This window comes from uncultured Bacteroides sp. (assembly GCF_902491285.1).
In the GTDB taxonomy this organism is placed as follows: Bacteria; Bacteroidota; Bacteroidia; order Bacteroidales; family Bacteroidaceae; genus Bacteroides.
In genome coordinates, this window is the sequence record NZ_CABUHK010000042.1 from 1 (window position 1) to 47,832 (window position 47,832).

At 43.6% G+C, this 47,832-nt stretch carries 37 protein-coding genes and 4 pseudogenes; 28 read left to right on the plus strand and 13 right to left on the minus strand.

Features of this window, described 5'->3' with window-relative positions; genetic code table 11:
• The first annotated feature begins 8 nt into the window (after positions 1 to 8).
• The 3 genes from RDN93_RS12130 to RDN93_RS12140 all read left to right on the plus strand — a co-directional run bounded on the left by RDN93_RS12130 (position 9) and on the right by RDN93_RS12140 (position 4,155).
• On the plus strand, positions 9 to 365 hold the full coding sequence (locus RDN93_RS12130) for a P-II family nitrogen regulator (protein WP_308745811.1): 357 nt from the start codon (positions 9 to 11) through the stop codon (positions 363 to 365).
• Between the two features lie 14 nt (positions 366 to 379).
• The gene (locus RDN93_RS12135) at positions 380 to 1,819 is read left to right on the plus strand and encodes an ammonium transporter (RefSeq protein ID WP_308745780.1); all 1,440 of its coding nucleotides are present in this window, start codon (positions 380 to 382) and stop codon (positions 1,817 to 1,819) included.
• Positions 1,820 to 1,965: 146 nt separating this feature from the next.
• Positions 1,966 to 4,155: a glutamine synthetase III gene (locus RDN93_RS12140; RefSeq protein ID WP_308745781.1), complete on the plus strand. Its 2,190-nt coding sequence runs from the start codon at positions 1,966 to 1,968 to the stop codon at positions 4,153 to 4,155.
• Between the two features lie 118 nt (positions 4,156 to 4,273).
• Here RDN93_RS12140 and RDN93_RS12145 read toward each other — a convergent pair whose 3' ends face one another.
• The 5 genes from RDN93_RS12145 to RDN93_RS12165 all read right to left on the minus strand — a co-directional run bounded on the left by RDN93_RS12145 (position 4,274) and on the right by RDN93_RS12165 (position 11,415).
• The gene (locus tag RDN93_RS12145; RefSeq protein ID WP_308745782.1) at positions 4,274 to 4,852 is read right to left on the minus strand and encodes a DUF308 domain-containing protein; all 579 of its coding nucleotides are present in this window, start codon (positions 4,850 to 4,852) and stop codon (positions 4,274 to 4,276) included.
• Positions 4,853 to 5,071: 219 nt separating this feature from the next.
• A complete protein-coding gene (locus RDN93_RS12150; RefSeq protein WP_308745783.1) occupies positions 5,072 to 7,432 on the minus strand; it encodes an LruC domain-containing protein in 2,361 nt (786 codons plus the stop codon).
• Between the two features lie 202 nt (positions 7,433 to 7,634).
• Positions 7,635 to 9,494, minus strand: a complete 1,860-nt coding sequence (locus tag RDN93_RS12155) for an SLC13 family permease (RefSeq protein ID WP_308745784.1) — start codon at positions 9,492 to 9,494, stop codon at positions 7,635 to 7,637.
• A gap of 556 nt (positions 9,495 to 10,050) precedes the next feature.
• Positions 10,051 to 11,196: an iron-containing alcohol dehydrogenase gene (locus RDN93_RS12160; protein ID WP_308745785.1), complete on the minus strand. Its 1,146-nt coding sequence runs from the start codon at positions 11,194 to 11,196 to the stop codon at positions 10,051 to 10,053.
• A gap of 78 nt (positions 11,197 to 11,274) precedes the next feature.
• Positions 11,275 to 11,415 (minus strand): hypothetical protein, encoded by a 141-nt coding sequence (locus RDN93_RS12165; protein WP_308745786.1) that lies wholly within the window; start codon positions 11,413 to 11,415, stop codon positions 11,275 to 11,277.
• A 359-nt stretch (positions 11,416 to 11,774) separates the two neighbouring features.
• Between RDN93_RS12165 and trpB the strand changes: the two genes are divergently transcribed.
• The 12 genes from trpB to RDN93_RS12225 all read left to right on the plus strand — a co-directional run bounded on the left by trpB (position 11,775) and on the right by RDN93_RS12225 (position 23,194).
• Positions 11,775 to 12,956 (plus strand): tryptophan synthase subunit beta, encoded by a 1,182-nt coding sequence (gene trpB, locus RDN93_RS12170; protein ID WP_308745787.1) that lies wholly within the window; start codon positions 11,775 to 11,777, stop codon positions 12,954 to 12,956.
• Positions 12,957 to 13,003: 47 nt separating this feature from the next.
• A complete protein-coding gene (locus RDN93_RS12175) occupies positions 13,004 to 14,410 on the plus strand; it encodes an anthranilate synthase component I family protein (protein WP_308745788.1) in 1,407 nt (468 codons plus the stop codon).
• 53 nt (positions 14,411 to 14,463) lie between these two features.
• Complete coding sequence (locus RDN93_RS12180) at positions 14,464 to 15,030, plus strand: aminodeoxychorismate/anthranilate synthase component II (protein WP_308745789.1); 567 nt, start codon at positions 14,464 to 14,466, stop codon at positions 15,028 to 15,030.
• Between the two features lie 4 nt (positions 15,031 to 15,034).
• Complete coding sequence (gene trpD, locus RDN93_RS12185; RefSeq protein ID WP_308745790.1) at positions 15,035 to 16,030, plus strand: anthranilate phosphoribosyltransferase; 996 nt, start codon at positions 15,035 to 15,037, stop codon at positions 16,028 to 16,030.
• 2 nt (positions 16,031 to 16,032) lie between these two features.
• Entirely contained in the window at positions 16,033 to 16,812 is a 780-nt protein-coding gene (trpC, locus tag RDN93_RS12190) for an indole-3-glycerol phosphate synthase TrpC (protein ID WP_308745791.1), read from the plus strand.
• A gap of 29 nt (positions 16,813 to 16,841) precedes the next feature.
• A complete protein-coding gene (locus RDN93_RS12195; RefSeq protein ID WP_308745792.1) occupies positions 16,842 to 17,465 on the plus strand; it encodes a phosphoribosylanthranilate isomerase in 624 nt (207 codons plus the stop codon).
• A gap of 19 nt (positions 17,466 to 17,484) precedes the next feature.
• Positions 17,485 to 18,258, plus strand: coding sequence for a tryptophan synthase subunit alpha (gene trpA, locus RDN93_RS12200; protein ID WP_308745793.1), 774 nt, complete (start codon positions 17,485 to 17,487; stop codon positions 18,256 to 18,258).
• Positions 18,259 to 18,498: 240 nt separating this feature from the next.
• Entirely contained in the window at positions 18,499 to 19,539 is a 1,041-nt protein-coding gene (locus tag RDN93_RS12205) for an asparaginase (protein WP_308745794.1), read from the plus strand.
• A gap of 555 nt (positions 19,540 to 20,094) precedes the next feature.
• Entirely contained in the window at positions 20,095 to 20,460 is a 366-nt protein-coding gene (locus tag RDN93_RS12210) for a PleD family two-component system response regulator (protein WP_022137887.1), read from the plus strand.
• A 15-nt stretch (positions 20,461 to 20,475) separates the two neighbouring features.
• Positions 20,476 to 21,636 (plus strand): sugar transferase, encoded by a 1,161-nt coding sequence (locus RDN93_RS12215; RefSeq protein WP_308745795.1) that lies wholly within the window; start codon positions 20,476 to 20,478, stop codon positions 21,634 to 21,636.
• 14 nt (positions 21,637 to 21,650) lie between these two features.
• Positions 21,651 to 22,595: a glycosyltransferase family 2 protein gene (locus tag RDN93_RS12220; protein ID WP_308745796.1), complete on the plus strand. Its 945-nt coding sequence runs from the start codon at positions 21,651 to 21,653 to the stop codon at positions 22,593 to 22,595.
• Complete coding sequence (locus tag RDN93_RS12225) at positions 22,547 to 23,194, plus strand: acyltransferase (RefSeq protein WP_308745797.1); 648 nt, start codon at positions 22,547 to 22,549, stop codon at positions 23,192 to 23,194. The genes RDN93_RS12220 and RDN93_RS12225 overlap by 49 nt, the downstream gene beginning before the upstream one ends.
• 561 nt (positions 23,195 to 23,755) lie before the next feature.
• Here the strand turns inward: RDN93_RS12225 and RDN93_RS12230 are convergent.
• On the minus strand, positions 23,756 to 24,367 hold the full coding sequence (locus RDN93_RS12230; protein ID WP_308745798.1) for a LuxR C-terminal-related transcriptional regulator: 612 nt from the start codon (positions 24,365 to 24,367) through the stop codon (positions 23,756 to 23,758).
• Positions 24,357 to 25,061, minus strand: coding sequence for a hemerythrin domain-containing protein (locus RDN93_RS12235; protein ID WP_291589486.1), 705 nt, complete (start codon positions 25,059 to 25,061; stop codon positions 24,357 to 24,359). The genes RDN93_RS12230 and RDN93_RS12235 overlap by 11 nt, the downstream gene beginning before the upstream one ends.
• Before the next feature lie 206 nt (positions 25,062 to 25,267).
• On the opposite strand from RDN93_RS12235, the gene RDN93_RS12240 reads away from it, so the two are divergent.
• The 5 genes and pseudogenes from RDN93_RS12240 to RDN93_RS12260 form a co-directional block, all read left to right on the plus strand.
• Entirely contained in the window at positions 25,268 to 26,443 is a 1,176-nt protein-coding gene (locus RDN93_RS12240; RefSeq protein WP_308745799.1) for a phosphoribosylaminoimidazolecarboxamide formyltransferase, read from the plus strand.
• Positions 26,444 to 26,626: 183 nt separating this feature from the next.
• Positions 26,627 to 26,779: pseudogene (locus tag RDN93_RS12245) on the plus strand (flavodoxin domain-containing protein); the annotation flags it as partial.
• Positions 26,769 to 26,972 (plus strand): annotated as a pseudogene (locus tag RDN93_RS12250) (DUF2023 family protein); the annotation flags it as partial. The pseudogenes RDN93_RS12245 and RDN93_RS12250, both read left to right, overlap by 11 nt.
• A gap of 54 nt (positions 26,973 to 27,026) precedes the next feature.
• A pseudogene (locus RDN93_RS12255) lies at positions 27,027 to 27,236 on the plus strand (TQO small subunit DoxA domain-containing protein); the annotation flags it as partial.
• 223 nt (positions 27,237 to 27,459) lie between these two features.
• Positions 27,460 to 27,763 (plus strand): annotated as a pseudogene (locus RDN93_RS12260) (radical SAM/SPASM domain-containing protein); the annotation flags it as partial.
• A 160-nt stretch (positions 27,764 to 27,923) separates the two neighbouring features.
• Here RDN93_RS12260 and RDN93_RS12265 read toward each other — a convergent pair.
• Positions 27,924 to 30,230 (minus strand): family 20 glycosylhydrolase, encoded by a 2,307-nt coding sequence (locus RDN93_RS12265; protein WP_308745800.1) that lies wholly within the window; start codon positions 30,228 to 30,230, stop codon positions 27,924 to 27,926.
• Between the two features lie 184 nt (positions 30,231 to 30,414).
• Between RDN93_RS12265 and RDN93_RS12270 the strand changes: the two genes are divergently transcribed.
• Positions 30,415 to 31,329 (plus strand): cation diffusion facilitator family transporter, encoded by a 915-nt coding sequence (locus RDN93_RS12270; RefSeq protein WP_308745801.1) that lies wholly within the window; start codon positions 30,415 to 30,417, stop codon positions 31,327 to 31,329.
• A 140-nt stretch (positions 31,330 to 31,469) separates the two neighbouring features.
• On the opposite strand, the gene RDN93_RS12275 is transcribed toward RDN93_RS12270, so the two are convergent.
• The 3 genes from RDN93_RS12275 to RDN93_RS12285 all read right to left on the minus strand — a co-directional run bounded on the left by RDN93_RS12275 (position 31,470) and on the right by RDN93_RS12285 (position 35,902).
• Positions 31,470 to 33,791: a TonB-dependent receptor gene (locus tag RDN93_RS12275; protein ID WP_308745802.1), complete on the minus strand. Its 2,322-nt coding sequence runs from the start codon at positions 33,789 to 33,791 to the stop codon at positions 31,470 to 31,472.
• A gap of 85 nt (positions 33,792 to 33,876) precedes the next feature.
• Positions 33,877 to 34,257: a hypothetical protein gene (locus RDN93_RS12280; protein ID WP_308745803.1), complete on the minus strand. Its 381-nt coding sequence runs from the start codon at positions 34,255 to 34,257 to the stop codon at positions 33,877 to 33,879.
• A 46-nt stretch (positions 34,258 to 34,303) separates the two neighbouring features.
• Entirely contained in the window at positions 34,304 to 35,902 is a 1,599-nt protein-coding gene (locus RDN93_RS12285) for a TrkA C-terminal domain-containing protein (RefSeq protein ID WP_308745804.1), read from the minus strand.
• A gap of 184 nt (positions 35,903 to 36,086) precedes the next feature.
• Between RDN93_RS12285 and RDN93_RS12290 the strand changes: the two genes are divergently transcribed.
• From RDN93_RS12290 to RDN93_RS12320, 7 genes are read left to right on the plus strand one after another with little or no spacing between them, the layout of a single operon-like run.
• Entirely contained in the window at positions 36,087 to 36,968 is an 882-nt protein-coding gene (locus RDN93_RS12290) for a calycin-like domain-containing protein (RefSeq protein WP_308745805.1), read from the plus strand.
• An 18-nt stretch (positions 36,969 to 36,986) separates the two neighbouring features.
• On the plus strand, positions 36,987 to 37,661 hold the full coding sequence (locus RDN93_RS12295; protein WP_308745812.1) for an HmuY family protein: 675 nt from the start codon (positions 36,987 to 36,989) through the stop codon (positions 37,659 to 37,661).
• 2 nt (positions 37,662 to 37,663) lie between these two features.
• On the plus strand, positions 37,664 to 39,808 hold the full coding sequence (locus RDN93_RS12300) for a TonB-dependent receptor (RefSeq protein ID WP_308745806.1): 2,145 nt from the start codon (positions 37,664 to 37,666) through the stop codon (positions 39,806 to 39,808).
• A 35-nt stretch (positions 39,809 to 39,843) separates the two neighbouring features.
• Positions 39,844 to 44,244: a cobaltochelatase subunit CobN gene (locus RDN93_RS12305; protein ID WP_308745807.1), complete on the plus strand. Its 4,401-nt coding sequence runs from the start codon at positions 39,844 to 39,846 to the stop codon at positions 44,242 to 44,244.
• A gap of 52 nt (positions 44,245 to 44,296) precedes the next feature.
• Entirely contained in the window at positions 44,297 to 44,995 is a 699-nt protein-coding gene (locus tag RDN93_RS12310; protein ID WP_167965844.1) for a hypothetical protein, read from the plus strand.
• Positions 44,996 to 45,028: 33 nt separating this feature from the next.
• Complete coding sequence (locus RDN93_RS12315) at positions 45,029 to 45,643, plus strand: MotA/TolQ/ExbB proton channel family protein (protein WP_167965846.1); 615 nt, start codon at positions 45,029 to 45,031, stop codon at positions 45,641 to 45,643.
• Positions 45,640 to 45,966 (plus strand): DUF2149 domain-containing protein, encoded by a 327-nt coding sequence (locus tag RDN93_RS12320; RefSeq protein ID WP_308745808.1) that lies wholly within the window; start codon positions 45,640 to 45,642, stop codon positions 45,964 to 45,966. Before RDN93_RS12315 ends, RDN93_RS12320 begins: the two co-directional genes overlap by 4 nt.
• A gap of 221 nt (positions 45,967 to 46,187) precedes the next feature.
• Here RDN93_RS12320 and RDN93_RS12325 read toward each other — a convergent pair whose 3' ends face one another.
• Both RDN93_RS12325 and RDN93_RS12330 read right to left on the minus strand, forming a co-directional pair.
• Positions 46,188 to 46,856 (minus strand): bifunctional 4-hydroxy-2-oxoglutarate aldolase/2-dehydro-3-deoxy-phosphogluconate aldolase, encoded by a 669-nt coding sequence (locus RDN93_RS12325; protein WP_308745809.1) that lies wholly within the window; start codon positions 46,854 to 46,856, stop codon positions 46,188 to 46,190.
• 74 nt (positions 46,857 to 46,930) lie between these two features.
• A partial coding sequence (locus RDN93_RS12330; RefSeq protein ID WP_308745810.1) for a sugar kinase occupies positions 46,931 to 47,832 on the minus strand: 902 nt, incomplete at its 5' end.

Below are 47,832 nucleotides of genomic sequence, written 5' to 3' on the forward strand. Positions count from 1 at the left end.
TAAGGTATATGAAAAAGATTGAAGCTATTATCCGTAAAACCAAATTCGAGGACGTGAAAGATGCTCTTCTCGAAGCGGACATCGAATGGTTCTCTTATTATGATGTAAGAGGTATTGGGAAAGCACGCCAAGGACGCATCTACCGCGGTGTAGTCTATGACACCAGTACCATCGAACGAATACTTATCTCTATTGTCGTACGCGACAAGAATGCCGAGAAAACGGTGCAAGCCATCATCAAGGCCGCGCAAACCGGAGAAATAGGCGACGGACGTATCTTCGTCATCCCCATCGAGGATGCCATCCGCATCCGCACTGCCGAACGCGGCGACATAGCCCTCTACAACGCCGAACAAGAACATTAAATATATAAATTATTATGGATATAAAATATAAGAAACACAGCTTTACGAAGCTGTGGATAGCCACTACTATGTTCATTTTGTGCTGTTTTACTATGGATTTGTCAGCACAAGACACAGCCGCTGCCGATACTGTTGCAGCAATTACAGAGACAATTACTGAAGTTTCAACACTCCCTGCCGAACCTACGGGAGAAGCTCCGGATACTATCGGCGAACTGGCTTTAGGATTAAATACGGTTTGGATGTTACTTGCAGCTATGCTCGTGTTCTTCATGCAACCGGGATTTGCCCTGGTAGAAGCAGGTTTCACAAGAGTAAAGAATACCGCCAATATTCTGATGAAGAACTTTGTAGATTTTATGTTCGGCTCTCTACTTTACTGGTTTATCGGTTTCGGACTTATGTTCGGCGCAGGCGGATTCATCGGAATGCCCCACTTCTTCGACCTGTCTTTCATGGATAACGGGCTGCCCAAAGAAGGATTCCTTGTTTTCCAAACCGTATTCTGCGCCACTGCCGCTACCATTGTATCAGGAGCAATGGCGGAACGTACGAAATTCTCCATGTATCTGGTTTATACAATCTTTATCAGTGTGCTGATTTACCCGATTTCCGGTCATTGGACTTGGGGCGGCGGTTGGCTGATGAACGGTGAAGCAGGTTCTTTTATGATGAACCTTTTCGGAACGACCTTCCATGATTTTGCAGGTTCCACTGTTGTTCACTCGGTAGGTGGATGGCTTGCCTTGGTAGGTGCCGCCATTCTTGGCCCGCGTATCGGCAAATACGGTAAAGACGGTAAATCAAGAGCTATTCCGGGACACAACCTAACAGTTGCCGCCCTGGGTGTATTTATCCTTTGGTTCGGATGGTTCGGATTCAATCCCGGTTCCCAGTTGGCAGCAAGTACCGAAGCAGATGCAAACGCAATCTCACATGTATTCCTGACAACCAATCTTGCGGCCTGTGCCGGTGGTTTCTTCGCTCTGGTAATCAGTTGGATGAAGTATGGAAAACCCTCTTTGTCATTGACACTGAATGGTGTACTGGCAGGCTTGGTAGGTATTACCGCAGGATGCGATGCCGTATCTCCCGCAGGAGCCGCGTTGATTGGTGCTATCTGTGGCGTTGTGATGATATTCTCAGTTGACTTTATTGATAAAGTCCTGAAAATCGACGACCCGGTAGGCGCTTCTTCCGTACATGGTGTTTGCGGTTTCTTAGGAACGATTCTTACAGGTTTGTTTTCCACCAGCGAAGGTCTGTTCTATGGATACGGTTTCGGATTCCTCGGAGCACAAATCTTCGGAGCACTTGTAGTCGGAATCTGGGCAGCAGGTATGGGATTCATCATCTTCAAGGCTCTTGATAAAATTCACGGTCTGCGCGTTCCGGCACGTGTCGAGGAAGAAGGACTTGATATTTACGAACACGGAGAATCCGCTTACAACTAAAAATGTCTGCTTATAAACTAATAAAACAGACTATATAGATTTAAAAACAGATTTCTATCCCGGGCGGGTTTGACCGCCTTCCCGGGAACTATACAGAGAAAGATTATTTGCTCTAACATATTTAACAACAAATCAAATTAGGTATTATGTCAAAACTAAGATTCAGAGTAGTAGAAACAGCTTTCAAGAAGAAAGCGGTTGAGGTAGCAACCCCTGTCGAACGCCCGTCGGAGTATTTCGCCAAGTACGTATTCAACAAGGAGAAGATGTTTAAATACCTTCCCAGCAAGGTATATAATGCACTGATTGACGCTATTGACAATGGTGCTCCGCTAGACCGCAGCATTGCCGACGAGGTAGCTGCCGGCATGAAGAAATGGGCTATCGAGATGGGAGTCACCCATTATACACACTGGTTTGCGCCGCTGACCGAAGGTACGGCAGAAAAACACGATGCTTTCGTAGAACATGACGGCAAAGGCGGCATGATGGAAGAATTTACGGGCAAGCTGCTTGTACAGCAGGAACCTGATGCTTCCTCTTTCCCGAACGGTGGTATCCGGAATACATTCGAAGCCCGTGGATACAGTGCCTGGGACCCTTCATCTCCTGCATTTATCGTAGACGACACTCTTTGTATCCCGACCGTATTTATCGCATATACCGGCGAAGCCCTCGACTACAAAGCGCCGTTATTGAAAGCACTCCGTGCCGTAGATAAAGCAGCAGTAGACGTTTGTCACTACTTCAACCCGGAAGTGAAGAAAGTAGTTGCCTATTTGGGTTGGGAACAGGAATATTTCTTAGTGGACGAAGGTTTATATGCCGCACGCCCGGATTTGTTAATGACAGGCCGTACATTAATGGGACACGACAGCGCCAAAAACCAACAGTTGGAAGACCATTATTTCGGTGCTATCCCTACCCGTGTTGCCGCATTTATGAAAGACCTTGAAATTGAAGCTCTAAAACTGGGCATCCCCGTAAAGACCCGTCACAACGAGGTTGCACCCAACCAGTTTGAGTTAGCTCCCATCTTTGAAGAATGTAACCTGGCAAACGACCACAACTTGCTAATCATGTCATTGATGCGTAAAGTAAGCCGTCGCCATGGCTTCCGCGTATTGCTTCATGAAAAGCCGTTCAAAGGCGTCAACGGTTCCGGCAAACACAATAACTGGTCATTGGGAACCGACACGGGCATCCTATTGATGGGTCCGGGCAAGACTCCTGAAGACAACTTGCGGTTCGTTACATTCGTAGTAAATACGCTAATGGCAGTTTATCATCATAACGGGTTACTGAAAGCATCTATCTCCAGTGCCACCAACGCCCACCGTTTAGGAGCGAATGAAGCACCGCCGGCAATTATTTCGTCTTTCCTGGGTAAGCAGTTGTCGCAAGTATTGGATCATATAGAAAACAGTACAAAGGATGACTTAATCAGCCTCAGCGGCAAACAGGGCATGAAACTGGATATTCCGCAGATTCCCGAATTGCTGATTGACAATACCGACCGGAACCGCACCTCTCCTTTCGCCTTCACCGGCAACCGTTTCGAGTTCCGTGCCGTAGGTTCCGAAGCAAACTGTGCTTCCGCCATGATTGCATTGAATGCAGCCGTAGCCCACCAGTTAACGAAATTCAAGAAAGACGTAGATGCCTTGATTGAAAAAGGAGAACCGAAAATCTCTGCCATCCTCGAGATTATCCGCGGATACATCAAAGAGTGTAAAGCCATTCACTTTGACGGCAACGGTTACAGCGATGAATGGAAAAAAGAAGCAGCCCGCCGCGGTCTGGATTGTGAAACAAGCGTTCCTGTCATCTTCGACAACTACCTGAAACCGGAAACGATTGCCATGTTCGAAGCTACCGGCGTAATGACAAAAAAAGAACTGGAAGCCCGCAACGAAGTGAAATGGGAAACGTACACGAAGAAAATCCAGATTGAAGCCCGTGTACTGGGTGACTTGGCAATGAACCATATCATCCCGGTAGCAACCCAGTATCAAACGGATTTGATTAATAACGTCTATAAGATGCAATCCCTGTTCCCGGCAGAAAAGGCAGCCAGGTTATCCGCCAAGAACCTGGAACTTATCGAAGAGATTGCCGACCGTACCGCTTTCATCAAAGAGCATGTAGACGCAATGGTGGAAGCCCGTAAAGTGGCAAACAAGATTAAAAGCGAACGAGAAAAAGCCATTGCCTACCATGACACCATCACTCCGGCACTGGAAGAAATCCGTTACCACATCGACAAGCTGGAACTCATTGTCGACAACCAAATGTGGACGCTTCCGAAATACAGGGAACTATTATTCGTAAGATAGAAAAAGAAAAATGCCCGATGAAGATTTTTTCATCGGGCATGGAATAGAGATTATCTATTTCTTTTGTTGGTTGTTTTAAGTTTGCAGTGGAGGGGTGCCGTGAGGCAGTCCTCTTCTTTTATTCTACAATCTTCGCATCCTCAATATCATCATCATTGTGTATAACCGGAGTCTTCGGACGACGGCGTGCAAACTTAAACCAGTTTATCAATTCGGAAAGCGAATAAACCAAACTACTGATACCGATAATGATAAATGCAGTATTGCGCACACCTGTCGGATTAAACAAAGCAACGATACCTGCAAGAAGAATCAAAACAGGAATCAGATAAAATGCTCCGGGAACAGGCATCCAGCGACGAGCCGCAGACAGAGAAGCAATCTGTTGCACACCACCCATAATCAGAATAAACCCTAATAAGAACATCAGGACATCCGCAAAAAACTCAGGCATCACAATCAACCAAAGTCCGAATAACAAGCTACCGATTCCTTCAATCGGGAAACGTGGAACGACTTCATCTTCCACCCTTTTCCGTCCGAAATAACCAAAAAGACTAATAACACCGGGAATCAAAAAAGCGACTCCCACTGTAATAACAATATAACTGGCAGCCGCATTCGGCCAAATCACCAGGACCAAACCTATCACGAGTGCAAAGAGAATACGAATAAGGGAATAATTAATTGTTTTCATAAATTCTATATTTTTTTCACCTAGTCTGTTTCAATACTTTTGCGAATATAAGTGTTTCTACTGATATATAAAAATAACAAATAAACATTGTAATAAGTTCGTAACAAATTCACTATAGCTATCGCATCTCACAATTGGACGACCAGACTGATGACGATATTTACCTTGCTGTCCGTTTGCTCCATAAAGATGAAAGCGGAAAAATAAAAGAGGAAAAATTTAGTAGTTTATCACCTTGTCGCTGTTCGAAGACGTAACATACCAATCTGTATTAGTACTCTGATCATGTGCCCAATCCGCAAACTTACCATACGCCTCTGTTATCACAGTTCTTTCTTTCGGATAAGCAAATTTATCAGGGACACAAAGAGCCCATGTATTATTGACAGCCTTGATAACCTCAAGTACATTACTATCTGCCAACTGACCGTTCGCTGTTGCCGAGTTAAATTGGTTCAAATGAACTTCCGTCCTTTTTTCGCCAGTCCCCTGATAGGCTATGAAGAAGTCTAAATTATTTGTCACACTCGGAATGGATACGGCATTTTTAAGTTTAACCGTCATCTCAAGAGTATATACATCTGTAAGAGATGTACTTGCATTTCCAGTATTCAGCATAGGACGTTGTGTGCCTGTATACCCATATACATAATGTGCATCCCCAAACAAAGGTATGACAAGTTCACTGCTATTCGTCTCATATGACGCATTTTCAAATATACGGGAAGCAGACAAGGAACCGGCTCGTTGAGTTGCGCCCGCACCAAAGTCCACCGCTTCCACATTACTCTTATTTATTCCCAGTATTCTTAATCCGGCACCCAATTGCTTCACGGCACCAACTGCCCGAAGGTCAACTGTATATTTTAATTCTTTCACTTCATTACCGGCAGTGGGCAAAGTCACATTCAATACAATATCATTGAAATCATAGTCGCCTGCTTTCGGATAATTATCTTCGAAAGCATAAGAATAAACGGCATTTCTAATCTCTACATCGTCGGGGTTATCATCAGAATCATAACCTTCTCTTATACATCCATTTTTATCCTCATCAGCAGGAAGCAGAAAATCAGCTTTTCCCGGATTGCAATAGGTAGCGGAGTTTTGCAATCCCTTATACACCAGCCAATCAAAAGCAGACCATTCCCATTGTGCCGTACCGTGAGATGTCTGGTCTTTTATTTCGCAAATAATATTATTCGTTATTTTAAAATCGGAATATGGCAATTCTGAAACATTACCTACTATTTCATCAATCTTCAATAAAGCCTTTCCAACAGTAGGGCCCAAAATATATTTGCATAAATCAGCCTTCTCGCAAACCAACATAGACTGTGCTTCCATCTCAATCTTGCCATTACTCCCATTTCTGCTTAGTTCTCCGCAAATAGCCTCAGAAGTATGCCCCATCAGCAGTTCACCAAACTGGAATTTATTTTCGACTTTGATATGACAGCCATTTTTGATAGACGTATTATTGTTCCCCTCTATGTCTTCAGCCCCAATAAAACCATGATTCACCAACATCATGCCATTGGTAGAAGCCATATACTTATCCAATTCAAGTTCTCCATAATTATAGAATTCACCTACACCCCCATTAAAATCTAAAACCGAACAATTAATATTTCCCGCATTGTAGTTCTTGCATCCAGCAGAACCATTTGTTATTCGGATATCTCCATCACCTTTGATACTTCCACCTTTCAACACAGTCATATATGAAGCGGCAGTTAATATTAAACTTGCATCATCATCTATTTCTATTTTTCCTCCATCTTCTACTATAACCTCTGTGATATTATCAAACTGAACCGAATTGTTAATAACCCACGTGCTATTATTGGGAATAATTACTTTCACTGTCTGAGCTCCCCCACTAGTTCCGCTATTCTTAAATCCTGCTTTAAAAGTATTTCCTTCCCCAATCTTAAACCAACGCTCACTTTGGCCGAAAACAGGAAATTGGTCATAGTTACCACCCCATCCAGCGTCTGCACCAAGATCCCATCCTGGTTGTATAACAGTAGCTTCTGTCATTTTACCAGCAATAAACTCTGCTGTATAAGGAGCTTCCATGGTAGGTATTCCTCCCATTGTCACACCCCGTGACGTAGAACGTGCAGATATATCTTTATCTCCGAAATAAGCTCTTACCTCCCCATTTTGAATCGTTACCGGCTGCACAAGATAATGTCCTTCCTTATCCACACGTGCAACAAATACTTTATCGAGTGCGGTCGCACAGTCCATCACGACATCTAAAGAGGCGTTTTGATTCACAGTACCTTCCGCCAACAGTTTGGCATTGCTTTCCGGATTTAACGGATTCGCATCAAATATCCGTATCGGATAATCCTCTCCCAAATCACCGTCCACCGCAACGTGCGCAGTCACACTGCGGGCCATAGTCCAATCTCCGTCAGGATCGATATTCTTTACCGGAAAAGTTTCTTCGTAAATCTGTCTCAGTTGGTCTGCGTTAAACAGGTTTTTCTCATTATCCACGCAACTGATAAAAGTGGCAGAGGTTGCCAATAACGAAAAGGTCAACGCTTTTGCAATGTTTTGTTTCATAATCTCTAAATGCTTTAGTTCGTTTTATTTATGCGAAAAATCGATCACCCCTAATATGCTGATAATCTGCCAGCAAAGATAATTGTATTTGTAGACATAAAATAAAAAAAGACCATATTTTTCTGAAGTGCCCCCTAAAAGTTAGACAAAAACTTTTAGGGGGCACTTCAATTCAATACAGCCTTCATATTTTCTTCTTTAATCAAAAGGGGAAGATTAAAGGTAAAACAAATATCATCACAATCCCCATAACAATCTGCAATGGTAATCCAACCTTTACATAATCCATAAAAGTATATTGTCCGGCAGGCATTACCAATGCATTAGGCGGTGTAGAGAATGGAGAAGCAAAACACATGCTTGCCCCCACCGTCACGGCAAACAGGAATGGAACCGGGCAGACTCCGATTTGTATGGCACTCTGCAAAGCAATCGGCGCAAGCAATACTGCCGTAGCCGTATTACTGATAAACATAGTCATCAACGATGTCGTGAAATAAATACCTGCCATTAATGCCAAAGGCCCATAAGTCCCCAAACCATTGACCAAAGTGTTTGATATATACTCCGAAGCCCCTGTTTTCTCCAAAGCCAAAGACATGGGAAGCATGGCGGCAATCAATACGATACTTTCCCAATTAATCGTTTTATAGGCAGCTTCCACATTCCGGAAACATCCGGTCAAGACCATCAATATGCCCGCTATCATTACGGCAGTAACCGGAGCAACCGGAATAAAGTCGAATACCATCATTGCCACCATCAACACCATGATAGCGGCAGCTACCGGAGCCTTATAATCCAAAGTAACTTTAGCCGCCTCTGCCAAAGGCTGTCCTAAAACGACCCAATCGGAATCTTCCTTGCTGAGACGCGCTATGTTGTTCCACGTACCCTGCACTAAAAGAACATCACCGCTATGAATCCGTTCATTACCCAAATCCTGCAATAAATATTCTTTTTTACGACGAATCCCCAATACATTGACATTAAATAAATCACGGAATCCGGCTTCTTTGATGGTTTGGTTTATCAAATTGGATGCCGGCATTAATACTATTTCCGCAATCCCTATGTCATAGAAATCAAGAGAATTTGTTGAGCTTTTTGTTTCCTCAGTTGCATGGTCGTCCAATATTTCCAATAGATAATCCTCTGCAAACAATTGAATCTTTTCAAAGTCGCCCGTTATATATAGAATATCTTCTGCCTGCAACACAGTGTCCGGTGCCGCAAACTTCTGCGTGATAGTTTTCAGAAAACGATGCTGTGACGCATCCCCACGACGGACTTCTATAATATTAAGCCCATATTTGCGGCGGATATCCAAATCAATAATCGTCTTACCCAAAAGATGTGACTCCCCTATCACCTGCAAACGGAATAAATTACTTGAAAGTCCGTATTCATTGACCAATTGCTTCAGTGATTTACCCGAACGGGAATTGTCATCCTTCTTTCCTTTCTTGGAAAGAAACCATTTACTAAGCGGCATCAACACCAGTGTACCGACAGCTACACAAACAAGACCTACCGGCAGGAACGAGAAGAAAGAAAGCGGTTCGAGCCCGGCTGAAGTCAGTGTGTTTTGTATCACAAGGTTCGGTGGAGTACCGATTAAAGTCATCATACCACCCATACTGCTTGCGAAAGCCAACGGCATCAGCAACCTGCTCGGATTCATTCCGGCACTCATCGCCAGGCTGACCACAATAGGAAGCATCAGCGCCACCGTTCCGGTATTGCTGACAAACGCACCAATGGCAGAAGTCACCAGCATGACCAATAGGAACAGGCGTGTTTCACTCGTTCCCGCAAGTTTAAGGATACGGGAACTTATCATTTTTGCCAGCCCTGTCTGGAAAATAGCCCCGCCTACCACAAACAATCCAATCATCATAATGACTACCGAATTGGAAAAACCGGAAAGAGCTTCATCGGGGGTTAATATCTGAAAAATGAGTAAGGCCACCAACGCACAGAGCGCCACAATATCCGAACGAATCTTACCGTTCACGAAAAAGATAGCCGAAAGAACGAGAATAATAATGGTTATTAACATAAGTGTAATTAAATGATTATTTTATTCTGACTTTATCAAAGACCAATTCAGGCAGACAAAATAGAAAATATTCCCACTTGATAAAAACAAATTAGATATGTTTTCAGTTCCTAACACCAAACAAGAAACAAACAACACCATAAGTGACTTACTAATAAGCTACATTAAGTTGATTACCGGGCACTCACTATCTTCACCACACTTCAATCAACTTAAAATGAAACAGTTATTATGAATAAAAGCCAGATTTATTGGCTTTCACCATCCTTCCCCCTTTCACTCGTAATGGCTATGACAGCCATATATATACAGCATGTTGGATATATATGGCTAAGACATTGAGTATATATCCCCAATACGCAGGGTATATATACCCTGTACCTCAACTATTAATACCCTACATATCAAACATTAACATCTGACAATTCAACAGTTAATAGCTAACGGGGAATTTGCTTATAGTATATTCTGATTAGCTATAATGAAAGTGAACCCTGCTTATAAACATCTATGAATATAAGACCATTTGCAAGGTAACACAAAAAATAAAAAAGAATCAAAGTGCAGTTTCTAATATCTTACGTGCAACAGTTCCTGTCACAGTTCCGTTCTCCCCATACTCAACACCACGCTCATTGAAACGGCGTTCGATTTCCAGGATAGTCTCCTGCCCTATGTTTTCTTCATGCAGACGGGTAGTCAGTCCCAGTGAGTGGAAGAATTCTTCTGTATTGCAGATTGCTTTATCAATCCGTTCTTCTCTCGTACCGGAAGTGATTCCCCATACTCTTTCACCGTATTGTAGCAGCTTATCACTTTTCTCTTCACGAAGCACTTGCAGAGTAGCAGGAAGAACGATTGCCAAAGTATGGCCATGAGTCAGTCCGTGCAATGCAGTAATCTCGTGACCAATCATATGAGTGGCCCAATCCTCAGATACCCCCATGGCAATAAAGCCATTCAGCGCCATGGTGGCCGAAAGCATGAAGTCAGCCATCAGTTGATAATCGTGCTGGTTCTCACGGATTTTCGGTGCAATTTCTACTAATGTTTGCAGAATACCTTCTGCCCAGCGATCCATGACGCGGCTCTGCCCCGGAGTAGTCATATATTGCTCCATCACATGTACAAAAGTATCCGCCAGTCCGCATGCCACCTGATGAAGCGGTAACGTAAAGGTTACTTCCGGATCGAGAATAGAGAATATCGGGTAATTGGCATAGAAAGGATATTTCTCTTTTGTCTCACGACGGGAAATTACCGCCCCGTTATTCATTTCCGAACCGGTAGCGGGAAGAGTCAATACAGTAGCAAGCGGCACTGTATGGGTGACAGGACGTCCGGCAAGTACCAACTCCCAGGCATCACCGTCGTACAGGATACCTGCGGAAATCAGTTTTGTACCGTCAATCACAGAACCGCCGCCAACGGCCAATAAATAATCTACTTTCTCTTCTTTACCCAAAGCAATCGCCTTACGGAGAGTTTCGATAGCAGGATTGGGCTCAATCCCCCAAAACTCTATGGTAAAATGATTCTTCAGCGCTTCCTTTACTTGATCATACACACCGTTTTTCTTCACGCTTCCACCGCCAAAAGTAATCATAATACGTTTGTCGGACGGAATCTCTTTAGCCAGCCGGGCAATCATCCCGTGACCCAATATCAGTTTCACGGGATTTTGAAAGATAAAATTTTCCATATCTTGTCTCTTGTTATTATTTCGGTTATAATTCACTATCCATACAAAGATACTCAAATTATCCGAAACCTTTCAGAATCAGGCAACAAATTGTTGCGCAATGGAAGGAACCATAGCCGACAGCCAAGGTTGCATATCTTCTGCCACCAATAACCAATAAAGCAATAATATAATGAAAATGGCAATAGCGATGCCTACTAAGACTTTTCTCTGTTTCATACTTGTTTTTGTTTAAAAATTCAATATTTATAAGAACAGTTCAGCTCCGAAATTGTTCTATAATCAGAAAAATGAAGGCAAAAAAGAAAAAAAGTAATATTTTGTTTGCAGTTTCAAACAAAGTGTCTATATTTGCCCCCATAAAATAACAAAAGACAATGAGAACTATATTAGTAAATACATATTGGTGGTGGCGCCCGTTACAACTCCGACAGTCGTAAGGGAGCAGTGCTCGTATGTATATACCTCATTAAAGATATAACAGATTTGAAAGAGCCCTGTCGCAGCTTGCGACAGGGCTCTTTTTATTTACCCGTTTTTGAACAAGAATCAAATAATAACATAAAAAAGATAGGATTATGAAAAGTTTTCTAGTTGACCAGGATGGCTATTACGGAGAATTCGGTGGAGCTTACGTGCCGGAGATTCTCCACAAATGTGTAGAGGAACTAAAGAATAAGTACCTCGAAGTAATTGAAAGTGAAGACTTCAAGAAAGAGTTCGACCAATTGCTACGTGACTACGTAGGACGCCCTTCCCCACTCTATCCGGCAAAGCGCCTTTCAGAAAAGTACGGTTGCAAATTGTATCTGAAACGGGAAGACTTGAACCATACGGGTGCCCACAAAATCAACAACACCATCGGACAAATCCTGCTGGCGCGCCGCATGGGAAAGAAACGTATCATTGCCGAAACGGGTGCCGGACAACATGGCGTGGCAACCGCTACCGTATGCGCACTGATGGATATGGAATGTATCGTTTATATGGGAAAGACGGATGTAGAACGCCAGCATGTCAACGTAGAGAAAATGAAAATGCTGGGAGCTACGGTAATCCCTGTTACTTCGGGAAACATGACCCTGAAAGATGCCACTAACGAAGCGATCCGTGACTGGTGCTGTCATCCTGCCGATACTTATTATATCATCGGTTCCACCGTAGGCCCTCATCCTTATCCCGATATGGTGGCACGCCTGCAATCTGTTATCAGCGAAGAAATCAAGAAACAGCTCATGGAGAAAGAAGGACGCGATTATCCCGATTATCTGATAGCCTGCGTAGGCGGCGGAAGCAATGCTGCCGGAACTATCTACCACTATATCAATGACGAACGGGTAGGCATTATCCTGGCGGAAGCCGGTGGTAAAGGTATAGAGACAGGAATGACCGCCGCTACCATCCAACTTGGAAAAATGGGAATCATCCACGGAGCACGTACATACGTCATTCAGAACGAAGACGGACAGATTGAAGAGCCCTACTCTATTTCTGCCGGACTGGATTATCCGGGAATCGGTCCGATTCATGCCAACCTTGCCGCACAAAGACGTGCCAACGTATTGGCCATTAATGACGATGAAGCCATAGAAGCTGCTTACGAACTGACGAAACTGGAAGGAATCATCCCCGCACTGGAATCGGCACATGCACTAGGCGCTTTAAAGAAACTGAAGTTTAAACCGGAAGATGTGGTTGTACTGACGGTTTCGGGACGAGGTGACAAAGACATCGAGACTTACCTAGCGTTTAACGATTAGCGACAAGTGATTAATAGACAGACCATCAAAATTCAAGATTAATAAAAATGAAAACATTTAATTATACTACCCATTGCAAACAGGTGCTCGGAGATATGCATACTCCTGTCAGCATCTACCTGAAAGTGCGCGATATGTATCCGCAGTCTGCATTAATGGAAAGTTCCGATTTTCATGCCGGAGAGAACTCTTTATCATTTATTGCTCTTTGCCCGCTGGCAAACATCGGCGTAAACAACGGCATCGTAACAGCCAATTATCCGGACGGCAGCCGTACCGAAGAGCCGTTAACTAAAACATTCACTGTAGAAAAAGCCATGAATCGTTTTATCAGCCAGTTCCAAGTGACCGGAGAAAATAAAAATGTATGTGGACTTTACGGATATACCACTTTCAACGCAGTAAAGTATTTCGAGCACATCCCGGTGAAAGAAAGTCATGATGAAGAGAACGACGCAGCAGATTTACTATACATATTATATAAGTATGTCATTGTCTTCAACCACTTCAAGAATGAATTGACACTAGTAGAAATGGCATCCGAAGGAGAAGAAAGCGGTCTGCCGGAACTGGAAGCCGCCATCGAAAACAGAAATTATGCTTCTTACAATTTCTCAGTGACAGGCCCCGTCACCAGCCCTATCACGGACGAAGAGCACAAAGCAAATGTCCGCAAAGGAATTGCGCATTGTATGCGCGGCGATGTTTTCCAAATCGTAATCTCCAGAAGATTCATCCAACCTTATGCCGGGGACGATTTCAAAGTTTATCGGGCACTGCGCAGCATTAATCCTTCCCCTTATCTTTTCTATTTCGACTTCGGCGGCTTCCGTATCTTCGGCTCTTCACCGGAGACACACTGTAAAATTGAAAATGGGTGTGCATATATCGACCCGATTGCAGGCACCACCCGGCGTACCGGCAATGTTGTCCAAGACCGTGAACAGACTGAAGCGTTGCTTGCCGATCCCAAAGAAAATGCCGAACATGTGATGCTGGTAGACCTCGCAAGAAATGATCTTTCACGCAATTGCCATGATGTACGGGTACTTTTCTACAAAGAACCGCAATATTACAGTCATGTCATCCACTTGGTAAGCCGTGTCAGTGGTGTGCTGAATGAAGGGGCGGATAAAATAAAAACATTTATCGACACTTTCCCGGCCGGTACACTTAGCGGTGCACCGAAAGTACGTGCCATGCAACTAATCAGCGAAATCGAACCTCACAACCGCGGAGCGTACGGCGGTTGCGTCGGTTTTATCAGACTAAACGGCGAACTGAATCAAGCTATCACCATCCGCACGTTTGTAAGCCGCAACAATGAATTATGGCTTCAGGCTGGTGGAGGTATTGTGGCACACAGCCAGGACGAATACGAACTGCAAGAGGTGAACAATAAGTTGGGAGCATTGAAAAAGGCAATTGATCTGGCTGTAAAATTAAAGAATTAGGCGGGCAACAAAGAAAATAATTTAAGCAACAATTTTACGAAGAAAATAAAGAAATGAAAATATTACTTTTAGATAACTACGACTCTTTCACCTACAACTTACTGCACGCAGTGAAAGAATTGGGAGCTACGGATGTAGAGGTAGTCCGCAATGACCAGATAGAACTTGATGAAGTGGAACGGTTCGATAAAATCATCCTGTCTCCCGGGCCGGGTATACCCGAAGAAGCGGGATTGCTGTTACCTATTATAAAGAGGTATGCTTCTACCAAAAGTATTCTAGGCGTTTGCCTGGGACATCAGGCTATCGGCGAGGCTTTCGGAGCACGTCTGGAAAATCTGAAAGAAGTATATCACGGGATACAGACTCCTGTCAGTATCCTTAGTCAGGATATACTTTTTGAGGGATTGGGAAAGGAAATTCCTGTCGGACGATACCACTCCTGGGTAGTAAGCCGGGACGGTTTTCCAGACTGCCTGGAAATAACGGCAGAAAGCAAGGAAGGACAAATCATGGCATTGCGCCATAAAACTTATGACGTACATGGCATCCAATTCCATCCCGAGTCCGTATTAACTCCGCAAGGAAAAGAAATTATCAAAAACTTCCTAAACGATTAAAGTTATGAAACAGATTCTATACAAACTTTTCGAGCATCAATATTTGGGACGCGATGAGGCGCGTACTATCTTGCAGAACATCGCACAAGGAAAATACAATGATGTACAGGTGGCATCACTAATCACTGTCTTCCTGATGCGTAACATTTCCGTTGAGGAATTATGCGGTTTCCGTGACGCATTGCTTGAGATGCGCATCCCGGTAGATTTGAGTGAGTTCGCTCCGATAGATATTGTAGGAACCGGTGGTGACGGGAAAAATACGTTCAACATTTCTACGGCTTCCTGTTTTACGGTTGCCGGGGCAGGATTTCCGGTGGTGAAGCATGGTAATTACGGGGCAACGTCAGTCAGTGGTGCCAGCAATGTGATGGAACAGCATGGCGTGAAGTTTACCAGTGATATAGACCAACTGCGTCGCAGCATGGAGCAGTGTTATATTGCTTACCTACATGCTCCTTTGTTCAATCCGGCTTTGAAGGCGGTCGCTCCGGTGCGTAAGGGGCTGGCAGTGCGCACTTTCTTCAATATGCTCGGCCCGTTGGTGAATCCGGTATTGCCGGCGTATCAGCTTCTGGGAGTTTATAATCTCCCGTTGCTGCGTCTCTATACCTATACTTATCAGGAAAGTAAAACGAAATTTGCCGTTGTTCATAGTCTGGACGGATATGATGAAATCTCTCTGACCAGTGAATTTAAAGTGGCAACCAGCGGCAACGAAAAAATTTATACTCCTGAAAGCCTCGGGTTCTCCCGTTATAAAGACACCGATTTGGATGGTGGGCAAACACCGGAAGATGCCGCTAAAATCTTCGATAACATCATGAATAATACAGCGACCGAAGCTCAGAAGAATGTAGTGATTATCAACTCCGCTTTTGCCATCCACGTAATTTGTCCGGAGAAAACGATTGAAGAGTGCATTGCCATAGCCAAAGAATCGCTGGAAAGTGGACGGGCATTGGCTACTTTGAAGAAATTCATTGAATTAAACAGTTAAACATGAAAGATATATTATCCGAAATTATAGCCAACAAACGATTTGAGGTCGATCTGCAAAAGCAGGCTATTTCCATCGAACAGTTGCAGGAAGGCATCAGCGAAGCTCCGGCTATCCGCTCCATGAAACAAGCACTGGTTTCTTCAAAATCAGGTGTGATTGCAGAATTCAAACGACGTTCGCCGTCTAAGGGATGGATAAAGCAGGGAGCGCTCCCGGAAGAGATTATTCCGTCTTATGTGAAGGCAGGCGCTTCCGCCCTCTCTATCCTCACCGACGAGAAGTTTTTCGGCGGGAGCCTGAAAGACATTCGTACTGCACGCCCTTTAGTAGAGGTTCCTATTCTCAGAAAGGATTTCATCATTGACGAATACCAGCTTTACCAGGCAAAAATCGTCGGCGCGGATGCCGTGCTCCTTATTGCGGCTGCCCTGGAACTGAAAAAATGCAATGAGCTTGCAGAGAAAGCTCACTCTCTGGGATTGGAAGTTCTGCTGGAGATTCACAATTCTGACGAATTGGGCTATATCAATAAGGAAGTGGATATGGTAGGAATCAACAACCGTAATTTAGGAACTTTCTTCACTGATGTGGAAAACTCTTTCCGACTGGCAGGACAACTTCCCCAGAACGCAGTGTTGGTATCCGAAAGCGGTATTTCTGATCCCGAAACTGTAAAACGTCTCCGGGCAGCCGGATTCCGCGGATTCCTGATTGGTGAAACATTTATGAAAACCGGACAACCGGGAGAAACTTTACAGAATTTCCTGCAGGCAATATAATAAACTAATTATTCAAAACGGACAGCCCTATGATCAACGGAAAAATTATCAAAGTATGCGGTATGTGTGAAGCTGAAAACATACGGGACGTAGAATCACTTGAAGGTATTGACATGCTGGGATTTATCTTTTATCCCAAATCTCCCCGGTATGTCTACGAGCTTCCGGCCTATCTCCCTATCCATACCCAACGTGTCGGAGTTTTTGTGAATGAGGACAAACAGGTAGTCAGCATGTTTGCGGATCGCTTCGGACTGGACTGTGTGCAACTGCACGGAAATGAGTCTCCGGAATACTGCCGGTCACTGCACGCCACAGGATTGAAAATCATCAAAGCCTTTTCAGTAGCCCGCCCCAAGGATCTGATAAAGGTAAATGAATATGAGAAGGCGTGCGACCTGCTCCTGTTCGATACCAAATGCGAGCAATACGGCGGTTCGGGCAACCAGTTCGATTGGAGTATCCTATATACATATAACGGGCATGTGCCTTTTCTGCTAAGCGGTGGCATCAACCCTTACAGTGCCAATGCGCTGAAAGACTTCAAGCACCCCTGCCTTGCCGGATACGACCTCAACAGCCGTTTTGAGTTAAAACCGGGAAAGAAGGATCCTGAACGTATCCGGACATTCCTGAATGAACTAAAATCATAATTTTAAAATTCCAATAATCATGAATAGAATTAATCAACTTTTCAATAGCAATAAGAAAGATATACTTTCTATTTATTTCTGTGCCGGTGATCCTACCCTGGACGGTACTGCCGATGTAATCCGTACGCTCGAAAAGCACGGAGTCAGTATGATTGAAGTCGGGATTCCTTTCAGTGACCCGATGGCAGACGGCATTGTCATTCAAAATGCCGCTACCCAGGCATTACGCAATGGCATGTCCCTTAAACTTCTTTTTGGACAATTGCGCAACATTCGCAAAGATGTGAATATACCGCTTGTACTTATGGGATACCTGAACCCAATCATGCAGTTCGGATTTGAAAACTTCTGCCGTCAATGCACGGAATGTGGCATTGACGGAGTTATCATCCCCGATCTTCCTTTCCGTGATTATCAGGAACGGTACCGTATCATCGCCGAACGCTACAACATCAAAGTCATCATGCTTATCACACCGGAAACCAGCGAAGAACGGGTACGTGAAATTGACGCGCATACAGACGGATTCATCTATATGGTTTCATCCGCGGCAACCACCGGGGCGCAACAGGATTTCAATGAACAGAAACGGTCGTACTTCAAGAAGATAGAAGACATGCATCTGAATAATCCGTTGATGGTAGGATTCGGCATCTCCAACAAAGCGACTTTCCAGGCAGCTTGCGAACATGCTTCGGGAGCAATTATCGGCAGCAAATTTGTCACTTTGCTTGAAGAAGAAAAAGACCCGGAGAAAGCTATCCTGAAATTGAAGGAAGCGTTGAAAAAATAATGATAGCCAGCAGTAAGTAGTTAAAGTAATCAGACCGGCTATTATCGCACAGTCCTATGGACTTTGACTACTTACTTTTAAAGATACAGGAACCTTTTCTTTTAAATCATCGTATATTCCCGTATAAATATTCATATTTACTATATTTTCGCACAAACTAGAAACAAATTCATAATTTACTATTCATAATTTGTAATTAATCGGTATCTTTGTCAGCGTTTTAACAGAAATTCAACGATTATGAAAGTAGATACTCCCTCTGTTTTGTTAATTTACACAGGTGGAACTATCGGAATGATAGAAAATCCTGAAACGGGTGCTTTAGAGAACTTTAATTTCGACCATCTGCTCAAACATGTTCCTGAGCTGAAAAGATTCAACTACCGCATCTCTTCCTATCAATTCGAGCCCCCTCTCGACTCTTCAGATATGGAGCCTGCTTATTGGGCAAAACTGGTAAAGATTATCAATTATAATTACGAGTATTTTGATGGTTTCGTCATCCTTCATGGGACAGACACCATGGCTTACACCGCTTCCGCTTTAAGCTTTATGCTGGAAAACCTAAGCAAACCCGTTATCCTCACCGGCTCGCAACTTCCTATCGGTACCTTGCGGACAGATGGAAAAGAAAATCTGATTACCGCCATTGAAATTGCTGCCGCAAAGAATCCGGACGGCACAGCCATCGTTCCCGAAGTATGTATATTCTTCGAGAATCACTTAATGCGCGGCAACCGCACCACCAAAATCAATGCGGAAAACTTCAACGCATTCCGATCCTTCAATTACCCTCCATTGGCACGCGTAGGTATCCATATCAAATACGAGCCCAATCTTATCCGTAAGCCCGACCTTACCAAGCCTTTAAAACCACATTATCTGTTCGATACGAATGTAGTCATACTGACGCTCTTTCCCGGTATTCAAGAGAGTATCGTAACTTCTCTCCTGCATGTTCCCGGATTGAAAGCAGTAGTCATGAAAACCTTCGGTTCAGGAAACGCACCACAAAAGGAATGGTTTATCCGCCAATTAAAGGAAGCCACCGAACGGGGGATTATCATCGTCAACATCACCCAATGTGCTTCGGGAGCTGTGGAAATGGGACGCTACGAGACGGGAATGCATCTTTTGGAAGCCGGTGTCATCAGCGGATATGACAGCACTCCCGAATGTGCCATCACCAAATTGATGTTCCTATTAGGACACGGATTATCCAATCAGGATATCCGAAACAAAATGAACTCCTGCTTAATAGGGGAAATCACCAAACCTTGAGTGTATAATATATATCCATTATATATTCATTGAAGTCCCTTAATCTTCTCTTTTACATAATCCTGTAAAAGAGAAGATTAAGGATTTTTCCCATCCGAAAGAGTGTCAATCAAACCCGATAGAGCCAAAGTAAAACCAAAACAGAAGTATATTTGCTTTCCTTACATAAAACAGCCCTGAATACATCTTATATATAAGATATGCAACTATTTTTGTCTGAGATTTGATTAAAACAATCAAGCAATATAACTATATGATAAAAAAAACAATGCTATTCATGCCAATCACTGGAATAACAATGGTAGATACTATTAAACTGAGTATTGACTTGTCGGCTACGAAGCTACCAAGAATAATCGTCATGAACAGATTAACATCATTAAACTCTTGCTGATTTACATTTTATAGAGAAAGTTATACATATCACGAATTTTAGCTCCCTATATTAAGAGTTTATTCTAAAATAATATCTATATTTGCACAGTGTTACAAATCAGTGACAACAAGCTAATCTATAAATCAATAACAAAGCAAGCAATAGAAAAGTCTATTCATATGAAAAAAAAAATTTTACTAGTCGACGACAAGGCGACAATCGGAAAAGTGGCCGGTGTTTATTTAGGAAAAGATTATGATTTTACCTATTTGGAAGATCCTATTAAAGCTATAGAGTGGCTTAATGAAGGAAATATGCCCGATCTTATCATTTCGGATATCCGTATGCCACTTATGATGGGAGATGAATTTTTAAAGTACATGAAGAATAACGAGTTATTCAAGTCAATTCCCATCGTCATGCTATCCAGCGAAGAAAGTACGACAGAAAGAATCAGATTATTGGAAGAAGGAGCTGAAGACTACATTTTGAAGCCATTCAATCCATTGGAACTTAAAATCCGAATAAAAAAGATTATCGACTAACACCAAAATTCCTACATGCAATATTTTATTTATATAGGCAAAGATAGTAAAACAATCGAGCTGTTCTCTAAACTAAGTATAGGGGTATTCTATGCGATATCGAATTGTAATAAAGCTATCAAAGTGCTGGATAAGATACGGGAAAAATATGACACTGCTCTTTTTTTTGAGCAGGTAAGCCTGTCTAAAGATATTGCTGATATACGCTATATGCGCCAAAAATATCCGGGACTTTATATGGTACTTGTGATTGACTCTTTATCCAAAGAGGAAGCAGCAGAGTATCTCAAAGCAGGAATTAATAATACCGTCAAATACGAGACTACTCACGAAGCCCTGACCGACTTATCAACCTTCCTCAAACGCAGGAAAGAACAGAAGATTAAGGCTCTTCAGCTCAAAGCACAGAATATAAATGCTTTTAAGTTGCCGCTATGGAAAAGAGTTTTTGATATATTCTTTTCGGGAATGGCAATCCTATGCCTTTCTCCTCTTTTGATACTCACGGCATTAGCCATCCGGATAGAGAGCAAGGGGCCTATTATCTACAAATCCAAACGGGTAGGAAGCAATTATCAGATATTCGATTTCCTCAAGTTCCGTTCGATGTATACCGATGCCGACAAGCATCTGAAAGACTTTAATGCCCTTAACCAATATCAGGAAGAAGAACAGGACATTTGGGGAGAAGAAGAACAGGAAACAGCACTCAACGAAAATGCCGATGAAGAAGAAATTCTCCTGATATCTGATGACTTCGTTATCACCGAAGAAGATTATATCCACAAGAAATCCAAAGAAAAGAACAACGCTTTCGTTAAACTGGAGAATGACCCGAGAATAACGAAGATTGGACGTTTTATCCGCAAATATAGTATTGATGAACTACCACAGCTCATCAATATATTAAAAGGAGATATGTCGATAGTAGGCAACCGCCCTCTCCCGCTCTACGAAGCCGAACTACTGACCAGCGACGAGCATATCGACCGTTTTATGGGACCGGCAGGGTTAACCGGCCTGTGGCAAGTGGAAAAAAGAGGTGAAGCCGGAAAACTTTCCGCCGAAGAACGCAAGCAACTGGATATCACCTATGCAAAGACATTCTCTTTTGGGCTGGATATAAAAATTATTTTGAAAACAGTTACTGCATTTATTCAAAAAGAGAATGTATAATCCTCTTTCGGACGATGGACTCCTATATCTACATAATAGATGATTTGGTATTCTTCTTCACAGGGGCTTTATTCCTATATCTTTTTGTAATGGCAGTAGCTTCACATTTCAAGCACATCATCTATCCCAAAACTCAAAAGAAGTACAATTGCGCTATTCTCATCCGAGAAGATAGCCCGCTCCTTGCCATCCATAAAGAAGGGCCTTATGAGTTTATCGCTTATAATGACTTATACCAAAGCATCATCAGTTTAGACAAAGAACAGTATAGCCTGGTACTTATCCTATCCGATACGGCTTATGCCCTGTCGCCACGACTGATGGATAATATATATAATGCCTACGATTCAGGCATACAAGCCATCCAATTGCATACAATTACAGAAAACCGCAAAGGTTTTCGAAACCGTTTCCGTATCTTATGTGATGAAATAAAAAACAGTCTTTACAGAGCAGGAAACACACAGTTCGGATTATCTTCCAATCTACTCGGAACCAATATGGCTATTGAATTGGAATGGCTGCAAAAGAATCTGAAAAGCTCAAAAACCAATATCGAACGTAAGTTGCTCCGGCAGAATATCTATATCGATTACCTGCCGGACGCCATTGTTTACTGTCAATCCGCTCCTGCCTGCCCATACCGGAAACGTATCCGGAAGATGGCTTCCTATTTACTCCCTTCCTTATTAGAAGGAAACTGGAGTTTCTTTAACCGAATTATACAGCAATTGATACCTTCTCCGTTAAATTTATGTATCTTCGTAGGTGTTTGGGCTTCATTGATTACAAGATACAACTGGACTGCATCATTTAGCTGGTGGGTTCTGCTTTTCGGCTTATTGATTACATACAGCCTGGCAATCCCTGATTATTTGGTAGAGGATAAAAAGAAGAAAAAACATTCAATATGGAGAAAAAGACATTTAAACAACGAATTAAAGGAAACCCCGGCTTAAGACAGGCTGTCCACCGCTTCGTCATGCATCCCGTGAAGACCCGCCCTAACTGGTGGATACGTCTTTTGGGTTTCATCTATCTGAAACGTGGCAAAGGCTCTGTTATATATCGTAGTGTACGCAAAGATCTTCCACCCTTCAATCGGTTCTCGCTAGGGAAATATTCTGTTGTAGAAGACTTCTCCTGCCTTAACAATGCAGTCGGCGACTTGACGATCGGAGATTACACCCGCATCGGATTAAGAAATACAATCATAGGCCCCGTTCATATCGGCAATCACGTCAATCTGGCCCAGAATGTGACTGTCACAGGGCTCAATCACAATTATCAGGATGCTGAAAAGATGATTGATGAACAAGGAGTCAGCACACAGCCGGTCGTTATTGAAGACGATGTATGGGTAGGCGCCAATTCGGTGATTCTTCCGGGGGTAACTTTAGGAAAACATTGCGTAGTGGCTGCCGGAAGCGTAGTCAGCCGTCCTGTTCCGCCCTATTCCATATGTGCGGGATGCCCTGCTAAAATTATCAAGGCGTACAATTTTGAAACAAAAGAATGGGAAAAAGTAGAAAAAGTACCTGTCAGTAACCATAAATAATGAGAATAGTTGCGCAATATACCTGATATTGGTGATTGTGATGCATGCTGAAACCCACTACCTTTGCAGTATCAGAATTGAATTAATTAGTCATAATTTTATTACGTAGCCACATTTAAGTAAAAATGAAATAGAGTCCCGCCGAAGCGATTTCGTCGGGATTTTGTTTTTAATATATCGTCAAGCATAGATAATATCCTGCCAAACCTACAAATAAGTGCACAATCAAATTTCAGAACCCAAAAAAAACGAGCCAATTCCTTTATGGAACCACTCGCCTCACATCAGAAAAGCCTTAAAGGCTTTTCTTTTCATTACCTCTTTTTTCCTGAAAACTAATCTTCTTTTTACCCTAAAACGTTTACCTATTGTTATCCTTTTACCTTCTATTAAAACTTTCCTATTGAACTAAAACTTTAATACCTTAAATTTATTGTCTAATCTAATACCTTCTATTTTCTTTTATCTTATAAACTAATAGCAATTTCCCAATTGCACTGCAAAGGTACGAATAATTTCCGTGTGCGCAAACGGTTTTATATTTAATAACATTTCAGCCGACTACAAATCTTTCACATCACTCAGCGCAACCAGCTTATTTACAATAGCATAGATAGTTAAACCGGCTGCACTATGTATTTGCAATTTTTTGCTAATATTCCTCCTGTGAGTGATGACTGTGTGAATGGATAAAAACAGTTTTTCCGCAATTTCCTTATTTGTCATTCCTTTCACCACACAGATCACGATTTCTTTCTCCCGCTGACTAAGTGCATCCTGATTATCTGTTTCTTCTTCCTCTGAAGCCACATCCAACAAACCGGTAATCTTCTTAGAAAGTATTTCCAAATCATCGAAGATAGAAATAGACTCATCGTACTTGCTCAACAAGGAAGCGTCTACAAAAGAAGTGACCAAAGCTATCACACGTATTCTTTTACCGGACATTTCTTCCCGGAACTTACCCACATCGAAATAATCGCCGAAAGTCGGATTGACAATCAGCATATCAGGACACTGCGTCCGGACACAATCATGCAACGCTTCGACAGAAAGCAATTCGATGGGTTGTATCTTTACATTAGAAAGACGTTTTAAAGCAGCAGTCAATCCGCCGCGAATAATCACAGAGGTTTCCGCAATCGCAATTCGGATAACTTCGTTATTTTTCATTTTCTCTAATCCTCCTTTCCAAGTTCAGAATAGCAGGAACAAAAATATAATCTTCCACCTTACAATGAGATTCCAAACCGGCCTCACAAGCATAAATATCAAAAAGAGCCGCATTTAAAAGATTCTCATTGGCCTTGGCTGGACAATATTTAATAATAATATTCTTAAGTTCCGTCAACTTCTCTCCTACCTGGTCATGATGCTTGGAGAATGTGCTGATTTGATAATTCTTCGGAGCATTCCCCGCAATCAACGCATCGACATACTTGAACACGGTTTTCTCTTCATAATCCATATGCTTACGTACTTCGCGTGTATATTCATCGAAAAACTTCAGAATAAGAAAAGCGACATCATCCTGTGAGCAGTCGATAGCCTCAATCAGTTTGCGCCGTATAGCGGGAAGAGAAAAATCAAGGAAATAACTATGTGCTTGTCGCAAATAGTCAATTAATCCCGGTATGGAAATATTATCTTTATCACCGTTCAACCGTGAAAAGCCTTCAGCTATGAAATTGACCACAATCAGAAAAGTCTGGCAGTCTACCCCGTTCTGCTCACAGACTTCTTTCACTGTTTTATCTCCGAAACCCAAGGATAGTCCGAAACGGCTCATCACTTGCAATAAAGAATAATCGTCACTGATGAGATCAATCATCTTATCAGTTGATTTATATTTTTGTAAATTATCCATCGATACCTACTTTATATTAGAGACTGCAAAGAAACGGAATATTTCACTGAAACGCAATCATTATTTATAGGTATTTTAAATCATTACAAAATCCAAAATACTAATTACATGCTACTATTTTGCATAGCAAACCTAGGTGCGCATCTCTTTTTTTAGTAATTTTGTCGCTATCAATTTGTAATTAATAACTCATAATAATTAATAAAATGGCAAACGAACTCGAATTGAAATACGGCTGCAACCCCAATCAAAAACCTGCCCGTATTTTCATGAAAGAAGGTGAACTCCCCATCGAAGTACTGAACGGGCGTCCCGGCTATATCAATTTGCTGGACGCATTCAACAGTTGGCAATTAGTAAAAGAACTGAAAGAAGCTACCGGACTACCGGCTGCCGCTTCCTTCAAGCATGTCAGCCCGGCGGGTGCCGCCGTTGCAGTGGAGATGAGCGATACACTGAAAAAGATTTATTTTGTGGATGACGTGAAACTGTCACCACTGGCAACAGCATACGCACGTGCGCGCGGTGCAGACCGCATGTCGTCTTACGGTGATTTTATCGCATTGTCCGATACTTGTGATGAAGAGACAGCGCGCATCATCAATCGTGAAGTGTCCGATGGCGTTATCGCACCGGATTATACCCCCGAAGCTCTGGAGATTCTGAAAAATAAAAGAAAAGGTACATATAATGTAATAAAGATAGATCCGGCCTACCGTCCGGCTCCTATCGAACACAAAGATGTTTTCGGCGTAACTTTCGAACAAGGAAGAAATGAACTGAAAATTGACGAAAGCCTTTTGGAAGAGATGCCCACATCCAACAAGGAAATTCCGGCTGATGCCAAACGTGATTTGATTATTGCCTTAATCACCCTGAAATATACGCAGTCCAACTCCGTATGTTATGCAAAGGACGGACAGGCAATTGGCATCGGTGCAGGCCAGCAATCCCGTATTCACTGTACACGCCTGGCGGGCAACAAGGCTGATATCTGGTATTTGCGCCAACACCCGAAAGTGATGAACCTGCCATGGATTGAAAAGATTCGCCGTGCCGACCGCGACAATACCATAGACGTATATATTTCAGAAGACCACGAGGATGTATTGGCAGACGGCGTTTGGCAGCAGTTCTTTACTGAAAAGCCGGAAGTACTGACTCGCGAAGAAAAACGTGCCTGGCTGGATACCATGACGGGAGTAGCCTTAGGCTCGGATGCTTTCTTCCCTTTTGGAGATAATATCGAAAGAGCACATAAAAGCGGTGTCAGCTACATTGCACAACCGGGCGGTTCTGTTCGTGACGACCATGTTATCAGCACTTGCGACAAGTATAATATGGCAATGGCATTTACGGGTATCCGCTTATTCCACCATTAAAAAACAACCCCTATAAAAGGGAAGATTTACATAAGTTAATCCCAACTTTTACCAAAGTTAACTTCTTATTTTATATATCCCCATTTATAATGAATATGAGACTGTTATTCCATTATAAATGGGGATTTCCTATTTCTAAAGGACACCCTATCTTTGCGGCATTACATTTAAAACAAAATCAAGATGAATAAAATTGGAGTATTTTATGGTTCCACTACCGGAACGACAGAAGACCTTGCCCGCCGGATTGCAGAGAAATTGGATGTCTCTTCGGAACACGTATTCGATGCATCCAAACTTACAGAAGCATTGGTAAATGAATATGATGTGCTGGTGTACTGAAAGAATCATCCCCGGTGATATCAGGATTTTCCTTAATCACATTTATGAGTTTAAGAAAGGCGTACGCAACATGGTACTCTATACAATGAGCAAGGAGCACGAAGAGTTTGCCGTCCGCCGGTTGAAAAATCAGAAAATCAGTTATATGATACAAGAAGTAGGTACGAATAAAATCAACCTGTTTTTTGCGGCGGGAAATACTCATTAGATTATCTATTACAATCTAAGCTACCCAAAAACAAATGGAGAAGAACTGGCACAATTTCCACTTACTAATATAAAGAATGATTACGTAGCCAAAGTAGTCCCGGGAAAACATAGCCTTATCATTCCATTAGGCAGCAAGGCAACCCTGACAATAAGAGACAATACACTGAACAATCTGCCTGAGGGCCGGTATGAACTAATCTTAGTTTTTCTAAAATTAGATTGGCAGTATGCAATGATTTAATTCCCGTTATATATAAATTTATTCGTCTGACAGTTGTTGAACTTTCGTCTGACAACTGTTATTCCTCCGTCTGACAACTGTCAGACGAAAAAGAAACAATTGTCAGACGAATAAAATCATGCATCATCAGTCATAAATTCATTCAGTATTAACGACTAATTTGCACAAGTTCGAAATTAGTTCATAACCGTGCGAGAATAAATTAACCCTATGCAAACATGCCCTAATAAAAGTGCTCGACTTCATCCGTACCACCCGGAAAGAAGGAATTATCCGTGCCAGCTACGGATGCGAAGGGTTTCTGGGAAACTATGAAGGAGAAGTACGAAGATGCTTTTTGGGAAGTATGGCAAACGAGATTCCAACCTTACCGTGACCGTTCGTGGATGAAAAAAGACGAATGTGCCCGATGCAAATACTTCCGCTATTACCAAGGCAATGGCATGCATTTACGAGACAATGAAGGAAACCTATTGGTATGCCATCTGAACAGACTGACGGATACTTCCACTAAAAATTCAAAATAAAGAGGTTCTCACCCTATATATAGTTACTGAATCTATAAGATGACATATTCTAAAAGAGGCAAAGCGGATAAAAGTATCACTACTTTCACCCGCTCCTGACCTAACCTAAACTTGACCTAATATTACAATTCTAATGAAAACTGATTATTAGAGAACATTTTTATTCATGTTTCAACCATTCTTTCGGAAGAACCGTCTTTTCACCTTTATCGTTTACCAATTCCATTTGCAGCACACCGCCATTGCAATCGAAGTAACGTACTTCCATCGGATGCAATCCGGCCTTCAATGCTTTCTGCACGATAATCTCTACCGGAGAATGTGCACCATCGTTATCTCCTAGCAACTCGCCATCGAGCTTCAATGTGCTACCGTCGTCCGAGAGAAGAGCAAATGTATAAATGCCGTCGGCAGGAACTTCGAGATAGCCGGTCAGCACCAGTCCGATGTCTCCCTTCACTTCTTCGGGAATAGATACGGATTCTACAATGTACTCTCCTTTTACAGGAGCCGCGTCAATATCCGCACAGAGATTTCCGCGGAAGTCGTGCCATACAGCTTTCAGTCCGGGTTGTAAAGAAGCCGGTGCTGTTGCTGCTTCCGCATAAGGGGCTTTGATATATTTTGTACGTACCACGTCCGAAGGAGAACCGTCCTTGCGGAAAGTACGGAAAGTAAAATCCGTTGTTTCCTTTACTTTCAGGGCACCGTCATAAAGAGACGATTTCCTGGTAGGCATACTTCCATCCGTTGTATAGCGGATTTCAGTGTCCGGCAACGGACAAGTCAAATTCACCGTAGCATCATCAATAAATGCGTTCACCTTATAAAATCCCTGCAAATCGGGGATACGGTAATTTACTCCCATCACATCCATACGTTTGAATTGCGGAACAAGCTGACAGTAGAATTCTTCTAGTCCCGGTTTGGCTGCCGGCTCTGCCCAGGCTATTTCGCTCAATGCCATCATACGGGGAACAATCAAGTATTCAACGCGCTTCATCGTCGGAACCCATTCCGCCCAAAGATTGGCCTGTACACCCCAGATATATTCTTTCTGTTCCGGTGACAGTCTGTCATCCGCATATGGGTCGAATGCCAGTATTTTCTTAACCGAATTCTGGTCTTGAGCATAGTCGAAGTAGAAATATTCGTTCGGGCAGGCAATCACTTTTTGTTGTTGCGTTGTTGCCGTAGGCAGTGCATCCTTCGCCCAACTTCTCCACCATGTAATGGCAGCGTCCGAAGATAATCCGTCCTTCACCACTTCATCCCAGCCCACGAGTTTCTTTCCGTTGGCATGGAAGAATTTTTCCATATCACGTACGAACCATGCTTGAAGTTCTTCCACCGAACCCAATTTCTCTGTGCGGATACGTTTCTGGCAACGAGGACATTTCTTCCAATTATTCTTTTCCACTTCGTCTCCACCCATATGTACATACTGATAAGGAAAAAGTTCGAAGACTTCCTTGAAGACATTCCGGCAGAACTCCAAAGTCTCATCTTTACCCGGACAGATGGGAGAAGAGAATATCTCTCCCCACCCAATCAGTCCGTCGCAAGCTAAATCAGGATACTGGCTGATAGCTGCCAGAAAATGCCCCGGCATATCAATCTCAGGAATCACATCAATCCCTCTCTGTGCGGCATATGCCACTATCTCTTTAATATCATCGTGTGTGTAATAACCACCATACAACGTGTCGCCCTCTACAATGCGTATCTTGTCCTCAGGAATCAGAAAATCCGTATTATCTTCCTCTATCGCACGCTCCATGCAAGTACGGTCGTGCGTATTGAATTTCCTCCATGCCCCTTTTTCAGTCAGCAGCGGATATTTTTCAATCTCGATGCGCCATCCCTGGTCGTCAGTGAGATGCCAGTGGAATTTGTTCAGTTTGTATAAAGACATCAAGTCCAATATATGTTTTACTTCCTCTTTATTCCAAAAGTGGCGGGAAGCGTCCAACATAAATCCGCGCCATTCAAAGCGAGGTGAGTCTTCTATCTGTACGGCAGGAATGGAGTAAGTCCGCTTCACACCCTGTATTTCCACTTCAGCGGGAAGTAACTGACGAATAGTGGTAATAGCGGAAATAATACCCGAATAGTCATTAGCTTCTACTTGAATAAATTCGGGTGTGGACTGAAGCTTGTAAGAACCGGGCTTCCCGCCGGTATTCTCCAATTGGAAGTAGACATCCACCTGATTTTTATCAGCAGTGACTTCTACAGAAGATGATACTACGTTTCGAAGAATCTCCTGCAAGTAACCGACTGCCGGAAAGAGTGACTGGTCGGATACTCCAATCTTCATTTCATCTTTAAAAACGAAAGCGCCCGACTGCTCGGTCAGACTTACAGGGGTAGGCAAAATTGCAACTTCTTGCTTGACAACAGATGTGCAAGCAGAAAACGCACAAGCTGATACTATCAGTAGAGAGATACTTAGTTGTTTGAACATGGGTTAACTATATTAATAAATTAATTGTCCTGTTTTTAATTGGCCATCTATATATAATACAACTAAAACAGGTAAACTACTAAAAGAGAATGAAAAGTTTTTTGTATCCCGGATTCACAAATTGCTATAAATGATTATCTTTGAACCCAATTATCACAACAAATAAGGATAAAGACCCGCTTAAATGTCAAGAGAAAATATCTTAATCAAAACCTCATGGATTAGCACCATCGGCAATGCAATCCTGTCTGCATCAAAAATCATTATTGGTTTGTTAGCCGGAAGTCTGGCTGTACTTGGAGATGGTATCGATTCGGCAACGGATGTAATCATCTCTATCGTCATGATTTTCACGGCACGGGTCATCAGCCGTCCGCCTTCAAAAAAGTATGTGTTCGGCTATGAGAAAGCGGAAGGCATCGCGACCAAGATTCTGTCGCTTGTGATATTTTATGCCGGTATGCAAATGCTACTGTCGTCCGTCACAAGCATCTTTTCGGATGAAGTGAAAGAAATCCCGTCGGCTATCACTATTTATGTGACTATATTCTCTATTGTCGGCAAACTGCTGCTGGCTTCGTATCAATACAAACAGGGAAAGAAAATAGACAGTTCGATGCTGACGGCAAATGCGATAAATATGCGTAATGATGTTGTCATTTCGGCAGGAGTCTTATTAGGCTTGCTTTTCACTTTTATATTCAAATTACCCATACTCGATGCGATAACGGGATTAATTATCAGTCTCTTTATCATCAAATCGTCCATCGGAATTTTTCTTGATTCAAATGTGGAGCTTATGGATGGAGTTAAAGATGTCAATGTATATAATAAGATATTCGAAGCTGTCGAGAAAGTACCGGGAGCAAGTAATCCACACCGGGTCAGGTCGAGAATGATAGGAAACCGGTATATAATCACACTCGATATAGAGGTAAATCCGCATATAACGATTACACAAGCACATGAGATTGCCGGAGCGGTGGAGAAAAGCATCGAAAGCTCGATAGACAATGTCTATGATATTTTGGTGCATGTGGAACCTGCGGGAGAATGCCAGACGGATGAGAAATTTGGCGTGGACAAGGATATGGTCTGATGCGGCTATACCTTGATATTTTTCGTCTCACCCTTCTCTTTCATTTAACACCGACTCTCTGAAACCACTTGATACATAGTACTAAAAAAAAATGGTGACAGGTTGTATGCAACCCATCACCACCCGAAAAAAAATAATTATTAATAACTAATCTTCACCCCGGCAAAGAAGCTTCTCGGCAACGAAGGACCATAGATATAGCCCGAATCACGGTCGGGTCCTTGATCGAAGTCATTCTGATAAGCGTTGAAAATATTCTGTATTCCGGCGTTCACCTGCAAGTTCATTGACTTATAAAGTTTGAAGTCATAGGCAGCTTTCAGTCCGATGTCGAAAAAGTCTTTCGTATTTACCGCAATCGGCTTATCAAGGAATCCAGGCACGACTTCGTGAGGAATCAACATTGAACCGGTATATGTACCGGAAAGAGCGATAGACAACGGTTTGACCGGAGTATATGTCGCAGTGAAATAACCATAAGTATTCGGTGTACGCATCATTTTCTTTACTGCCGGCGCATCCGGATTCCATTCATGAGGTTCACTATAATGGCTTTGCTGCAAAGTGACTCCTGCTTGAATCTGGAATTTGCTCAGATAGGCCATCTTTCCTTCCAACGTAAATCCCATTACCCGCGCCCCCGGTGCATTATAACGGGTACGTGTCAGAATGCCATCCACTACTTCTCCATCAGTGAGAGCAAAGACATCGGATAATTTGGTATAAAAACCCTCCACGAGGAAGTTTACCTGGAATGCACCAAAACGCTGGTAAATATCCGCAGAAACGCTCAGACTCTGCGACCTTTCTTCTTTCAGGTTATCAGCAAGTTCAACCATTGCCACATTACCCCCCACGTTCTCGACGTGCAAATCCTCATCGAAAGCCTGTGGAGCACGGAAACCGGAAGAATAACTTAAACGAAGATTGATATCTTTAGTCGGATTGAATCGCAGATTGGCACGAGGGCTGAAAATGAGATGATCTATCAGATTATGCTTGTCAAAACGACCACCAATCAGGAATCCCCAATGTTCATTCTTCCATTCATTCTGCAGGAAAGCACTACCGATATTTACTTTCTGGTCTACTGTGCGGTTGTATCCCCACATATTATCTTCCAGTTTGTCCTGATTAAATTCTACTCCGGCAGTAAAGTCGGAAGGCATGAAAATACATTTACCGAAACTGTACACATACTGTGAGCCTGCCATCCAGTTTAAGTCCGTTGTATTTCCATAAGCATTCAAGTCTTGTCCGCCGCCATAATAGCTGTCGCGGTTGATATGCTGTGCGGAAGCGAATACGTTGAAACGATGTTTTTCATTAGGTGAAAAATAATCGAATTTCACGCCACCGCCATTAATAGAATGTTCTGTTTGTTCGGCTACATTCGCTTCATGAGGCGGGCGGTTCAGCAAGTCTCCTCCCCTACGGAATTCTTCCATGTGGTGATATTCGAAAGTCAGTTTTGAATAAGTGCTTGTCTTCAGGAAAGAACGGAAACCGACGGTCTGTCCATGTATTTTGGGGATTTCAGAGTATCCGTCTCCATCATGGTCATATGCGGAACGATGACGATTCTGACCAAAGATATATAAACCGGCGTGCTGGTCCTCCGTCACAAGTGAAGCATTCAGTGCCGTACTGTTATCGAAAGCATCTCCGTCACCAATCCCCGTAATCGTATGAGACAACATACCCGAATTACGAATCGGCTCTTTGGTGATGATATTGATCGTACCCGCAATAGCAGACGAACCGAACAATGCCGAACCACCGCCACGCATCACTTCTACACGCTCTATCATACTGGCAGGAATCTGCTCGATGCCATATACACCGGAAAGCGCACTGAAAATAGGACGAGAGTCCAACAGAATTTGTGTATAAGGCCCGTCCAGTCCGTTGATACGCACTTGCTGAAAGCCACAATTCTGGCAATTGGATTCTACACGTACTCCCGGCTGAAAACTCAACCCTTGTGCTAAAGTCGTCGAGTTGGTATTCTCAAAGATTTTCAAATCAACCACATTCACCAATGTCGGTGCCAAACGACGAGTCGTTTCATTACGGTTGGCAGAAACTACCACGCCATCCAATGCCACTGCGTCTTCTTCTATTTCAAAATCCTCTTCCAAGGTACGTCCCTTTTTCAAGGTTACATTCCGCCTTACCGTTTTATAACCGACAGAACTTACTTCGAGCACGAAATTCCCTTCGGGAAGATTCTTCAAAAAGTAATGTCCGGTAGCATCAGTTACGGTTCCGATGGTAGTACCCTTCAATGCCACTGTGATATATGGCAGATGCTCCTTCGTGTTTTTGTCAAGGATATGACCGATAATGTTAGCATCCGATTTACGTAATTCCGGATGATTAGGATGTTCATGGGCTTGTCCTCCGAGAGCAGGCAACAGTGCACAACACAAGTAGACAAGCGAAAAGATATATTTCTTCATTTTTCGTTTGTAATTCGTTCTTCGTTAAGTATTCACATGAAAAAGCAAATAATATCCTACCTCGAACAAGGCAGAATGTCATCAGTTAAATAGCGAAAAAACGAAATGCGGGCGGAGCGCGGAGTGCAATCACTCCATGATAAGGAGAACGAAAATGTGTATGCTGCAAACAGCCGAGCAACAGACACAATAAAAAAGGAATAAAAAGCGAAAGAGCAAATACAACAGCCGCACCGTCCGCCATCAAATGAGACAGGAGATGAATATGTATCAGTTCGACTGTTGAATGCTGATGTGCCGCCCCTTTCTTAAACGGATGTGAATGCACGATTGTCACGCCGTTGACCACATGCACGTGGGCAAAGAATGTAAGACTTGCCAGATACGACACAAAGAGTATCGGCAAGAAACAGCGCATGATATTCAATAACAATCGTTTCACCTCATTTTTACTTTGGGACGGCAAAGATACAAACTATTTGTTTAACAATCAATGCTTCTACGGAGTACTGTTAATATACAGCCGAAGCTATCACTTGTATAAACAGGATCAGGAATACCATAGCAATCGGATAAACGGTCGCATATGCCACGCTGGGGATATTACTGTCTACCATCGAATCGGCGGCAGCCAAGCCGGGTGTACTGGTCATACCACCGGTAATGGTTCCCAATAAATCGAGCAAACTGATCTTGAACACCAGGCGTCCGACAATAGTTGCAATAAGCATCGGCACCAAAGTAATGGCAGCCCCTACTCCGAACATCAGCAATCCGCTTTCCTGAAAAGTGGCTACGAGATTCTTGCCGGCGGAAGTTCCGACTTCGGCCAGGAAAAGAAGCAGACCTAACTGGCGCAGCAACTGATTGGCAGGCCCCGACATCGACCAGATGACAGGCCCGGTCTTACCAACAGCACTCAGTACAAGGGCTACCATCAGGACTCCCCCAGTCAATCCCGGCGAGAATGACAGGCTTTCGGAAAAAGAGATATTTATTTTACCGAACAATACTCCCAGTACAATACCCATTGCAATCGGGAAGAAATCAGTATCAGAAAGTTTCTTTGCATTATTACCCAATAGTCTAGCTACTCCTTTGATCCCTTCTTTTTCACCGACTACCATCAGTTTATCACCAAATTTCAAAGCCAAATCGGGAGATGGGGACAGGTCGATACCGCTTCGCCGAACACGGGTTACCGTACAACCGAAATTCTTCTGCAAATTCAAATCTCCAAGTTGCTTGTTAATCATATCTTTTTTGGTGAGCAACAAAGATTCTATTTCCTGTGTCTTATCCAAAGGAAGCTCTCCTTCTTCACGATCACCGACTAATAGAGCTAGTTGATTCAACGATTCTTCACTACCTACTGCCTGAATATAGTCTCCCTCGTGCAATACTGTATGAGCGGTAGGAATGGATATTTCATCTTTATGCTTCAAACGGGAAATAACAGCCCCCGTCATGGCACGTGCATTGATTTGCATCAGGCTACGGTTGAATACATTCCCGTTGGTAATGCGATAGATACAAGTGCTAAGTTCCGGGAATTGTCCGCGGCGTTCTATTTCCAGACGTCGTGCTTCCTTATCCAAATCCACCCGCATGATTTTAGGCAGCAGTTTGACAAACAAAATCACACCGATAACTCCGAACGGGTACGCAATACCATAAGCTATGGAAGCCAAAGGTGAGTGTGTGCTGTCGATGGCAACGGCCAAACCCGGCGTACTGGTTAGTGCTCCGGCAATCAGGCCTACCACACTGGGTGTGTCGATGTCAAACGCATACTTCAATCCTACTGCTGTGAGACAGGCGGAACAAATGATAAGCATGGTAATAAGGATCAGCGTCTTTCCCTTGCTACGGAAAGAATCGAAAAATCCGGGCCCTGCCTGAATACCGATGGTAAAAATAAAAAGCACCAAACCGAAATTTCCCAGTTCTTTGGGAATGATAACACCAAAGTGCCCGAAAAGAAGCGCGATAAAGATTACCGCCGACACATCAAGAGATAACCCCTTAATTTTAATTCTTCCCAACATAAATCCCAATGCGACAATCAGGAAAAGGGAGAAATAAGAGGAATGCAACAAGTCAATAAACATAAAAATAAAGGTTAGTTAGTTTTAAGGGCGCAAAGGTACGGATTTTATTTCAATCCGCACAACATACCTACATATGATTAATGCTCCAACTCTTTTTCATTTCTTTTGGGTATTTTATCACTTTACACTTCCCTGTAACTTTGCCACCGGAAATTTAATTAATCATTATCTATCAAAATTAAGTATGAAAATCTTAAACTTTTGGATGGTCGCCATTATGGCACTATCATTCTCAACAACATTTGTTTCCTGTAGTGACGACAACGATGATACAAATCTCGCAAAAGAAATTGCCGGCATTTACAATGGATATTCAGTCGGTGAATGTAATATGTTCTCTGATTATTTATTGGGCAATCAATCTACCGTAACAATTACCGCCAACGAAAACGGTACCATCAATTTGGTATATAAATCCGGTTCAGGAGATTTCACCCTGAATAATCTGAAATTATCTTCCAAATCATTCAGTGGTTCGGGCGAAGTTGCGATGTCTATGGGTGGTGGCACGGGTAGTAGCTACGATTACACATTAGAAGGTAGTGTAAATGAGTCTAACGTATTAACCTTGAAGGCTAATGTAGACATTCCGGCACCGATGGGAAAGATGGAAATAATATTCATTCAGGGAGAAAGCCCGATAACTTATAATATAGCCGCCACCTATCAGTATAACAGTTCATTATCTATCAGTGTTATGGGTTCATCCTACGGTTCGACCAATGACTGCAAGGCTGTTATCAAACGTGCATCGGATACAACGGCAGACATTACTCTAAGTGGCTTCGCTAACTTGACAGGCGGTGGCGGTAACATGAGTTTAGGTGATTTCACCATCAACGGAGTAGGAGTAAATGTAACAGCCGGAGCAAACGGAACCTATTCACTTAGCTTGGGAGAATATGAATCTACCGACAGCACAGGAAAAGCTATCACAGGAGAAAGCCTGAGCGGTACAGTCGCAGCAGACGGTACAGCTACCATCAACACTGACTTCAAACCAGGCAGTATGCCAATGGCTATTTCCGCAGTATTTACAGGAAGCAATACAGCAAGTGCAGAATAAACAATCCAAATGAAAGAAATGAGAAGAAGCAGTAACGCTATTTTCAAATATACAATAATGCTGGGAGCGGCTATGTCGCTCTCAGCTTGTAATGGAATATTTGAAAATATTTATGACGCCCCCATCGAAACTGAGATGGAAATCAAAGAAAACAGTTTCTCGCAAGTCAAGACTGTTGAATATACAGAATGGGCATACATTGAGCTATCCAACCGCAAGGTAACGACCGTACCGATCGGGGAAGAATACGAAAGCCAAATTCCCGAGGATTGGGATTTTGCAATTCACCGTTATGATATAAAGACCAACGGTGGCGCTGCCTGCCAGACTAGCTACACAAGTATTGATGACCTGAAAACAAGTGGAAAGCTCCCCGATGAAAAAGACTTTGTAAAAGATGAATGGACGACTGATAAAATAGCTATTGACATGTCGGGCATGATGGATGGAAACATTGTTTACACGGAATCTTACCGTAATGCTGTTTTATCCGGTTGGCTGGATGTGAACACCTCTACAATGCCACCTGTGTACACCATGTCGAACCAGGTCTTTCTGATACGCATGAAAGACAATACATACGCAGCTATCCGTTTCACCAACTACATGAATGCCAGAGGTATAAAAGGATATATTGATTTTGATTTCTCATATCCGCTTGATTTCGACGACAACAACGAAACCAATAACTAAGAATGAAACCTATATTTATTATATCAGCACTGTTTTTTTCCTTTATAGCAACTTGTGCCACATTCGCACAACAATCAACTTATCACATCAGCGGACGTGTAACAGATACAACCGGAGACCCACTTCCCGGTGCTACGATTTCTATCAAAGGAAAAGGAACCGGAACCATCACAACCGCTGACGGTTCATACACTCTCCGATTACCCGAAACAGGTACATATCTTATCACGGCTTCTTACGTGGGTTATCAAACTCAGGAAAAAAGACTAATCGTAGGACGGGAAAAAAAATTAAACTTCTGTTTATCGGAAGACCAGTTTGACTTGGGAACCGTAGTAGTGACAGGTACACGTACCCCCAAACTGCTGAAAGACGCTCCTATCATCACCCGCGTAATCACGGCAGATGATATCAAGAAAGTAGACGCAACCAATGTAGGACAATTATTACAGTCCGAACTGCCGGGAATTGAATTTTCTTATTCAATGGACCAGCAGGTTTCTATCAATATGCAGGGATTTGGCGGCAATTCAGTACTCTTCCTTGTAGATGGCGAACGGCTGGCAGGTGAAACTCTAAATAACGTCGACTACAACCGACTGAACCTCGACAACGTGGAACGGGTGGAAATCGTCAAAGGAGCGGCATCTACCCTGTATGGTTCAAGCGCAGTGGGTGGAGTAATTAATATTATTACCCGTGAATCCGAAGATGCATGGAACCTAAACGTAAACAGCCGCTTCGGGGAACATAACGACCAGCGATATGGCGGAACTTTCAGCTTCAAAGCCGGAAAGTTCAATAGCCAGACGAATGTACAGCATACGGTATCCGACTCTTACGACGTGCCGGAAGGAGATGTCACGACTATCTTCGGCAACCGTACATGGAACGTAAAAGAACGTCTTGTGTACAAACCGTCCGACCAACTCAAACTGACGGCCCGCGGTGGATATTATTTCCGCGAACGGGACAAGACAGGTGATAGCAAGGACCGTTATCGTGATTTCAACGGCGGACTGAAAGCCAACTATGACTTCAATGTCATGAGTAACCTGGAAGTTGCCTACACATTCGACCAATACGATAAAAGCGACTATCTGACTTCATATAAATATGATATACGTGATTATAGCAACGTACAACATAGTGTACGGGCACTTTACAATTATACATTCAATGACAAGAATATCCTGACCGTAGGCGGAGATTATATGCGCGACTATCTGTTGTCGTATCAATTCACGGATAACGGAAACCATACGATGCACTCGGCAGATGCATTCGGTCAATTCGACTGGAACCCGACTGAACATTTCAACGTGATTAGCGGTGTACGCTTTGACTACTTCTCACAATCCAGTGTGCGCCACGTCTCACCGCATATCGGATTAATGTATAAAATAGCCAATTGCTCGCTCCGTGGTTCGTACTCACAGGGCTTCCGCTCTCCTACGCTCAAAGAAATGTACATGAATTTCGATATGGCGAACGCTATGATGATTTACGGTAATCCCGACCTGAAATCGGAAACGAGCCATAACTTCTCGCTCTCTGCCGAATATACCAAAAGCCGTTACAATTTCACCGTATCAGGATACTACAATCTGGTCAATGACCGGATTGACCTGACTTCTTTTCGTGATACGGACGGAAGATGGGCACAACTATATATCAATACGGAGAAAGTGGACATCGCCGGTGTAGATATCAATGCTTCCGCCAAATATCCCTGCGGATTGGGAGTGCGCGTTTCTTACGGATACGTCCACGAGTTTATGCGCGATGGTCAGATGAAGTTCTCCAGCACTCGCCCACATTCTGCGACAGCACGTATCGAATATGGCAAATCGTGGAATAACTACCAATTCAACCTCTCGTTGAACGGTCGCGCCTTATCCAAGGTGGAAACAAATAAATATGTCGGAAACAACCCGGATGAAGGAACTACCGGAGTAAGTTATCCCGGCTACACAATGTGGAACTTAACTTTAACACAAGGTATCTGGAAAGGAATCAGTCTCAATATGGCTGTCAACAATATATTCAATTATATCCCCAGCTATTATGATGCAAATTCTCCCTATACCCTGGGAACTAATATTTCTATCGGACTGACATTAGACGTAGACCGGTTCTTCAAATAAGAAAAAATAAAACTACATACAAAGCTAAAAATAAAATGAAAAAGAAAAGTAAAATCATCTTAGGCGTGTGTATTGTCGCAGCCGTCCTGATAGGCATATCTATCTGGAACGCCTGGTTCAGCGCCACAAAGATTGCTTTCGTCAACTTCCAGACCATACAGCAGGGAAGCATATCGAAAGCCAACGATAACTCATCTATCAAACTCAGTGAAGTGTCTCTCGACAATCTGGACCGCCTGACGGGTTATGACATGGTATTTGTCAACGGCATGGGCTTGCGTATTGTCGAGGAGCAACGTCAGCAAATACAGCAGGCAGCGGACAAAGGCGTGCCCGTATATACTTCCATGGCAACAAATCCTGCCAACAATATTTGTAATCTTGACAGTGTGCAACAGAATCTGATACGCGGCTATCTGTCGAACGGCGGAAAAACCAACTACCGGAATATGCTGAACTATATCCGCAAGGTGATTGACGGCAAAGCCTCTTCCGTACCGGAAGTGGAAGACCCGGCAGAAAGACCGTCCGACATGCTGTATCATGCCGGACTTACGAACCCAGACGATGAACTGGAATTCCTCACCGTCGCTGACTACGAGAAATTCACGAAAGAGAACAATCTTTATAAAGAGGGGGCAAAGAAAATTATGATTACCGGACAAATGGCGGATGCCACCGGACTGATTAAAGCACTCGAAAAAGAAGGGTACAATGTTTATCCCGTGCAGTCAATGACAAGGTTTATGTCTTTCATCGACAAAATTGAACCGGATGCTATCATCAACATGGCACATGGACGTATGGGCGATAAAATGGTGGATTACCTGAAAGAAAAAAATATCCTGCTATTTGCCCCGCTCACCATCAACAGCCTTGTAGATGAATGGGAAAAAGACCCGATGGGAATGGCAGGCGGATTCATGTCACAGAGTATCGTAACCCCTGAAATCGACGGAGCGGTTCGCCCCTTTGCGTTATTTGCACAATACGAGGACGAAGAAGGATTGCGCCATTCCTACGCCGTCCCCGAACGTTTAAAGACTTTTGTATCTACGATAAACAATTACCTGAATCTGAATACAAAGGCGAACAATGAGAAAAAGGTGGCTATCTATTATTATAAAGGACCGGGACAGAACGCATTGACCGCTGCTGGAATGGAAGTGGTTCCTTCACTTTACAATCTTCTGGTTCGTATGAAACAGGAAGGATACAACGTATCCAATCTGCCAGCCAATGCCGAAGAACTAGGCAGAATGATACAGGCGCAAGGAGCCGTATTCAATACTTATGCAGAAGGAGCATTCAACGATTTCATGCAGAACGGACACCCCGAGCTGATAACCAAAGAGCAATACGAAAGCTGGGTGAAAGAATCACTCCGCCCTGAAAAATACAAAGAAGTAGTGGATGCTTTCGGCGAGTTCCCCGGAAATTATATGGTGACTCCCGACGGCAAACTGGGGATTGCCCGCCTGCAATTCGGAAATGTCGTCTTACTGCCGCAGAATGCTGCCGGAAGTGGTGATAACTCTTTCCAGGTAGTGCATGGCACGGACATGGCTCCGCCACACACCTATATCGCTTCATACCTGTGGATGCAACACGGCTTCAAAGCCGACGCTCTTATCCATTTCGGTACGCATGGCAGCCTTGAATTCACTCCAAGAAAACAAGTGGCATTGTGCAGCAATGACTGGCCCGACCGTCTGGTAGGTGCAGTGCCTCATTTCTATATCTACTCTATCGGTAATGTAGGAGAAGGCATGATGGCTAAACGCCGTTCTTATGCGACGTTGCAATCTTACCTCACTCCGCCTTTCCTCGAAAGCAGCGTACGCGGCATCTACCGGGAGTTGATGGAGAAGATTAAAATCTATAATAACTCCCAGAAGGAGAATAAAGACCAGGAATCCCTAGCTGTAAAGACGCTGACTGTGAAGATGGGTATTCATCGTGACTTGGGTTTGGACAGCATTGCCGGCAAGCCTTATTCGGAAGATGAAATCGCCCGCGTAGAGAACTTTGCCGAAGAGCTCGCTACGGAGAAAATCACAGGACAGCTCTATACCATGGGAGTTCCTTACGAACCGGAACGGATTACTTCGTCCGTCTATGCAATGGCAACAGAGCCTATCGCTTACAGCCTTTTGGCTCTTGACAAGCAACGTGGCAAAGCTACAGAAGCCGTCAGCAAACACCGCAGTCTCTTTACACAGCAATATCTGTCTCCTGCCCGTTCATTGGTGGAAAAGCTGATGACTAATCCTGCATTAGCTACGGATGAACTGATTTGCCGCACCGCAGGAATCACACCGCAGGAACTGGCAAAAGCACGTCAGATAGAAGCCGACCGCAACGCCCCGAAAGGCATGATGGCCATGATGATGGCTGCGACAGCCAAAAAAGATAATGCAGAAAAAGGAAATGCCGGCAACGGTCATCCTGCTATGGCAGGAAAAGGAAAATCTCCTCATGGCAAAATGCCCGAAGGAATGAAAGAAGCCATGAAGAAAATGGGAGCTGACATGGACCCGAAGAAAGCCATGGAAATGGCTAAATCAATGGGGGCAAGTCCTGAAGCTCTGAAAAAGATGGAAGCCGGAATGAAGGCGAACAAAGAGAAAGAGGAAGCCGCTAACACTTCAGGCAAACCGGAAACTGCAACAGAAAAAAAGGAAAAGCCACAAGGGATGGCAGCCATGATGGCTGCTATGGGACAGGCTCCGAAAGAATATAATAAGGAAGAAGTAGAATTCGCATTAGCTGTGAGCGAAGTAGAACGCACCATCAAGAATGTGAATAACTATAAGAACGCCCTTCTGACAAGCCCTGAGAAAGAACTTGGCAGCCTGATAAATGCCTTGGACGGCGGCTACACCGCCCCTACTCCGGGCGGTGACCCGATAGCGAATCCGAACGCATTGCCTACGGGACGTAATATGTACGCCATCAACGCTGAAGCAACTCCTACGGAGTCTGCCTGGGAAAAGGGTATCGCTCTTGCCAAACAAACGATTGAAACGTATAAACAACGTCACAACGATTCCATACCACGCAAGGTGAGCTATACTTTATGGTCATCCGAATTTATCGAAACCGGGGGTGCTACTATCGCGCAAGTTCTTTATATGTTGGGCGTAGAGCCTGTACGTGATGCTTTCGGTCGTGTCAGTGACTTGAAGTTGATTCCTTCCGCAGAGTTGGGACGCCCGCGTATTGATGTAGTAGTGCAGACTTCCGGACAACTCCGCGACCTTGCCGCTTCCCGCCTGTTCCTAATCAACCGGGCAGTGGAAATGGCTGCCGCTGCCAAAGACGACACGTATGAGAATCAAGTAGCAGCCAGCGTGACAGAGGCCGAACGTGTATTGACGGAAAAAGGATTAAGCCCGAAAGATGCCCGCGAAATATCTACATTCCGTGTATTCGGCGGAGCCAACGGTTCGTATGGTTCGGGTATTCAGGAAATGGTGGAAGCCGGTGACCGCTGGGAGAACGAATCGGAAATTGCCGCAACTTATCTCAACAATATGGGAGCTTACTATGGCAATGAGAAGAATTGGGAAGTCTTTCAGAAATTTGCTTTCGAAGCTGCGTTAACCCGTACAGATGTGGTGGTACAGCCCCGTCAAAGCAATACATGGGGAGCGTTAAGCCTCGACCACGTTTATGAGTTTATGGGTGGAATGAACCTTGCCGTGCGCAATGTGACCGGCAAAGACCCGGATGCTTATCTCAGTGATTACCGCAACCGCAACAATATGAAGATGCAGGAGCTTAAAGAAGCTGTCGGAGTGGAAAGCCGTACAACAATCCTGAATCCTGCCTATATCAAAGAAAAGATGAAAGGCGGAGCTTCCTCAGCCAGTGAATTTGCGGAAGTTATCACGAATACCTATGGATGGAATGTGATGAAACCTGCTGCTATCGACAAAGAGCTTTGGGATAATATCTATAATGTATATGTAAAGGATGAGCTCAACCTGGGAGTAAAGAAATACTTCGAACAGCAGAATCCTGCCGCCCTGGAAGAAATGACAGCCGTCATGCTGGAAAGCGTCCGCAAAGGATTGTGGAAAGCAAGCGAGGAACAAGTAGCAGAGCTAAGCAAGCTACATACGGAAATAGTGAACACCTATCGCCCGTCCTGTTCGGGATTTGTTTGTGACAATGCGAAGCTCCGCGATTTTATCGCTTCAAAATCCAACGCGCAAACAGCCGCACAATATAAAGAGAACATTTCTAAAATCCGTGAAGCCAAGACAAGCGGAGAGGATAAAGGAGTGGTGATGAAAAAAGAAGAGATGAACCAGGCTGCGGAACAGCAGACAAATACATTAAGCAATGTAGCCGTAGGCATTGCTGTTATCATCGTCATGCTCGCTCTGATACTCTTTGTGCGCAAGCGCCGCAAAAACAGTCAGGTGTAAATCAGGAACCGGTAATTTAGAATTTGTAATCAGTAACTTGTAATTAACAATAATGGATACAGTTGTCCTTGTACTTATGCTTCTTACAGCATTCAATTTTCTGTTGAAGCAAACGTTTTGGAAAGCAATAGCGGTGGGTGCTATCGCTGCTGTCTGCGCTGTGTTTGCCGGATTGATGTGGCCGTATGCCATCGAGCAATCGAAATCACAGATAGCCAACTGGCTCGGCAACCAGCCCTTGATGCTGGATACCTCTGTGATTCTGAGTATCGAAGTCTGCATACAAATGGCTTATGCCATGCTGGCTGTTCACGTAGCCAATGATTATCCGGTCAAGCCGCGCATGATAGTGATGTACCGCTTTCTCCGTTGGTTTCCGGGATTATTGATTTTCCCGGTTTTATTCAGCGGATTGGTATATCTCATCTTTGCATTTCCCGGCACTTCTTTTCAAACGATAGCCTGGAGTTACGCCGCCTTTATCCTGGTAGTGATACCCTGCGGAAGATACCTGTTGCTTTATCTCCTTCCGGAGAAGGAACTGCGGCTGGAACTTTTCTTCCTGACCAATGCACTGGTAGCCATACTGGGCATCGTTGCAACCGTCAATGGAAAAACGTCGGCAGCAGGTGTCAGCGAAATAGACTGGAAAGCGTTGTTGGGCGTGATAGCTATCGCATTGGCCGGTGGAGTCTTAGGACTCTTCTGGTGGAATATCCGAAGCAGGCGAAAAGAAAAAAGCATGAAATAAATAAAGAAATAACTTATTAAATAATCAACAACAATGAACTACATATCAGATATATTGTATTGGATTTCAACAGGATTGCTTGTTCCTGTCATCGTGTTATTAATCATCCTTTTCTGCCGGGCTATATTACTTGCCGGCAGTTTCTACGGCCAGTATTTATCCATCCGTAAGACAGAAGCCCTGCTCCGCAACGAGCTGGGGAAATTAACTCCGGATACTGTCGGGGATTTAAGTTCCAAACTGCCGGAGAAATCCCGTTCACTTGTCATCATGTACATGCGTCAGGTGCTGGATGCCCGTGATACTCCCGCGCAGGTACAACGTCTGCTTGCCAACTTTGAGATTGCAGCCGACAAAGACCTTGCTATCTCTAAAACGTTGACGAAGCTCGGGCCAATCTTAGGATTGATGGGCACATTGATTCCAATGGGCCCCGCCCTCGCCGGACTGGCAAGCGGTGATATCGCTTCGATGGCTTACAATATGCAGATAGCCTTTGCAACGACCGTAGTCGGACTGGTGGCAGGCGCAGTAGGTTTCCTCACGCAGCAGGTAAAACAACGTTGGTACTTGCAGGATATGACCAACCTTGAATTTATCTCCGAGTTACTCAATGAAAAACGAAACAATAAAACCACAGAGAAATGAAACACAACTTATTACGAAAAGAAGACGATGCCGACCCTATCAGCGTAGTATCCAATTTGTTCGATGTTGCTATGGTTTTCGCTGTCGCCTTGATGGTGGCTCTTGTCAGCCGGTATAACATGACAGAAGTGTTTTCGCAGGAAGACTTCACAATGGTGAAGAATCCCGGCAAGGAGAACATGGAAATCATCACCAAGGAAGGAGAAAAAATAAACCGCTACACCCCGTCCGAAGACCAGGACAAGAAAGAAGGAAAACGAGGCAAGAAGGTAGGCATTGCCTACGAACTGGATAACGGGGAAATCATCTACGTACCGGAATAATCAACCGACATATTCACGGATAATATGCACGCATATTATCCATAAAACAAGCCACCGAAATGAGTCACTCATTCCGATGGCTTATCCCCTTTAAACACCTTTAAACAAAATGAAAATATGCCTCATTTACTAACTAAACTAACTAACCCTTCGAGGCATATTTTAAAGAGGCTGTCGCATCAGCCCCCTTTCTTATATAGATGGCTCTCGCCCTCTAAATCTTATTTACGAGCTTCAGCGATATAGCCGAGAGCTTCTTCGCATTTTGCAGTTACATAAGCCCAGTCTTCTGCTGCCACTTTATCTTTCGGGAACAGTTTAGAGCCCATACCTACGCAGAATACGCCGGCTTTAATCCATGCAGTCAGGTTTTCTTTTGTAGGTTCTACCCCACCGGTCACCATCAGCTTAGACCATGGCATCGGAGCCATCAAGCCTTTTACGAAGTTTGTTCCGTAAACGTCACCCGGGAATACTTTGCAAAGGTCGCAACCTACTTCCTGAGCGAAACCAACTTCAGATACAGAACCACAACCCGGAGTATAAGCTACCGAACGACGGTTACATACCTTAGCAATTTCAGGATTGAACAACGGGCCTACTACGAAGTTAGCACCTAGTTGCAAGTACAGGGCAGCAGTAGCCGGGTCAACGATAGAACCGATACCAATAGCCATTTCAGGACATTCTTTTGCTGCAAATTTCACGATTTCAGCAAATACTTCCTGTGCGAAATCACCACGGTTGGTAAATTCAAAAGCACGAACGCCACCGTCATAACAAGCCTTTACTACTTTCTTTGCAACTTCTACATCTTTGTGATAGAATACAGGAACCATTCCTGTAGAGCCGATTTTATTCAATACGGCTATTTTATCGAATTTTGCCATCTTATTATTTACTATTTTAAAAATGAATTGGTAAATGAGTTGTTTTTTCAAACTCTCAACTCTCTATTTTCAGCTTATCTTTGTACGCGACCGCTTGCGTCACCACCAGCCAATGCTTCAACTTCTTCTACAGAAACAAGGTTAAAGTCACCATTGATAGTATGTTTCAAAGCAGATGCAGCCACAGCAAATTCAAGAGCTTCGCCCTGGTTAGGTTTAGTCATCAAACCGTGGATGATACCACCGGAGAAAGAGTCACCACCACCTACGCGGTCGATAATCGGGTCGATATCGTAACGTTTTGAGGTATAGAATTCTTCGCCGTTGTAAATCATGGCTTTCCAGCCGTTGTGAGTAGCAGAGAAAGATTCGCGCAATGTAGAAACCACATATTTGAATCCGAATTCTTTCATCATCTGCTGGAAGATACCTTTGTAGCCTTCAGCGTCAGTGTGGCCAGCCTCAACATCTGCGTCCGGTTTGAAGCCCAGGCAAAGTTCTGCGTCTTCTTCGTTGCCGATACATACGTCAACAAACTGCATCAACGGCTTCATGATAGACTGTGCTTTTTCTTTTGTCCACAGTTTCTTACGGAAGTTCAAGTCAACAGAAACAGTTACACCGTGACGTTTGGCAGCTTCGCAAGCCAGACGGGTCAGTTCGGCAGCCTTGTCAGAGATGGCCGGAGTGATACCGGACCAGTGGAACCAGTCAGCACCTTCCATGATAGCGTCAAAGTCGAAGTCAGCAGCGTCGGCCTCAGCAATAGCAGAGTGAGCGCGGTCATAGATAACCTTGCTGGGACGCATAGAAGCACCAGTTTCAAGATAGTAGATACCTACACGGTCGCCACCACGAGCAATAAAGTCTGTCTTTACACCATACTTACGCAATGCGTTAACAGCAGACTGTCCGATTTCGTGTTTCGGCAATTTAGTTACGAAATAGGCGTCATGTCCGTAGTTGGCACAGCTTA

Coding starts and splice junctions, on each gene's coding strand:
- RDN93_RS12130 (WP_308745811.1), top strand. CDS start 9: ATGAAAAAGATTGAAGCTATTATCCGTAAAACCAAATTCGAGGACGTG.
- RDN93_RS12135 (WP_308745780.1), top strand. CDS start 380: ATGGATATAAAATATAAGAAACACAGCTTTACGAAGCTGTGGATAGCC.
- RDN93_RS12140 (WP_308745781.1), top strand. CDS start 1,966: ATGTCAAAACTAAGATTCAGAGTAGTAGAAACAGCTTTCAAGAAGAAA.
- RDN93_RS12145 (WP_308745782.1), bottom strand. CDS start 4,852: ATGAAAACAATTAATTATTCCCTTATTCGTATTCTCTTTGCACTCGTG.
- RDN93_RS12150 (WP_308745783.1), bottom strand. CDS start 7,432: ATGAAACAAAACATTGCAAAAGCGTTGACCTTTTCGTTATTGGCAACC.
- RDN93_RS12155 (WP_308745784.1), bottom strand. CDS start 9,494: ATGTTAATAACCATTATTATTCTCGTTCTTTCGGCTATCTTTTTCGTG.
- RDN93_RS12160 (WP_308745785.1), bottom strand. CDS start 11,196: ATGGAAAATTTTATCTTTCAAAATCCCGTGAAACTGATATTGGGTCAC.
- RDN93_RS12165 (WP_308745786.1), bottom strand. CDS start 11,415: ATGAAACAGAGAAAAGTCTTAGTAGGCATCGCTATTGCCATTTTCATT.
- trpB (WP_308745787.1), top strand. CDS start 11,775: ATGAAAAGTTTTCTAGTTGACCAGGATGGCTATTACGGAGAATTCGGT.
- RDN93_RS12175 (WP_308745788.1), top strand. CDS start 13,004: ATGAAAACATTTAATTATACTACCCATTGCAAACAGGTGCTCGGAGAT.
- RDN93_RS12180 (WP_308745789.1), top strand. CDS start 14,464: ATGAAAATATTACTTTTAGATAACTACGACTCTTTCACCTACAACTTA.
- trpD (WP_308745790.1), top strand. CDS start 15,035: ATGAAACAGATTCTATACAAACTTTTCGAGCATCAATATTTGGGACGC.
- trpC (WP_308745791.1), top strand. CDS start 16,033: ATGAAAGATATATTATCCGAAATTATAGCCAACAAACGATTTGAGGTC.
- RDN93_RS12195 (WP_308745792.1), top strand. CDS start 16,842: ATGATCAACGGAAAAATTATCAAAGTATGCGGTATGTGTGAAGCTGAA.
- trpA (WP_308745793.1), top strand. CDS start 17,485: ATGAATAGAATTAATCAACTTTTCAATAGCAATAAGAAAGATATACTT.
- RDN93_RS12205 (WP_308745794.1), top strand. CDS start 18,499: ATGAAAGTAGATACTCCCTCTGTTTTGTTAATTTACACAGGTGGAACT.
- RDN93_RS12210 (WP_022137887.1), top strand. CDS start 20,095: ATGAAAAAAAAAATTTTACTAGTCGACGACAAGGCGACAATCGGAAAA.
- RDN93_RS12215 (WP_308745795.1), top strand. CDS start 20,476: ATGCAATATTTTATTTATATAGGCAAAGATAGTAAAACAATCGAGCTG.
- RDN93_RS12220 (WP_308745796.1), top strand. CDS start 21,651: ATGGACTCCTATATCTACATAATAGATGATTTGGTATTCTTCTTCACA.
- RDN93_RS12225 (WP_308745797.1), top strand. CDS start 22,547: ATGGAGAAAAAGACATTTAAACAACGAATTAAAGGAAACCCCGGCTTA.
- RDN93_RS12230 (WP_308745798.1), bottom strand. CDS start 24,367: ATGAAAAATAACGAAGTTATCCGAATTGCGATTGCGGAAACCTCTGTG.
- RDN93_RS12235 (WP_291589486.1), bottom strand. CDS start 25,061: ATGGATAATTTACAAAAATATAAATCAACTGATAAGATGATTGATCTC.
- RDN93_RS12240 (WP_308745799.1), top strand. CDS start 25,268: ATGGCAAACGAACTCGAATTGAAATACGGCTGCAACCCCAATCAAAAA.
- RDN93_RS12265 (WP_308745800.1), bottom strand. CDS start 30,230: ATGTTCAAACAACTAAGTATCTCTCTACTGATAGTATCAGCTTGTGCG.
- RDN93_RS12270 (WP_308745801.1), top strand. CDS start 30,415: ATGTCAAGAGAAAATATCTTAATCAAAACCTCATGGATTAGCACCATC.
- RDN93_RS12275 (WP_308745802.1), bottom strand. CDS start 33,791: ATGAAGAAATATATCTTTTCGCTTGTCTACTTGTGTTGTGCACTGTTG.
- RDN93_RS12285 (WP_308745804.1), bottom strand. CDS start 35,902: ATGTTTATTGACTTGTTGCATTCCTCTTATTTCTCCCTTTTCCTGATT.
- RDN93_RS12290 (WP_308745805.1), top strand. CDS start 36,087: ATGAAAATCTTAAACTTTTGGATGGTCGCCATTATGGCACTATCATTC.
- RDN93_RS12295 (WP_308745812.1), top strand. CDS start 36,987: ATGAGAAGAAGCAGTAACGCTATTTTCAAATATACAATAATGCTGGGA.
- RDN93_RS12300 (WP_308745806.1), top strand. CDS start 37,664: ATGAAACCTATATTTATTATATCAGCACTGTTTTTTTCCTTTATAGCA.
- RDN93_RS12305 (WP_308745807.1), top strand. CDS start 39,844: ATGAAAAAGAAAAGTAAAATCATCTTAGGCGTGTGTATTGTCGCAGCC.
- RDN93_RS12310 (WP_167965844.1), top strand. CDS start 44,297: ATGGATACAGTTGTCCTTGTACTTATGCTTCTTACAGCATTCAATTTT.
- RDN93_RS12315 (WP_167965846.1), top strand. CDS start 45,029: ATGAACTACATATCAGATATATTGTATTGGATTTCAACAGGATTGCTT.
- RDN93_RS12320 (WP_308745808.1), top strand. CDS start 45,640: ATGAAACACAACTTATTACGAAAAGAAGACGATGCCGACCCTATCAGC.
- RDN93_RS12325 (WP_308745809.1), bottom strand. CDS start 46,856: ATGGCAAAATTCGATAAAATAGCCGTATTGAATAAAATCGGCTCTACA.